The following is a 56,230-nucleotide window of genomic DNA, read 5'->3' on the forward strand; positions in this document are numbered from 1 at the left end:
ACTAATCCCAAATCAATCGCCCAAAAGAATAGTTTCTTTTTGATACCGGTCAATTCCGTTCCTTTGGCATAAATTTTATCATATACTTTTTCCAAAAGTCTTGGAACCGCAGTAATTACTGTTGGTCTAACTTCTTTTAGATTATCACTGATTTTATCAATTGATTCCCCAAAATATACAGAAACTCCGTAATATTGGTATAAATACAAAATCATTCTTTCGAAAATATGGCAAATAGGAAGAAAACTCAATGCACGGCTTTTACCTGCTTCAAAAGGAATTCTCGAAGCACTGTCCAACACATTTGAGACAATATTTTTATGGGAAAGCATAACTCCTTTTGGCTTTCCTGTGGTTCCCGAAGTATAAATTATAGTCGCTAAATCTTCTGTTTTTACGTTGTTTTTACGGTCTTCAACCTCACTTTGATTGCCAGTGTCTACACCCTGAATCAATAATTCATTCCAGTTTTTACAACCTTCAATTTCGTTGAACGAATAGACTTCTTTAAGCGTAGATACTTTATCTTTGATCAAATTTACTTTGCGAAGTACTTCGGCATCCGAAACAAAACAGTACATGGCACCGGAATGATTCAGAATATATTCATAATCATCTTCGGAAATGGTTGGGTAAATAGGAACGGTTTGCGCACCAGTTTGCAGCACGCCAATATCCATAATATTCCATTCGGTTCTATTATTAGTAGAAATAATGGCAATTTTATCGTCTTTTTGAACGTTCATTTTCAAGAGCGCCCTCGAAACAGCATTGGCTTTAGCGATGTATTCTTGAGTAGAGGTTTTTATCCAAACCCCATTCTGCTTCGTTGTTAAAGCATCTGGAATTGAAGTATATTTATCTTGTTGATAATAAGGAAAATCAAAAAGTCTGGTTATAGAAGTCATTATTCGAATGTTGAATTGACTCGCAAATTAAATAAAAATTAATAATAATTATTAATTTTCAAAAATTAAATAGAAAATTAAACCAGAATTATTCCATTTTACGAAAACGTTTTCTTGAAATGAAGTTTAAGACACTGATTTTAAGCTGAAATGTTCATTTCATATGAATTTTGGATTAATAGATTACTCTACATAATCTTTGCTTCTGTCTCCTAAGATGAACATTTTCTTTTTTTGAAAATGGATAGAAAAATGGGCATTTACCCAGTCTTCTGAAGTTTCCATTTCTGAGTTTGTCTCTTTGTTTTTATACCAAAGTGTGTATACCGCATAGTTAAAGCCTTTTTCGTATTTTGGAGTACCGTTTTCAAAACATTCCATTCCCCAAAGGATTGTAGTTTTTGATAAATCCAATACTTGAAAAACACCGGTTCCATCTGGATCTAATTGTACGATAGGTTCTGTAAGGCCTTCAAAAAGATAAGTTCCCGTTATAGGATAATCAATGTTTGTGGTAATATAATGGATTCCGTCTTTGGTGGTTATTTTTTTAACTTTATTTTGTGCGTTTACAGTAGCAAAAAACAGAATTAATGGTAGCATGAATACGGTAACTAGTTTTGTCATTTCGGGTAGTTTTGGTTTTTAAACAAACAGTGTTTTTTGATTTGGTACCATTGTCATTATTTCTTTGTTGGCTTTGGACTCATATAAAAAGTGATTTTTGAACCGTTGGTAATGTCAGCATGTTTGATAAATAAACTGTTAAATGGTTTCCCGTTCAACAGCACTTTTTTCACATAAACATTTTTATCACTTTGGTTCATCGCTTCCACAGTAAATGTTTTTCCATTTTCTAAAGTCAGGGTTGCGTTATTTACCAGTGGCGACCCCAAACTGTATTCATCAGATCCAGGCGCTACAGGATAGAATCCCAGTGAAGAGAAAATATACCAAGCACTCATTTGTCCGCAATCATCGTTTCCTCCTAAACCATCTGGAGTAGGTTTGTACTGCATGTTTAAAATTTTACGCACTTGGGATTGGGTTTTCCAAGGTTCGTCTGTCCAATTGTAAAAATAAGCCACATGATGCGCGGGCTCATTGCCATGAACGTAACCGCCTATAATTCCTTCTCGGGTAATATCTTCGGTTTCTGCAAAAAAGGAATCCGGTAAATACATTGAAAACAGGGTGTCCAATCGCGATGCAAAAGATTTTTTGCCTCCCATTTGAGTTACTAATTGAGTTGGATCCTGCGGTACAAAAAAGCTGTAGTTCCAGCTATTTCCTTCTATAAAACCTTGACCGTGGGTGCTTAAAGCGTCAAATTCTTTTTTGAAGGTACCGTCAGCTAATTTTGGACGCATAAAACCAGTTGTTTTATCAAAATTGTTTTTCCAATTTCCGGAGCGTTTTATAAATTCATTGTATACATCAGTTCGGTTCAGTTTCTTGGCGATTTGTGCAATACACCAATCATCATAAGCATATTCTAATGTGTTTGAAACAGAGATGCCACTTTTTTCGGCAGGAATATAACCCAAATCAATATAACTGCCAATACCTTCATAATTGCGGTGGTTTGCTGTTGTGATACAGGCTTCCAATGCTTGGTTTTCATCTCCATTGTAAATTCCTTTTATAATGGCATCCGCAATCACGGAAACACTATGATAGCCACTCATACACCAGTTATCATTGGAATAGTGAGACCAAATGGGTAACATGTGCAAGGCACTTTGATTGTAATGTGCCAGCATGGATTTTACCATGTCATTATTACGTGAAGGTTGAATTATATTAAAAAAAGGATGCAATGCCCGATAGGTATCCCAAAGCGAAAAAGTACTGTAATTGGTAAAACCGTCTGCTTGGTGAGTTCCTTGATCCAGTCCTTTGTATTGTCCGTTTACGTCCGTGTAAGTTGTTGGATTTATGAAAGTATGATACATGGCGGTGTAAAAATTCACTTTGGTATCTTCTGATGCATTGATATTGATTTTATTCAATTCTTTGTTCCAAATTGCTTGTGCTTGGTCTTTTACTTTTTCAAAATTCCAATCTTTGATTTCCGCCTGCATATTTTGCAATGCGTTTTCTTGGCTAACCGAGGATAAAGCGAATTTTATTTTTATTTTTTCGGATTCTTCTGTTTTGAAATCAAAATACATTCGTATTTTTTTACCGGCTATTTCAGGGAAATTTTTGGTTTGGTCGAACTTGCCCCAAAATCCTCTATACGGCTGTTTAGCATCATAATTCTTTTGACCATATTCTTTAAAAGGCTTCGAAAATGACATGGCAAAATAAACCGTTCGGGTTCTTGCCCAGCCATTCGTTTGTCTGTAACCGGTAATCAAAGTGTCATTAATAACTCTCACATAGGTCCAAACATCTTTTTGATCGTAATTATAAATTCCGGCCATTAAGTCTAAAATGATATGACTTTCGTCCGATTTTGGAAAAGTATATTGATGCATACCAACTCGAGTTGTAGCGGTCATTTCGGCTAAAATACCGCCATCATCCAGTTTGACTTTATAATAGCCGGCTTCGGCTTTTTCGTTAGCATGAGAAAACGCGGAGCGAAATCCACTTTTTGGGTTTGCAGCGGTTCCAGGATTCAACTGCAATTTTCCTTGTGTTGGCATAATTAGAAAATCTCCAAGATCAGAGTGTCCTGTTCCGCTTAAATGCGTGTGGCTGAAACCTACAATAGTCTTGTCTTCATATTTGTAACCGGCACAATATTTATAGACATCTCCGTTGTATTTGCCATTAAGTTCGTATGAAATAGTATCCGTTTCCGGGCTTAGTTGCACTGCTCCAAAAGGAACTGTTGCACCAGGATAAGTATGCCCCATTTTTTCGGTACCAATGATTGGCTTAACATATTTTACTAAATTTTGTTGTGCTTGGGTAAAAGAAAAACTGTAGAGTAAGGCAAAAAGGAATATTTTTTTCATGGGATAACTGCTAAATTAGTTTCGGGAGTTAATGCGAATTAAGTATTGCATTCAAATCTAACTAATCGTAAGTTTTTAAGCAAATATTAGGACTATTTTACAGTAAAAACTTCGTCACGCAATGATACTATTCGTTCAGAATTATTTTAGACCTGCATTTAAAATAAAATTAAAGCCATTCATTTAGGAATACCAACTAAGTCAATTTTTATCCCTTTTCTAATTTTTTCCTTTCAATCAGTTCTTTAAGATTCTTTTCTTTTATGGCAGTTCTATTTTGAATGCAATAGTCGGTATGATAAAAGTGCGATTGGAGAAAATTAATTTGCATGTCGTTCCATTCTTCCAAGCTGAGATTTGGACTATAATGTTTCAATTCCAAATAGAGTTTATTTCCGATGCGCTCAAAATGATTGGTGCCCAAGTATTCGACATCGGCATCTGCAAGGATGCATTCTAATTTGGTTTTTGGTTTTTGAGGTAATGTAGTGGCTCTTATCATACCGGCAATGGTTTCAATTTCTTTTTTGGTATATCCAAATTCCGGTAACTTTTTTTCAGCAAACCGAATGCTTTCTTCTTCATGCCCCTCATTAATTCCATTGATAAATCCGGCATCATGAAACAATGCCGCAGTTTTAACAAGCAGAATATCTTCCTCAGTTGTGTTTTCTTGTTGCGCAATATATTCTGCTGCTTCCAGCACATGTTGTGTGTGTTTCCAATGGTGATAAATGAGAAAAGGAGACAATTGTGTTTTTAAACAATCCATGACATTGGTATACAAAAGATTCCAGTTTTTCATATTTACAGCTACAATTAAATTTAAAAATAAGGTACACACCATGAAGGTATCTTTGTGAGAAGCCTATTTCATGGATTTCAGATATTAGTGTTTTTGTTTGTTTCTTAAAATTCCGCCGCTGGCTTCTTTGATATATTGGATAAACATAAAAGCATTGGGGTCTATTTTTTTTATCTCATCTTTGATTCTAAGTAATTCAAGTCGCGTTACTACAGTGATAATAATGTCACAGTCTGTTTTTAAATCGAAAGTATCAGGTAAATAACCCCGTTCCCCTTTAATTATTGTAATTCCTTTCCCGAATTTTTTCACAATTAATGATTTAATAATTTCACTTTTGGAAGAAATGATGTGCAAGGAAGTATATTGTTCCAGGCCGTGCGTTATATAATCGAGGGATTTTATGGCCGAAAAATAAGTGACAATTGAGTACAATGCTGTTCCAATACCAAAAGACCAAGCTGCAGCCAAAAATAATAAGGTATTCATCCCAAAGATAACTTCGGATACGTTGAGTCCAATTTTTCGGGTTGTCAATAAAGCCAAGATTTCTACACCATCAGCAGTGGAGCCACTCCGAATACACAATCCCATCCCAATCCCAATCAGGCAACCGCCGAACAAAGCAATTAAAAGTCTGTCTGTGGTAACTGCTTCAATATGAATAAAAGTCATACTGGCGGCTAGTAATAAAAAAGTCATCAAGCTTTGTAATGCAAATGTTTTTCCCAATAATCTTTTTCCTAAAAACAAAAACGGTATGTTTAAACCCAAGACAAGAATTCCAAATGGCAGATGGGTAATTTCATGGATAAGTATTGAAATCCCTATAATACCGCCATCCAAAAATTTATTGGGTATCATAAATCCCTTTAGTGCCAATGTAATGAATACTACGCCCACTAAATTTAGAATAATATTTTTTGGATGAAATATTTCTTTCCAGTCAATGGGTTGGTGGTCAATATTCATAAGAATGAATTTGGATTAAAATCCTTTAAATATACTACTTTATTTTAAAAAATAAATATTATATTTACCTTATAATTAGATTGTTACCTCAAAATATCGATTCTTTGGTTTCCCCAGCCATTTTTAAATTAATAGTTTTCTGAATCAGAATTTATTAACCTTTAAATATAGTAATCATGGCAAAGTCTGTAGTAATCACATTGACCGTTCAAACTGCTAATCTTTATGGAATGAATGCTCCATCACAATCTCAAATTGATGGTTGTTGCACATTATCGGATGATAATTCCGGAAGTTCTTCAAATGGAACTCCAGAAGATTTTAAATCCTATGTATTTATCAATAATAATGTAAAGTGGGTCGGTGTTTCAAGGGACTCGGGATACTCTGTGGCAATCAACAGTATTGATTATGAATCCAAATCCAATGATGTTAATTTTTTTGACAGTCCTACTATTTATGGATCGGGAGGAAGGTCTGGAAACGCATCTGCCAATGTCAAAAATGATCCTAGTTTGCTTGGTAAGTTGGATATTTACAACATCAATTTTAGCGTTTATGATTCCGGTAATTCTTCAAAAACATTTAGCATAGATCCCAAATTAGCTATAAATCCGTAATGGAATTGAATTTTAAATATTCTTTTAAAATTGCTCTTTTTGTTTTTTTTGTGCACTTAAGTATTTTAGCCCAGGAGCAAAAAGTCGCGGACAGCCTTGTGAAAATTTATCAGAGAGGGAATATTGAAAATGCTGAAAAATTAGAATTACTTAGGAATTTATCTTTTAATGAAGTGAATAATCTCAGGCTGTCGCTAAGATATGCAGAGGAACTTATTGCGCTGTCAAAGTTAGAAAACAACTATTTATACCTGCACAGAGGGTATTTTCAAAAAGGAAATAAACTCAGACTTATTGGAGATTTGAATAAATCCCTTGATGCTTTTTTTAAAAGTGAGGCCGCAGCTAGCAAAGCAAAATATAGTGCGGGTCAAGGAACTGCTTATTCCTCTATTGCCGATGTATATTCGGTTATGGGGAATTCTAAAAATGCTTATTTATATTACAACAAAGCCATTAAATTATTGAGAGAAACCGATAATTCTATAGGGCTGGCGTCCGCTTTATTAAATATGGGCGATGAATATTTTAAAAACAAGAAATACGATTTAGCATTAAGAAATTTTAAAGAATCCGGTGAAATTTTCAAGAGAGCCGATTATTTGATTGGTACTGCCTATAATTTAGGAAACATAGGAATGGTCTATGCCGAGCAGGGAAAGGATGCCTTGGCCATGAAATACATGAGTAAAGCCATAAAAATTCTGGAAGAACTAAAGGATTATTATGCGATTTCAGATTACCTGACGTACATGTCAGCTATTTATTTAAAACAAAATAATCAGGCTGTTGCGCTCAATTATGCGCAGAGAAGTCTGGAGCTAGCTCAAAAATATGGTTTGAAAGACCAAATCAGTAATTCAAATCTTAAACTTTCAGAGCTGTATCAAATATCCGGAAATCCCGTCGAATCCTTTAAGCATTACAAGAATCATATTATTTATCGGGATAGTGTCACCAATCTTAAATCGGTTCAGCAAATGGCTGATTTACGAACTAATTTTGAAGTTTCCCAGAAACAGATTGAAGTCGATTTGCTCAACCAAGGAAAAAAAAACCGACAGATTATTGCCATTTCATCTGCGATATCATCGGGACTGGTTTTCTTACTTGCTTTTGGAATGTTCAGAAGGTATAAATTCATAAAGAAAACCAATGTCATTATTGAAGAGGAAAAGAATCGGTCAGACAGCTTGTTGCTAAATATTCTTCCCGAAGAAACGGCTCATGAGTTGAAACAAAATGGTAAAGTGCTCGCCAAAAAATTCGAATCGGTATCGGTATTATTTACCGATTTTGAGGGATTTACCCAATATGCAGAAAAACTACCGCCAGAAAAATTAGTGGAAAGTGTGGACTACTATTTTTCTAAATTTGATGAAATCATGGAAAAATATGATTTAGAAAAAATCAAAACAGTTGGTGATTGTTATATGTGCGCGGGAGGTTTGCCTTTTCCAACAGAAGACCATGCTTTTAAAATGGTACAAGCGGCTTTTGAAATTGCCACATTTGTCAGAGATTCAAAAAATAATAATCCTTTAAATCATACTCGTTTTGAAATTCGCATCGGAATTAATTCCGGTCCCGTGGTAGCCGGAGTAGTCGGTACCAAGAAATTTGCGTATGATATTTGGGGAGATACGGTAAACATTGCTTCCCGTATGGAATCTAATTCAGAGCCAGGAAAAATTAATGTATCCGAAAACACGTATGAACTCATTAAAGACCGCTTTGATTGTGATTACAGAGGTGAAATTGAAGTTAAAAACAGAGGGACGATGAAAATGTATTTTGTAAACAATCCTACAACTTAAAGCGATGTGAATAGTCGTGTTTTTTTTCCAAATAGCTCGGCTTTTAAAGACAAATCTAATAGAATTTATAATAAGCCTTGCAATGTGCTTTTTCTAATTAATTGGGCGGTATTTCTGGAGTTGGATTTCTTTAAAATATTTTTGCGATGCTGTTTTACGGTATTGACACTGATAAAAAGTGTTTCGGCAATTTCATTGTTGTCAAAACCTTCTGCAATTAGCTTAATGATATCAATTTCTCTTTTTGAAAATTCTGAAAAGCATTGGGTATCTTCAAAAACATCAATATTCATGTAGGAGGGTTCGCCTTTTAGCCCTATCATGGAATATTGGTAGGTATTGTTTTTGGTCAAATGATCGATTCTGGTATGGATATTCAGTGATTTTCCAAATCCGCCTTTTGGATCTAAAGTAAGAATTATGGCTTGATGATTGAGCATGCAATACTCCCCATTTTTCATTCGACTTCTAAAACTGTAATTCATTTTATAGTTAGTCAATTTTTCAGCACCTATGTTGGTATAAAAAAAATTAAGTATTGAAGCTTCGGCTTTTACTATGAAGTCAACATCGTTAGGATGTATTGTTCCAAGAATATCATTAAAAGATACGGTTTCCGGGTCAAATCCATGAATATCAGTTATAGCTGGACTAACGTTAGATAAAGACATATCATAAAAATCAATGATATAATAATAAAACGGACCAGAGCTTATTATCGAGCTGGCAATTTCGTCAAACTTTATTTGTGGTAATAAAGTGTTCTCGTTGGCTCTTTTTTGAGTACTAATCCAAACCGAATGAAGTTTTTGTAGTTCTTGGGTCATGTCTTAGGTTTTTGACATAAAATTTCGCTAAAAATACAATTATTTTACGGTTTAAAGAAAAATAAATGTGGTTTTGAAAAAGAAGAACTGATACTGAAATTTTTATTTAGCAACAAAACTGCGCTAACGATTGTGGCATATCAGCTCGGTAGGATAGGAATTCCTATCCAATGCATAATAAGCATTATTGCAACTGTTATTCCGAAACTACATAAACAAAGAAGTCGCCAATAAGTAGATCTTCCATACCCATATTTCCAAACTTTCTCGCCAGTTTCTTTTCTGTTTTCTTTCAAAGTAAATTTCGATAGTATGTACGTTGAAGCAGCAAAAATAAATATTGCAATTATCCAAAATTTCATCATAAACGATTCTTTTATTAAAGTTATAAATTCACAATTTTTTTCTTAAAATTAGTGCTAACAACGGTTTAGGAGCAGTTTTTTTGATTTAACTGTTCAAGTTTTGCAATAAATTTCACAATTTTTTCCACTTTCTGATTTTCAGTAGCAGATGAATTTATGTTTTGAATTATTTCATTTTGTTCCTCAATTTTGAGTTTTTTGAATATATTTAAAACTTCAGCATCCTTAAAACATTCAAAAATCATTTCATTTTCATTCTTTTTTTCAGTGTTTTCATTTACAAGATAAAGCGTGACGTTTACGAATTCTCCACCGCTTTTCCCTATAAAGTTTCTAATTTCCGAGTTCAAAGACATTTTTTTGTCTGAATTTTTTAAAGGTGCTAAGTTTTTACTATTTATTTCGTAATCGTCAATTTTTCCTGACACTTTTAAATCGCCCCATTTTCCTTTTATATTTTTAGTATTTGGTATAATAAGGTGATAAGTCCAAGCACCGTTTCCTGGAATATATTGAATTTCCAATTTTTCATTTTCTACTATAAAATTCATAGTTCAAATTCAAAGATTTTTAAATTTCATTCTTTTGCTGTGAAGAGGAAACATTACAGCTACGTTCTGGCGCTTGGCGAGGTTGCGAACTTCGGAACAGATTATTTTCTGTTAAAGATAAAATTTCTTGCGAAATTTAAACGTGAATTTACTACAAAATTCGCAATCTTGCCAAACGCCTGTTAGCGGTTCGTGCTTTATTTTAACAAACACTAAACTAAATTTTCTAAACCGAATTCAGCAAGTTGATCTACTATTGGCAAAGTTTTCAAGCCTAATTTAGTTAATCTATATTCTACTTTCGGTGGGATTTGAGGATAAACTTCTTTACTAACTAATTTGTTTTCAACAAGCATGTTAAGTTCTTGTATCAGCATTTTTTCACTTATGCCTGTGACAGCTCTTTTCAGTTCGCCATATCGCATCACATTTTCATTGATTTGAAATAGTATCATTAGTGTCCATTTACCACTTAAGAGTGCTAAAGATGCCCTAACAGGACATCTTTCATCGAAAGCAGGATGTATTTTTAAGTTTTTTTCCATTGATAATCAATAATTCTAACCATTTAGTTAGTACATTACTATTTGGTATGTACTTGTGCAAAAGTAAGTAAGTTATTACCTTTGTACAAATAACTTCTAAAATAAATTAAAAATTATGAGCAAAGCATTAATAATAATAGATATTCAAAATGATTATTTTGAAAATGGAGCAATGGAATTAGTAGGTTCTTTGCGAGCAAGTGAAAATGCCAAACTTGTTTTGTCAAAATTCAGAGATGAAAACCTACCAATCGTTCACGTACAGCATCTTTCTGTTGCACCAGGTTCTGTGTTTTTTTTACCAGAAACCAAAGGGCAAGAAATCCAAGAAAATGTAAAACCATTAAATGGAGAAAAAGTAATTACAAAATATTACCCAAACAGTTTTAGAGATACTGATCTTTTAGATTATCTAAAATCACAAAGTATTACAGAACTTGTAGTTGTAGGTATGATGACACATATGTGTGTTGATGCTACAGTGAGAGCAGCTAAAGACTTTGATTTTGAATGTACTGTAATTGGAGATGCCTGTGCTTCAAGAGATTTAGAAATTAACGGTAAAACAGTAAAAGCAGAAGATGCCCACAACGCATTTTTAAGTGCTTTATCTTTCTTTTATGCTGATGTGAAAAGCACAAATGAATTTCTTACTAATTAATAATTTAAAAGCAAATAATATGACAGCAAAAGAAGTAGTAACTGCTTATTCAATCGCACTTTCACAAGGAGATATTCCTACAGCATTTTCACATTTTAGTCCTGATGCAAAATGGCATCAACCAGGAAATCATCAGTTTGCAGGAACAAAAAATGGGCTTGAAGCTATTGGTAAAATGCTTGGAGATATGATGGGAGCAACTCAAGGTTCATTAGTTATTAAACCAGCTGGAGCAATGATGGTTAATGGAAATTTAGTTTCATTTCCTGTGCATTTTAGTGGTAAAATTGGAGAAAAAACTGTAGATATGAACGGCAACGATTTGTTTGAAGTTGTGGATGAAAAAATTGTCCAGGTTTGGTTATTTTCAGAAGACCAAGATGCTGAAGATTTGTTTTGGGATTAATTTGGTTTCGTCAATAAAAGACAATTAGTTTAGATAATAAAAGCGATACATTGGGATTACAATAGTTTATAATTGTAATTTCAAGGTGTCGCTTATATGTTTTAGCACTATTTACGTAGCATGACCGTTAACGTCAGTCTGTGAAAAAACCTCTGTTGTATTATTCTCAAATATAACAAAAAACTGGTGTAAAAAGAAGATTTTTCGTATTTTTAAGCATGCAACATATCACAGGAATATCCCGTCAACAACTGCGTATTTCTAGTTTAGAAGACGCTATAGCTCCCGATAACCAGGTGCGATTTATAGATGCCTTTGTCGGATATATAGACCTCTATAAACTCGATTTTGCTGTAAAAACGATCAAGACTGAAGGTCGCCCGAGTTTTAACAGTAAAGTGTTTCTAAAGATCTATTTATACGGGTATCTCAACGGAGTTAGAAGTGCTCGAGATCTAGAAAAGGAATGTATTAGAAACATGGAAATGCAATGGCTTTTAGAAGCTATTGTTCCTAATTACCACAGCATATCCGATTTTAGAAAAAACAATCCTGTTGCCTTGAAAAAGCTATTCAAACTCTTTGTTTTGTTCCTTAAAGATGCGGATTTGATAGGATGCGAAACTATTGCTATCGACGGTACCAAAAGCCGATCGCACAATAGTAAAAAAGCCAATTTCAATCAAAAGAAAATCGACAAACACCTTGAATATATTGAAGACAAAACCCAAGAATACTTAACAGCTTTGGAAGAAAATGATGTTAAAGAAAGTCCAGCTAAAATCCAAAATATCCAACAAAAGATAGACCGACTAAAAGGGAATAAATTACGCTATGAATCGCTGGAAGAAAAGCTAAAACAAAGCGGCGAGCCTCAAATAAGTACTACCGATAGCGATGCCAGAGCCTTATTAGTGCAAGGACAAGTAGTTGAAATCTCATTCAATCTCCAAGCCGCAGTCGATGCCAAACACAATCTTGTGGTAGCCACGCACACTATCAACAAGAATGACCGCAGTGCCTTGTCAGCCATTGCCATAGAAGCCAAAGAGAATCTAGGTATAGAAACCTATACCGCACTGGTGGACAAAGGATATCATAATGGCAAACAAATAGAAATCTGCAAACAAGCCAACATCACTACCATTGTAGCACAACCAGAACAAGGAAAAAGTAACGAAAACGGTACGACCAAGGATTATTTAGTAGCCCAATTTCAGTACAATCAAGACACCGATACCTATACCTGCCCACAAAGCGAAACATTAAAAACTACGGGCAGTTGGCATAAGAAAACTACAGATAGAGACAGCTATAATTTTAAAAAATACCGAACCCTAAAATGCAAAGCATGTCCCGTAAAACATTTATGCACTAGTAGAGCAGGTGGGAGAGAAATCGACCGAAGCCAATATGCCGATGCCGTAGAAGAAAACAACAAGCGGTATCGTGAAAACCCACAGCTCTACCGCAAGAGGCAAGAAATCAACGAGCACATTTTTGGGACTATTAAACGCCAATGGGGCTACAATCACACCAATTTAACGGGACTAGAAAAAGTAAATGGGGAACACAGCCTGATTATGCTGGTGTATAACATCAAACGCAGTATCAATATTTTGGGCGTTCCCGATTTGATTGCCAAACTCAAAAAATGGAACTCACCTTACAAGGCAAAAGTCTTGTTTTTGCTAAAAACGAAGTATATAAAGCTGCAATTAGACTTCATTTTTTATCAAAGTAAATTTGCAGCCTAAAAAAAGCGACTTCTTAAAAGGCCTTATTTGAATTGTAGAGTCGTAAAATTTGAAGATTATATTAGAAAAAAGAGGTTTTTTCACAGCCTGACGTCCCCGCGCTTGTAGATGTTGTGGGCGATTCAACACCAAGCAATTGCTGATTATTATTAATTTTTATTTTCGCCCGATTATTTCTAAATGCACCCGAAGCCACAATAGCTACAAGCGTGTGTTGGTGGTTCGGCTTTATTTTTTCCACCGTAATTTAACTTTATTTTTATTACTTTTGATTAAAATTATACTCTATGTCAAAAGCTTCAAGATTCAAAAAAGATAGATTATTTCAATATATAAATAAGTTCACTTATAGTGGTAACGACTATTTAGAGTCTCTGTATTATCTAATTAAAAATGTAGAACGTGATGAGAAAAGTAAAATAACTAAAATTGAAGTTACATTTATTATTGATATTCAACGTTATCTAAATCTTGGAGAATACAATACAATTGAAAAAACTTTTGAAAATGATATACCACAAGACTTTATTAATAATGCCAATGCTTACGAAGAATTAAAGTAATCTATTCTGCTATTAAACCTCCAAACATTGACTTTGGAAAATGTTTAGTTGTGACTATTAAATAGTCAATTTTTCTTTCGGGGCTGTATATTATTCTTGTTACATCATAGCCTCTTTCTTTTAACTCTTTTTCTAATTCTTTATTTGTCATATTTCATTTATAGATTTTTCTTTTCTTTCCTTTTGTCTGTCTTCTTCAGTTTGTCTTTTCAAGCTGTCTTTTTTAATATTATTATCAATTATATTTTTCCTTTTATTATATTCATTTTTAGAAAAATATGTAATTGATTGCTCTAAAACATAATATTTATAAACTGTTTTTATCCTTGAGTTACTCGCAATAATGTGTCCTGTTATTCCTGATTCTGGGTAATTTATAGTCCCAAAGCCTTCCCCATTGATATTTTGTTGTGCTGACATTGCCTCTTTATTTTTTTCTAGAGACCAAGTTACAGACGGATTAGCTATATCTTTAAGTGTCTGCTGAAAAACTATAAATACACTATCTTTATCAACAGTAAATTCATCTTTATAAAATTTTTTAGTGTAATAAGTTGAATTATATTCTTCATCATTAATATCAAAATATATTCTGCTTTTTAAAGGAGGTGTTTTATCTAATAAAACAGCAGGTACTTGAGATAACTTACCTCCATCGCCAATTTTTTTATAGGTTAATACTGGTTGGTAGTCTGCATTATTATCTAAGTAGCATTGATATAATAAATTAGTATCGACTAAATCAGGTAAGTTATACTTTTTCTGATAAAGAGAATAAATTTTATCAATGTCTGATTTTAAAGTTATACTTTCCAATTTATTATTTGTATTAAAATTAAATTTCATAGTTATACTATAATTATCTAATTCATATGTGTATGTTCCCCTATCAAAGGCAATACTTCCATCCGCAATCAATATATCGTCAACTTTAGATGATTCGTCTACTGACATTCCTGACCAGTATTTTAAAAATATCTTTGGTTCGTGTTTTAACTTATACTCAAAGGTTTTGGTTAGGTCTGACTTTTCAGATTCATCTAAGATTGTATTTTTTCTTTCCTTACAAGATTGTAATGTGATAAATATGGATAATATAATTAGACTTTTAAATAGTGTATTTTCTACGGTCTTATTCATAATGATTAATTTTAAGCTGCAATTTATGAAATGTTTTTCTTATATTTGGTGTCCAATTTAAAACTGCGATAATATGTTAATTCAACAATTTGAAAACAATTCATTATTAATTTTAGATAAATATTTACCTGATTACGTAATTCCTTTTTCATTTATTCTCGATAATGATATTAAATTTGAAAATGCACTTTTTATGTTCTATTCAATTGTTAGTAACACTAATTATTTTGACGCAAGATTTTATCATACAGCCTCTTTTGAAAAAACATTAAGCAGCAAGGATATTTTAAATAAAGACTTTTGTGGATTTTCACCAAATGAGATAATTATTTTTAATACAACAGAAAAAACGGCAAAAAGTATAATAGAAAAAATTAAATCTACGCCTTTATACAAAGAAAACTATTCAGATTGCCTTTAAATTTGGGGGGGAGTTTCGAAACCAAACCTACTTAAATCACAATTTTTTTTCATTTCTCTTTCACATATAAGTAAGAACATCTCTATTTCGCTATAACTTAACCCAGAAAGATTTCTTCTTGCTTCTGTTAAAGCGTGTTTTATTTTTTTACTACTTTGTTCTGTTAAGTCATTACATCTTCTTTCTAATTCTTCATAAGATACTACAATCATTTTTCTGTTTAGTTGTTTCTAAAAATCAGTGGGGTACTTTTACCCTTTCGGTTCTTTAAGCTGACCACCAACTTGTATATAGGCGCTACAAAATAGCGCATATACATCTCATTTTGGGTGGATAGGCGCTACTGCGTAGCGTATTACTTTCAAATATACACTTTAATTATTATCTTACAAATTATCAAAATGGCTTTTAAATTAATTCCATAAAAAAAGCGCTCCTTTTCAGGAACGCTTTCATATAGTAAATCAAAAAATTATTTTTTATCCATCCATTTTCTGGCATTGACAAAAGCTTCATGCCAAGGCGAAACTTCATCGTCTCTGTCTTTTGGATAATGTGCCCAGTTCCATTGGAACGTAGAACGCTCAATGTGTGGCATCATTACCAAGTGACGTCCTGTTTTGTCGCAAAGCATTGCAACGTCAAAATGAGAACCGTTTGGATTAGCAGGATAGCCTTCATAGGCATATTTAGAAACAATATTATAGTTTTCTTCACCCATTGGTAAGTTGAATTTTCCTTCACCATGCGAAACCCAAACTCCAAGTGTACTTCCTGCTAATGAAGAAAGCATCACTGAATTGTTTTCTTGCACGGTTACCGATGTAAAAATACTTTCGTGTTTGTTACTTTCGTTGTGCAACATTTTTCCGTGAACTTCATGCTCTGGATTAATCACTTCCAATTCCATAAACAATTGACAACCATTACAGATTCCAACAGATAACGTGTCGTCTCTTTTGAAGAAATTGTCTAAAGCGGTTTTTGCTTTTTCATTGTATAAAAATGCTCCAGCCCAACCTTTGGCAGAACCTAAAACATCTGAATTGGAGAATCCACCAACAGCTCCAATAAACTGAATGTCTTCCAGCGTTTCACGACCTGAAATCAAATCGGTCATGTGAACGTCTTTTACATCAAAACCGGCTAAGTACATTGCATTTGCCATTTCACGCTCGGAGTTACTTCCTTTTTCACGGATAATAGCTGCTTTTGGTTTTGGCTTAGAATTGTCGATAACTGGTTTTTTTCCTGTAAAATGTGTTGGAAAAGTATAATGTAACGCTTGGTTTTTATAATTGTCAAAACGTGCTTGAGCCGTTCCGTTCTTCGATTGTTTTTGGTCTAATAAAAATGAAGTTTTGTACCAAACGTCTCTGTATTTAGCAATGTCTAATGTACAAGGACCAAAATCTAAAGTTGCTTCATTTGTAGCGCTTCCTAATTTGTAGAAAGAAACGGTATTGGCGTTTAATTTAGATTCCACTTCAGCATCTGATTTTGCTTGGAAAACAATTCCGATATTTTCAGCAAAAAGGTATTTGATGATGTCTTTTTCTTCGAAAACGGAGAAATCTATTTTAGCTCCCAAATTCACATCGGCAAAACACATTTCCAATAGAGTAGTAATCAAACCACCACTTCCAATATCGTGTCCTGCAAGGATATTATTATCTAAAATCAATTCTTGAATGGTATTGAAGGCTCTTTTGAAAAAAGCAGCATCTTTAATCGTTGGTACTTCATTTCCAATAGTATTCAACGTTTGTGCAAACGAAGAACCTCCTAATTTGAAATCATCTTGTGACAAATTGATGTAATAAATAGAACCGCCGTCTCTTTGTAAAACGGGTTCTACTACTTTTCTAATGTCAGTACAATTTCCACCTGCTGAAATAATTACCGTTCCCGGTGCAATTACTTCTTCATTTGGATATTTTTGTTTCATGGAAAGTGAATCTTTTCCGGTTGGAATATTGATTCCCAATTCGATTGCAAAATCCGAACAACCTTGTACAGCGGCGTACAAACGGGCGTCTTCCCCTTCGTTTTTACACGCCCACATCCAGTTAGCAGACAATGAAAGTCCATCTAAACCATCTTTTATTGGAGCCCAAACAATGTTAGACAATGCCTCTGCAATAGCCGTTCTACTTCCCGCAACAGGATCAATTAATGCTGCAACAGGAGAGTGACCAATCGAAGTGGCAATTCCTTCTATTCCTTGGTAATCCAAGGCCATTACACCACAATTATTCAATGGTAATTGCAATGGACCCGCACATTGTTGTTTGGCAACTTTACCACCCACACAACGGTCTACTTTGTTGGTCAACCAGTCTTTACAAGCTACTGCTTCCAATTGAAGAACTTGCTCTAAGTAGGTTGAAATGTTTTTCTTGTCGTATGTTAAATCAGTATAATTTCTTTCGATTGTTTTGTCTGTCATGACCACTTTTGGAGAACTTCCAAAAAAGTCTTCCAAGGCAAAATCCATTGGTTTAGCACCAGTTGATTTTGATTCGAAAGTAAAACGGTGATCTCCGGTTACGTCTCCCACTTGGTACATTGGAGAACGCTCACGGTCGGCAATTTTCTGCAATAAATCGATGTTTTCCTTACCAATAACCAATCCCATTCTTTCCTGAGATTCGTTACCAATGATTTCTTTAGCCGAAAGGGTAGGATCTCCCACAGGCAATTTATCTAAATCAATTAATCCACCAGTATCTTCCACTAGTTCCGAAAGACAGTTTAAATGTCCACCAGCTCCGTGATCGTGAATCGAAACAATTGGATTAATATCGCTTTCTACCAAACCACGAATGGCATTGGCAGCACGTTTTTGCATTTCTGGGTTTGAACGTTGAATGGCGTTCAATTCAATTCCTGAATTGAAAGCGCCTGTATCTGCTGAAGAAACTGCAGCGCCACCCATTCCAATTCTATAATTTTCCCCACCAAGGATAACAATTTTATCGCCTGTTTGTGGTTTTTTCTTAATTGCTTGATCTAATTTTCCGTACCCAATTCCACCCGCTTGCATAATCACTTTGTCGAAACCTAGTTTGCGAGCGTCTTCTTCGTGTTCGAAAGTCAGGATAGAACCTGTAATTAACGGTTGTCCAAATTTATTTCCAAAATCAGAAGCTCCGTTGGACGCTTTGATCAAAATATCCATTGGCGTTTGATACAACCATTTTCTTTCGGTCATACCGTTTTCCCACGGTCTGTTTTCGGCTAAACGAGAATAAGAAGTCATGTAAACTGCCGTTCCAGCCATTGGCAACGAACCTTGTCCACCTGCTAAACGATCTCTAATTTCTCCTCCAGAACCAGTTGCAGCTCCGTTGAAAGGTTCTACTGTTGTTGGGAAATTATGTGTTTCTGCTTTTAATGAAATAACCGAATCAAATTCTTTTACTTCATAAAAATCAGGTTTATCAGCACTTTTTGGTGCAAATTGTTGTACACGAGGCCCTTTTACAAAAGCAACGTTGTCTTTATAAGCTGAAACAATATCGTTCGGGTTTTCCTGAGATGTTTTCTTGATTAATTTGAATAAAGAAGATTCTTTTTCTTCTCCATCAATGATAAATTTTCCGTTGAAAATCTTGTGACGACAGTGTTCTGAATTGGCTTGTGAGAAACCAAAAATCTCAGAATCCGTTAGTTTTCGTCCTAATTTAATCGCTAGATTATCTAAATATTCCACTTCATCCGGACTTAAAGACAATCCTTCTTGTTTGTTGTAAGCAGCAATATCATCGATGTCCAAAATAGCTTCCGGAAGTACATTGATAGTAAAAATATCTTGATTTAACTCGGCGTATTTTTGCGAAAGCATCGGGTCAAAATCAGAAAAATCAGCTGTTGCTTTCTGAAATTCTTCGATTCTAATGATTCCGGAAATCCCCATGTTTTGGGTGATTTCCACAGCATTAGTGCTCCAAGGCGTTATCATTGTGGCGCGAGGACCAACAAAAAAATCCGTCAGTACGGATTTTTCTATTTTATTTGAATCGGCAAAAAGCCAGTTAAGTTTTGAAATGTCTTGAGCCGAAATTTCGTTTTGCGTGTGTACGGCAAAAACAGTTTTGCTTTGGTTTTCAAAGAAATGGATCATTGTTATGTAGTTTGTTGTATTGCGGTGCAAATTTAGTCAATTAAGATTAAATTTTGGGTAAAAAAAAAGCGGCAATTTGCCGCTTTTTTAATTAGTTGATTATTAATTTCTTGATGACCGAATTTGAGTCGATAGTCACTCGAATCAAATACGTTCCTTTTACACTATTTGGCAACATAATTTCTGATTTGGTGCTGTTTTCTTCGCTGTAAATTTTCTGACCAATAATAGAATAAATTTCGATAGCATACATTTTATTCGAATTGTTGATAGAAAAATTTCCATTAGATGGATTTGGATAGATAGCAATATCATTTATATCAAGAGCAACACTTGTTTTAGGTGTTTTTTCAATCATACGACTTCCTAAATTGTTACACGTATCTGAAGTGTAAGAATCCCATTGAGTTGTTTTATTGAAAGTAGTTGTTGGAGAAGTAACAGTAGCTTTTCTTCTGATTGTTTCATCAGCTGCAAAGTTTGCTGTTCCGCCGTTAAAAGTTCCAATGATGTCAATTAAGACGCCATTTTTGAATAAACCGATAGGGTCATTTCCATTAAAAGCCATTTCAGTTGCTGATGTTGAAAGATTAGCCGAACTTGTAGGATAACAACTGGAGGCCATTGCACTATTTACAATAGTGAATTTGCTTCCGTTATTCAACGTTCCTGTTAAGGCTAGTCCTGTGCTCCAAGAGCCTGCACCGTTTGTTTGTTTTTTGATGCTATAAATCGATAAGTTGATTGCTGCGCCAGTTGCATTTGAAATTTCCAATGCTTTGTTGTTTGAGGAGCCTTCAATATATTCTGAAAACAATAAATCAGTTGCAGTAGAACCACCGCTAGTTGTTGTAACATTGACTACATTGCTTGAAGCAGAAACATTTCCGGCTGCATCCTTAGCTTTTACAGAAAAAGTATAGGCTGTTGCAGCAGTTAATCCAGTAACATTATACGTTGTAGTTGAAACGGTACCTAATGGTGTAGTTCCTCTATATACGTCGTATCCGGTTACTCCAACATTATCAGTTGGTGCAGTCCAAGATAAAGTGGTTGTAGTTTGAGTTGTTCCTGATGCTGTCAAAGCGGTAGGAGCTGATGGAGCAGTTGTGTCTGTAGTTCCTGCAACTATATTTACAGTATAATCTTCTACTTGACCATACGGAATCGCTTCGCAAGAAGTTGGAATGGCATTGTATTTCATGGAAACTCTCATTCGGGTAGTTCCTAATGCAGCCGAAGCTGGTATCGTGATTGTTCCTGATACTGGAGTTGTTGTAGAAGTGGCTTTCGACCAAGCCAATTCTCCTGCATCTGTAAATAATCCGTTTTTGTTATAATCAATCCAAACCGCATATCCTTCGCTATAAACAGAACCTGTCCATGACGGTGTAATGGTAATGGTATTTGCAGTTCCAGAAGTTGCATTAGTAGTTAATGCCGTGAAATTTTCATAACCTGCAGTTCCTGTAGAGGTGTTATTTATAGAACCAAAAACGACTTTTCCTATTTTTTCATCGGCAGTACTGTTTCCTTGAGAAGCACAATACGTAATTGATGTTCCGGCGGCGGTTGTAGCATTAACTAGGGTACTTGAAGCCGAAGAATTTCCAGCTGCATCTTTGGCGACAACATAAAACGAATAGGCTGTTGAAGCTGTTAATCCAGTGATAGTAGTTGTTGTTCCGGTTACTGTAGTTTTTAAAGCGCTGTTCATGTATACATTGTAACCAGTCACTCCAATATTATCAGTCGAAGCAGTCCAGCTTAATGAAACTGAATTTGATGTTGTTCCGCTAGCTACTAAATTCGTTGGAGTAGTAGGTGCTTGTGCATCAGCAGTTGGGTTCCAAATTGCTTGTACATATTCCGGATGATCAATGTATGGATTCCTATTGTTTTGAGAATTATAAATAGCATTGTTACGAGCAATTTCTCTGGCGCTAACTGGATCTTGATTGTGCCAAGCAATCAATATGTTTAGAAACGCAGTTGTAAAAACTTGATTGCTGGTACCATTAAACATAGCATAAGAATAACCAGCAACTGTATTCTCGTAACGGGTGGCAAAATAAAAATACATGCGTGCAATATCGCCTTTAAATTCGTTGATAGGTTCGAAAATAGGTCCGGAATAACCAGAAGTTGTACTTGTTCCAAGTTTACTTCCGTTTAAGGAGGTCCAAGTTGGAGAAGTCACTGGTCCGTGTGGATAATTAGAACGTTGTCCGTTTACCTTTCCGTCGGTTGGCGTGATGAAATGTGCATCTGATACCATTGGTGATTGTTCGCTGAATACAGATTGCGGAATAATGTGTTCTCTATTGTAACAATCGCCTTCTACACTATAGGTTCCGCATCTTTGTGTTGTTCCGGCGGAGTAATTATAAGGATCTGTTCCCGTAGGATTTTCAGAATACATGTCTAAAATTGTGGCGTCATTTTCAAAGTAATAATCCCTGTCCGATGTTTGATATATGGTATATAAACCTGCGTATCCGTTATCCGTATGTCCTTTGATGATGTTGTATAATTGTGTTTTCAATGTGTAACCAGTTCCCGTGGCGGTGTTGTAATAGCCACTTGGTATTTGGGCTATGGCAGCTGTGACAAACAGTAATAATAAGGCAGAGTAGATTTTTTTCATAATTTAAATTTGTTTTGGTTATTGGGGTTAGTTTCAGTTTTTAAAAACTTGATTTTCAAATCTTAAAATACTGAAGACGCGCAAATTTATAACTTTTATGATGGGTTATGTTAAGAAATTATGAAGTTAATTAAGATTTTCTTAACATAATTATTAACATTTTAAGGAAAGTAGTTTTACTCTTACTTTAGAAGAAAACAGAAATGAAAATTGGAATTGGAGTTAAAGCAATGGTGTTTATTTTGGAAAAACTTTGTTTTGATACGCACCCAAATCGGGAGGTAAAGTTCTGGTATTTCCTAAAATATCTAACGGAATTAGATAGACCGAATTCCCTTTTGCGAAAGCTGCTGAAGTTTCGTCAATATTGAATTTGTTCTGTGATGTATTGAAAAATTTAGGGTCCTTGTTCAAAAGTATAGCATTGTAATGTGCAGGATCTGTATTGAACTGATAATCAGGATTCGTTGTAAATTGGTTGGATACGTTATCAAATTTAATCAGGCAATAATTGAATTGGTATTCAAAAGTGGCTCCCGTTTTCTTGCTTAAGCTCATTTCGTTTGAATAGGAACCATAAATGATGCAATTGTTAAAAGTGGCTGCAGTTAAATCTTTCACTTCAGGAATTGCACCCAAAATATAATTATTTACCAAAACCGCCACTTGTTGTGAGCTGTTCCAGTTATTATTGAAAGTACAATGAGTGAATTTATAATTTCCGCCATAGGTACACGCTAAACTCGCTTGTCCGGCATTGTTGATGACTACATTTTCTCCGTTTATTTTTGCGGTCTGCGCCAAAATTCCGTAGTTACTGCTATTGTAGATTTGGGTATTTTTGATAGAAACTGTTGTGCCATCATTGTTTTGAATTAACAAACCAATGGTTGCATTTTTAATCGTTAGGTGATTCAATGTATTATTTGTACTGCCATCAGTAAGCCAAATCGTTCCCCATTGTCCCGGTACATCTGAAAAATCCGGTTCTAAACGATCCCCTTCAAAAATGACTTTGTTTTCTAGTTTATCTGTTGTTGACAGTGTTCCATTAATATTTATGGAAGCATTATTGGCTACAATAAGTCCAGAATTAGCATGAAAATGAACTCGGGTTCCAGCCTCAAAAGTGGCCGTTTTATTCGAAGGTACCGCTGCATAACCATAAATCACATACGGCTTATCATTGGTAAACTGCAATTCATTTCCATTTACAGGGTCATTTTCATCCAGATAAAAACCATCAATTTTTCCGTCTCCAATAGGAAGTGTTTCAGTGGTTCCGTCAGCAAAACGCTTTGGATAAAGAAAAACTGCGTCTTGGATCAGGGTTACCAGTTCTACATTTTGAAGATTGTCGCCACTGTCAAACTGAATTTGATCGGTGTACAAAAAATCGGTTGGATTAGCATCAGCTATATTAGCAGTGGTTTCTATGAAAATATACAAACTGTCTTTGGCTAAAAGATCTACATTATTAAAAATTTTCCCGTCTGTTCCCTGCATTCCATCAACAGTCATTCGGTATTTTGAGTTCAATCCTTTTCCTAATTTAATACTTGGAATAGTAATGTCATTTTTACTTTTGTTGTACACTTTGAGTCGGTATGTACTGGAACCTATGTTGGTAAAAACGGTATCTAAATAAATGGTGTCTTTCGAAAAGGTCAAATCGCCAGTACTTGCTACGGTCTCAAAATCGGAACGACAGGAAAAAACAGAAAGTACTATTCCAATAAAAAACAGTAATGTAATGGGACGCATTTAGTTAGATTTTTTGTAAAAATAGGAAAAATCTAATAGTATTGAGAGCGATTTTAAATTTGTATTTAGAATAACAATTGCATTTACTATTTTGTGACTTATCTTTTAATTATTTTTACATTTTTAAAGACACTTCTATGACATTAGACAAAGATAAAATGCTTGAATACTGTAATCAGTTTTCAAAAAACACGTTGATGGAAACCTTAAATATTGAGTATATAGATGCTGGCGAAGGTTTTCTAGTGGCCAAAATGCCGGTTAATTCATCTGTTCATCAGCCTATGGGATTGCTGCATGGCGGTGCTTCGGTGGCTTTGGCAGAAAGTGTGGGAAGTGCCGCTTCTCATTTTTTTATTAATGACAAAGAGCAGGAGGTACGCGGAATCGAAATTTCGGCGAATCATTTAAAAAGTATTCGCGAAGGATTTGTTTTTGGAACGGCACGAATCATTCACAAAGGAAGAAGCCTGCACCTTTGGGAAATTAAAATTACAGACGAACAAGGAAATTTAGTATCGCTTTGCAAATTGACGAATATGGTTTTGACCAAAGAAAAAAAATAAGAATTGACTGTAGTTCTTCATTGAAATCCATTTTAAAAATGTAGCGTATGATTGATTTTTTTATAAAAGTAAAACAACAAAAAGCTCAAAATTTACCGTTTGTATTGTTCAGAAAACCAAATGATATCAAATTAGTGGGTTTTTTCCAGAATAATGACCATTTATATTTTGCTGAAAATTTTGAAGAAACAGGTTTTGTTTTTGCTCCTTTTGAAGGTAATCAAATGATACTTATTCCTAAAAATCAGTCTGTAAAATGGGAATCTCCGATTACTTCATTTAAAGAAAATGATGATTCTGATTTCACAGATTCAGAGGATAGGCAAGCTAAAGAACATTTTGAAATACTTGTTCAAAAAGGGATTGACGCTATTGCAAAAGGGACTTTAAAAAAAGTGGTGCTGTCAAGGAAAGAAATTGTTGATTTGTCAAATTTTGATTTAGTTTCGATTTTCGAAAAATTAATTCAAAGTTACCCAACAGCTTTCTGCTATTGTTGGTTTCATCCAAAAATAGGATTATGGATGGGCGCAACACCAGAGCGATTGCTGAAGGCCAATAATAATACCTTTTATACGATGGCATTAGCGGGAACGCAAAAACTTCAAGGTACAACAGAAGTTGTCTGGGAGAAAAAAGAAATGGAAGAGCAACAGTTTGTTACCGATTTTATTTTGAATAATCTCAAGGATCTTACTTCAGAAGTGTCAGTTTCCAGTCCTTATACTTTACAAGCAGGAACTTTAGCACACATTAAAACAGATATTGAAGGGGTAATAAATGAGAGTTCAAGTTTGAAACAAGTAATTTCCGTTTTGCATCCAACACCCGCCGTGTGCGGATTGCCAAAAGAGACTGCTAAAGACTTTATTTTAGAAAATGAAGGATATGACAGGGAATATTATACCGGTTTTTTAGGTGAATTAAACAAGGAAGGATTTAATAAAGAAGAATTGAAGTCTGATTTGTATGTCAATTTGCGATGTATGCAAATCAAGATTGATTCGAATCTCGCAAAGACAAAAGCGCATTTGTATATGGGTTGTGGTATTACAAAAGACAGTATTCCTGAAAATGAGTGGAAAGAAAGTGTCAATAAATCTGTGACAATGAAGAAAATATTGAATTTGTAGTAGTATTTGCAACTTTAAATATTAAAAAAAGAAAAACATAAAAACGAATTTTAGATGAAATTAGACATACTTGCTTTTGGTGCGCATCCTGATGATGTGGAATTGGGTTGTGCAGGAACCATTTTAAAAGAAATCTCTTTAGGGAAAACAGTTGGAATTATTGATTTGACACGAGGGGAATTAGGAACACGTGGATCAGCTGAAATCAGAGATCAAGAAGCGAATGCTGCTGCAAAGATTCTGGGTGTTTCAGCACGTGAAAATTTAGAAATGCGTGATGGTTTTTTTGTCAATGATGAAAAGCACCAATTGGAAATCATAAAAATGATTCGCAAGTACCAACCGGAAATTGTTTTGTGTAATGCAATTGATGACCGTCATATTGATCATGCTAAAGGAAGTAAATTGGTATCTGATGCTTGTTTTTTATCTGGGCTGATGAAAATTGAAACTACATTAGAAGGAGAGAAACAAACGGCTTGGCGACCAAAATTAGTCTACCATTACATACAGTGGAAAAATATAGAACCGGATTTTGTGGTTGATATTACAGGTTTCACCGATAAAAAAATCGAGTCAATTTTGGCTTACGGTTCTCAGTTCTACGATGCAAATTCTAATGAACCAGAGTCACCAATAACCAGTAAAAACTTCTTAGAAAGCCTGAATTACCGTTCCAGGGATTTAGGAAGGCTCAGTGGGGTAGATCATGCGGAAGGTTTTACTGTAGAAAGATATTTGGCAGTCAATAGCTTAGCCGATTTGATATAAATTTCATGTAATTTTTTGAAAAAAATATTTGCAGAAGTAAACTTATGTCGTATATTTGCCACCGCTAAGCAAATGGTGGTTGTAGCTCAGTTGGTTAGAGCATCGGTTTGTGGTACCGAGGGTCGCGGGTTCGAGCCCCGTCTCCCACCCAGAAAGCAAAAGCTTCGAAGAAATTCGAGGCTTTTTTTGTGGGATAAAGCTTCGTGAGATTGTAGTGCTATTTTATTGGCTTGAATATTGTAAAAGAGAAATAGTATCAGAGTGGTATCAAAGAAGTTATTTAGGATTTAATAAATTAAGGGTATAACTTTTCGGACATAAGTTCCTGCCAGGGGTTATATTATTTGTTTTACATAAATCGTATTTTCTTTTGTGTATCTTTGATACGCATTACATAGTTAAAACAACCAGAAATAAGCTTTCAAAATTTTAAATATTATTTACATAATTTAATGGAAAACGAGAAAATCAATTCTAAAATTCTTAAAAGTAATTACATTCCAACAGCCGAATTTTATAGCCAAATAATAGATAGTTTACAAGATTATTCGATTTTTACTCTTGACAATGAATTTGTAATTAATAGCTGGAGTTCAGGTGCAACCAAAATATTTGGATACGAGTCAGACGAAATTATTGGACAGCATTTTGATGTAATTTTTACTGAAGAAGATATACAAAATGGTATTCCGCAAACAGAAATTCAGGCTGCATTAGTAGAGGGAAGAGCTACGGACAATAGATGGCATATTTGTAAAGACAAGAGTGAATTTTATGCGTATGGTTTGGTTTTTCCGCTTACGGGAATTGATGGTGAGATGTTAGGCTACGTAAAAATCCTGCGAGATTTGACCGAGAGGAAGAAATCGGAGGATGCCATAAAAAAATATGTAAAAGAACTGGAAGACCTTAATACACATAAAGAGAATGTTCTTGCAATTGTCTCCCATGATTTAAGAAGTCCGTTGTCTGGAATTATTGGAACGGCAGAATATTTGAAAACAAATCTGGACAGATTAGAGTCTAATAAGGCAAAAGAAATGCTTGATTTACTCCATAAAACGGCGGTAGATGAGCTAAACATGCTGGACAATTTAGTGGAATGGGCCAGAATAAAATATGCATCGGAAGTATTCTCTCCGGCAAAAATTGAGCTTTTTGATTATGTACAAAAAGTTTTTGAATCATTGAAGGAATCGGCTTTCTTGAGTTCCATAAATCTATGTAATGAAATCGAACCCAATATAAGTGTTTTTGCAGATGGAAAAATGTTACTATCTGTTTTTCAAAACATAATTTCTAATGCTATCAAGCATTCTTTACCTGGAGGAAAAATTACCGTTTTGGCGAAAATTGAAGCGGAAAAAGTAATAATTCAGATAAAGGATTCCGGAATTGGAATGTCAAAAGAGGTGCAAAGTAAACTTTTTACACCACAAATGAATACGCTTTCTAAAGCAAGGAAGGATAACAAAGGTGCTGGAATAGGGTTGTTATTGGTGAAAGGATTTGTAGAAAAAAATGATGGTGAAATATGGGTTGAAAGTGTTGAAGGAATTGGCTCTTCGTTTTATTTTACATTACCTCTCGAGGAATGTTTGTATAAAATTGATTGCGCAGATAAAATAGAATTTGACGAAAGGGTTTAATTAATAAAGGATAAAAAAAAAGAGCTTTGAAGTGATTCAAAGCTCTTTTTTTATGGGGTTTGCACAAGGGATAGTAGTGAAAATCCTTTCCTATCCTGTCAGGGTTTAACCCTGAAAGGAGAGGAAAGATTGTAACAAATAGCCCGACCACGCTGTAACGCTAGTGAAAGCGAGGATGTGCCCAAATGTTTAATCTATTTTTTATCTACAATAGGTCTTTCGTTGCGGTTTGCCAGTTCCCAAGCGGTTACAAATGCAAATTGGGCTCTTTTTGTTAACGCATCGTATTCAATTTTGTCTGGACTGTCCGTTGGTTTGTGATAATCAGCATGCACTCCATTGAAAAGGAATACAGAAGGAACGCCATTTTTAGCGAAGTTGTAATGGTCAGAACGCTCATAGAAATGGTTTGGGTCTTTAGGATCATTGTATTTATAATCTAAATCCAAATTTGTGTATTTAGCGTTTGCAAGGGTACAAATGTTATCTAAATCAGTCGATAATCGGTTTGCGCCAATAACGTATACGTAATTATTACTGCCAGCATGAGCTTCGTCACGGCGACCTATCATGTCAATATTGATGTCGGTAATGGTGTTTGCTAATGGAAACAAAGGGTTTTCTGAATAGTATCTGGAACCATGCAAACCGTGTTCCTCGCCGGTAACGTGAAGAAACAGGATAGAGCGTTTTGGGCCGTGCCCTTCTTTTTTAGCGATTTGGAATGCTTGTGCAATTTCAAGTAGCGCAACTGTTCCTGAACCATCGTCATCAGCACCGTTGTAAATCTCTCCATTTTTTGCACCTACGTGGTCGTAATGGGCTGAAATTACAAGAACTTCATTTGGTTTTTCAGAACCTTCGATATAGGCCCAAATGTTTTCGGAATCCGGTAAGTTTTCATTGCGTTTTGCATTTAGGAAAGCTGCCGGAATTTTTTGGTAATAGTCAGAAGCGCCAGTAGGAAAAGGAACGGCATTTTTCTTGTATTGATCGATGAGGTAAACCCCCGCTTTTTTCTGACCTGCAGAACCAGTTTCACGGCCTTCCATTTCGTCTGAAGCAACAATATAAAGGTGTGTTTTTAATTCGTCAGCGGTAATTGTATTCATGTATTTTGTAGGGTCGGTGTTAGCGATACTAATTTTTTGAGTAGTACAGCTTATGTTTAAAACTACCAGTAAACCTAATAAAGGGATTTTTTTCATGTTTTTAATGTAAATTGATAAATGTATAAATGGCAAAAAGTGATATTATAATAATGACTAGTATAAAGTTGATGAAAAATAGCAGGCTACTTTTTATAAAGGAGATAAAGCGACTTTCTCCATAAAAACGATGGTGCGCCGGATAGAAATAATAAAGCATCCATCCAATGCCAATAAAATTAATTACTATTTGTATGAAAGAAACGAGACTCGATTCTGAAAATGGTGTCAATCCTTTGTTAATTAGAAACAATAACAAAAATATCAATAACAAAAAGGAAAAGTAATGCAAGGTGAAAATACCATGATCAAAGTAATACCAGCGTTTCTTATTGTGAAAAAGCCACAGAAAAAAAGCAAAAATAGGCATGAATACAAATAAAACTTTGGGTAAATTATGGGTAAAGGAGCTTATGAATTTTTCAATAATTTCGCTTTGTGTGTTATTTCCTTTAACGATTTGTATTTTTCTATTTATCCAATAACTGAAATCAGACAGCTTTTCAGATTCAGGAGCATGCTTTTGAATAGAGTCCAATTGTTCTACAGATTCGTATCCAAAATTAAATAATTGAATATCGTCTTTTGAGTTAGTTTGGTTCTTTTTAACCGAATCATTTACGGATATGGTATTCTGAAATGATTTGTTTTTAGTAGTAATGATGGGTTCCTTTTCGATAGTTTTTTCTGAAGAATTGATTTCACCGGGGAAAATGGCAATCAATAGAAACGTGATAAAACTTATGAAGATGTATAATCTGACTGGAGCCAAATAAGACAACCTTTTTCCTGAAAGGTATTCTTTAGTCAGTGCAGAAGGTTTGAATAAAAGATTTTTTATGGTTCTCCAAAAAGCGTTTTCATAATGTGTTAAATCCTCAAAAAAATGGATAAAGAGGTGATGAAACGTTTTTCGGGTATCCGTATTTTCTTGTCCGCAATTAGGACAGAATCTATTTTCTACCACATATCTGCAATTGAGACATGTTTTGTCGTTTCTGATTTTACTTTTTGACATAAAAAAACAGTATAAATTCTAGACTTTTTGTTGAATTTTAATCTATAAAACTAACAAAAAAACCGAACTTATACTGTTTTTAAAAAATATATTTAAAAAATTATTTCAAAACTTCTTTTAAGAAAGAATTCATTCGTTCCCAAGAACGTTTTGCTGCTTTTTCGTTGTAAGCGGCTCCTTTAGAATTATCATTTCCAGCTTCAGGTTCTGTAAAAGCATGTACTGCATCAGCGTAATAAATCATTTCCCAATCTGCTTTTGTATCTCTCATTTCTTGTTGAAAAGCTGTTACTTCTGCAACTGGAACATAAGGATCATCAGCGCCATGTAGTACCAAAATTTTTGCAGCAATTGGATTATTTACTCTTGTAGCATCACGTCCTAAACCTCCGTGAAAAGAAACTGCTCCTTGAATTTTCATTCCTACTCTTGCAGCTTCGAGAGCACCAGTTCCTCCAAAACAGTAGCCTATCACAACAATATTATCTGGATTTGCGCCTGCTTTCACTAATTGATCTAAAGCAAGTTGAATTCGTCTTTGATAATCAGCTACATTGTTTTTGTAAAAACCAGCTTGTTTTCCAGCTTCTTGCGTGTTTGTTGGGTAGTTTCCTTCACCATAAATATCAGCTACAAATGCATAATATCCCATGGTTGACAGTTTTTCTGCAGATTGTTTTGAATGTGTATCGATTCCTTTCCAAGCGGGAAGGATTAAGATTCCAGGTTTAGTTTTGCTTCCTTTTTTAGGAGCAATTGACAATCCATTTAATTTTTGATTTCCATCCGTGTATTTTACCGCTTTCAATTGTGCGAATGCACCGTTGGAAAACAATACAAATCCTAAAAAGACAAAGAAGATATTTTTCATATTTGGTGTTTTTATTTTTACAAATGTCTCGATTAATTAGTCATAAAATTAGGACTTTGATTTTTTTAACTTATAACTGTATTTTTAATTCTTATGATGAACCAAGGAGTTATTATTCGCCGGGATGATAAGTCTTTTCTGCATTTTTTTGAACATCATCTTTATAAAACAATACGTCTTTGAATTGTCCTTTTCTATACATTTCAGCTTGGTCGTAAAAATGTTTTGATTTTGGATCGCCGCTGTTTCCTCCAGCCAATAAAGATTTTGCTTTTATTTTTGTTCCAAATTCTACCGCACACACAAAACTATTTCCGTTAGTTCCATAACGTTTTTTAGTATCTTTTTGATAATTGCTTTTAAAAGCAGGTAAACTTCCCCAAAGTGCTGGTCCGTAACCTATTGGTAAACTTTCCAAGGCATCATTGTAAGTCATAGTAATGTCGCCGGATGTTCTCTGGAAACGATTGATTTCTCCCCAAGGAATTTGCCAGGTTCCAAATTTGATTTTCAATTCGTTTATGACCATTTGTAGTTGAGGAAGCAATTGTTCTGGTGTCGCGTTTTTTGCAAAATTACGGGTGTTTTCCACTTGGTCCATTTCGCCTTCATCAATATATACTTTTTGAATAATTGGATCTAATTTATAAGCCCATTCCAGAGCAAGGGTTGTAGCAACAGAATTTTCTTTGGCATAATAATCCCAACTTTTTAATAGGCTTATCGTTTCTGAAAGTTCCTTATAAAGTGGATTATCCGTACGTATGTTTTTTTCGAAACTGGAAATTAACGATGGAATCAAAAATTCGAAAGCCGTCAGTTTCGTGTCATAACCGTCGGCAATTACTTTGTCTAATGTGTATTTATCACCTTTGCTCAATAATCGAACGGCATTTAATCCTCTGAAACTTTCACCATCCGGCGCCATGTACGGTAAGTAATTTTCTTCTTTTGGACTATTTTCACCAGCCGCACTATAAGGTGTAGAGTTGCAGTTTTGTAACCAACCGTTTGTAGGATTATAGGAATGTACCGTTTCTGAAACTTCGTGTAATCCTTTCCATTGCGTTGCCGGCGTTGTGCCGTCCATCACTTTTGACCAGTTCAGTTTTTTGTCTCGAATAGGAATAAAATTCCCATGCCAGTAGGCAATATTTCCTTCTTTATCGGCATAAACGGTATTGTTTGAGGTGTTGGCTTTCAAATCCATTGCTTTTTTGTACTCCTCAAAACTTTTCGATTTTGTTCGTATCCAACTTTGTTCCAAACTTTTTATCGAACGATTATTGGATTTTAAACTAATCCATTTCCCGTCTCTTTTAGCCATGATTGGACCGTGATTGGTATAATAGGTGTTGAATGTTTTAGGAATCCATTTTCCGTTTTCCAGGTACTTGATGGTTATTTTTTTTTCGATAATCGGAACTAATTTATTGTCGTATTCGTAAAATAGTTTGTTGTTTTTGGTCACGATTTTCTCAGCATACATATCCGCTACATCCACATTTGATGAGGTATGCATCCAACCGCAGTTTTCGTTAAATCCTTGGTAAATGAAAAATTGCCCCCAAGTAACTGCTCCGTAGGCACTCAATCCTTCTTCGCTGCTCATTTGTATTTCTGGTCTAAAATAAAAAGTAGTATGCGGATTAATGTATAAAATGGAATTTCCAGATGCCGTTTTTGAAGGAGCAATTGCAAATCCGTTAGAACCAGTTTGCACATCTTTTTCACGTTCGATGTAGGCCACTTTATCCGTGTTTCCGGAATAAAAAGCTTTCAATTCTCCGGTTGAAAGATCAGCTGTGCTTATCGCTCCGATACTTCCGTCAGTCCAAAGTAATGGAAACCAAGGCTCAAAATGAGTTAGTAAAGCGGGCTTTACTTCGGGGTGATTGTATAGGTAAAAGTTGATTCCGTCCGCATAACTGTTTAATAATTTTTTCAACCAAGGTGCCGCTTTTTTATAATCGGCTTTGGCTTCTTCGGTATCGATTAAAAGTTTAATTTCTAAATCATTGTATAAAACCGACTGTCCTTTGATTTCTGAAAGGCGTCCCAGTTTTTCAATATAATTCATTTCTACCCGTTTGAAATCGTCTTCACATTGCGCATACAACATTCCAAAAACGGCATCAGCATCGGTTTCGCCATATACATGCGCAATTCCCCAATTGTCTCTGATAATGGTTACTTGTTGCGAGAGTTTTTTTAGTCTTTCTATTTCTTGGTTTGATATCTTTTGTGAAAACATGGAGAAACTAAAACAAAAAACTACAATTGTAAGGGGCAAATAATTCTTGAAATATTTCATTTTTATTGAATTTTAAATTTTTGACCTTCATTATAAACAGCCATTTCTAAGCTTTTGATACTTACTAAATTTTCTTTTTTAGACTTAGCGATTCCTTTTGGTTTTTTAACCACAATAACTTCGCTTTCGCCAACAATTTCGATTTCTTTATCGCGAACAATTAAGGCAGTACTTTCATCGATACCAATTCCTATGTGAGTTGGAAATTCAACCAAAGCAGACAGTAATCTGTTGTAACGGCTTCTTTTTAGAAAATGCTGGTCGATAATCACGTTTTTTACAAGACCCAAGCCTGTTGTTGTTTCCAGATTATCGTATCGAATGTTATTGAAGGTTTCTGTGTATTTGGTTTCTAATTTTTGATTTCCCGTAATCATGTGCTCACACATTACCGCAGCTCCGGCACTGGTTCCGGCAATTGTGCTTCCGTTTTCGTATGCTTGATGTATTGCAGTATATATAGGAGTGTTTTTTACCACATTCATAAAGCGAGATTGGTCACCTCCGCTGATAAAAATTAGTTTGGCATTTTGCAAGGAGTCATTTAGTACTTTATTAGTAGCCGTAGTTTTGTCGAAATTCAGCATGATAATCGGATTCGAAGTCAATTTTTCGAATTGTTTTTTTAAATAAATATAAGCACTGTCCGGTTCTTCGCTCGACATAGGTAACACAACGATATAATCTTTTTTTTGTAAATCAGACAGCTTTACTAGTTGTGTCATAAGCGCATCAGATCGGTGTCCGCCTCCAATGATGAACAGTTTTCCTTTGTTTTTTTGAGCTTGCAGGGTACTGCAAAATAAAAAAGCAAATAGGCCAATAAGAACTTTGAAATAGAGTGGGGAATGAATCGATTTTTTCATGAGTTATTTTTTGGCGGTTAAATCAGTATTTGAATGATTATTACAGCGATACATTTCTTTTGAAAGCGCATCCCAGTTCAATTATAGAATCTGTTTTGGCAATACCGGGAATATTATCTATTTTTTCATACAGAACTTTACGCATGTGCTCATGATCTTTGGCAATAATTTTTATGTAAAGGGTAAAAGATCCTGTGATATAATAGCATTCAGTTATTTCCGGAATATTTTTCAATTCTTCAATAATCCTATCAGAATCTTGATCTTTATTCAAGGTAATTCCAGTAAAAGAACCCCAATCATAGCCTACTTTTTTTTCATTGATTACAGGTTTTATTCCAGTAAGTATTCCTTGTTCCATTAATCTATTGATGCGTTGATGCACCATTGTGTTTGATATTTTTAGATTGGCTGCAATGGCTGAATAAGCCATTCTTCCGTCTCTTTCTAATTCTTTGATAATATTGATATCGAATTCGTCTAATATATCCATGTTGGTTTAATTATAAATGATGCTTTTGTGTTTGTATAAAAGTACTTATTTTTATTTATTTCGAAATGCATCTGTAAATTGAATTGTAAATTTAAAAATGACTTATTTTTAATCTAAATTAAATAAATATTTTTAAATAACATCTTTTTAAAAGTCAAAACATTTATTTTTATTGGTAAATTAAAAAAAAATAGTAATTTTGTGCTTTAAAGTATTAAAATAGAAATATCATGACACATACAGAACAAAACCTTTCTTCAAAATCTGAAGCGTTGATAGCAAAAGAGAATCAATACGGAGCTCACAATTACCATCCTTTACCTGTAGTTTTAGAAAGAGGCGAAGGGGTTCATGTCTGGGATGTGGACGGAAAAAAATATTATGATTTTTTATCGGCATATTCTGCCGTAAATCAAGGACATTGTCATCCAAAAATTGTTAGTGCCATGATAAAACAAGCGCAAACATTGACTTTGACTTCACGTGCTTTTCATAATGATCAATTAGGACCATATGAAGAATATGTAACTAAGTATTTTGGTTTTGATAAAGTGTTGCCTATGAATACTGGTGCTGAAGCAGTTGAGACTGCTTTGAAATTATGTAGAAAATGGGCATATGAGGTAAAAGGAATTCCGGAAAATCAAGCACAAATTATCGTTTGTGAAAACAATTTCCATGGAAGAACAACAACAATTATTTCTTTTTCGAATGATGAAACTGCTCGTAAAAGCTTCGGACCATTCACGGCCGGATTTATTAAAATTCCGTACGATGATGTTGAAGCCTTAGAAAACGTATTAAAATCAACACCAAATATTGCCGGATTTTTAGTGGAACCAATCCAAGGAGAAGCTGGAGTTTATGTTCCTGCCGAAGGGTATTTGGCAAAAACGAAAGCACTTTGTGAAGCGCATAATGTTTTATTTATTGCTGATGAAGTGCAAACAGGAATTGCCCGTACTGGAAGATTATTGGCAACTTGTGGAAATTGTGACTGTAAAAAAGGATGTGAAAACAATCCTGAAGTGAAACCCGATATCCTTATTTTAGGGAAAGCCATTTCTGGAGGTGTGTATCCAGTTTCGGCAGTTTTAGCGAATGATCACATTATGAATGTCATTAAACCAGGACAACACGGTTCTACTTTTGGAGGAAATCCAATTGCTGCTGCTGTTGCTATTGCTGCGCTTGAAGTAGTAAAAGAAGAAAATTTGGCACAAAATGCAGCCTACTTAGGCGAAGTTTTAAGAACGGGACTTAACGAGATTGCTTCGAGAAATCCGTTGATTACATTGGTTAGAGGAAAAGGATTATTGAATGCCATTGTTATCAATTGTGATGAAGAATCGGATTTAGCTTGGAATATTTGTATGAAATTCAGCGAATACGGATTATTGGCAAAACCAACACATGGCAATAAAATTCGTTTGGCACCGCCATTAGTAATTACTGAATCTCAAATTCAGGAGTGTTTAAGTATTATCGAAAGAGCTTTAAACGATTTCAGATAATCTAAAGTAAAATGGGAAAAGCGATAAAACTAATAAAGAACAGATCTGATATAGGTGCTGGTACGCGAGGATCTGACTTAGGTATTGATGCTATCGAAATTGCTGCAATTAACCAAAACAGTGATTACTTTAATCAATTTGAATTTGAAGATGTAAAAACACACAACGAATCCATATATGATAAAAACCGAAGTTCTTCTGCGAAAAGGATTGAGCATGTTGTAGAGCAATGCACTAGAGTTTGCAATGCAGTAAAGAAAAATTTAGAAGGAAATTATTTTCCAATTGTTTTATCAGGAGATCATTCTTCTGCTTTAGGTACTTTAAGTGGTATAAAAGCGGCATATCCTGAACAAAATATTGGTGTATTTTGGATTGATGCCCACGCTGATTTGCATTCGCCTTATACTTCGCCATCGGGAAATATTCATGGAATGCCATTATCAGCGGCTCTTGCTAATGATAATTTGAGTTGCCAGAATAATGAAGTGGCTTCTGAAACCCAACAGCATTGGGAAGACATGAAAAATATAGGCTACAAAGGACCGAAAGTTCTGGCTGAAAACCTGATTTATTTTGGAGTTCGTGATACCGAAGAAGAAGAAGATAAGCAAATTGAAAAATTGAACATCAAAAATTATAAAGTTGACGAAGTACGTTACAGAGGATTGGAAACATGTGTCGGTGAAGCTTTGTCAAAATTAACGCATTGTGAAGTTTTGTATATTTCTTTTGATGTCGATTCCATGGATTGCGATATGATTTCTTATGGGACAGGTACTCCGGTTCCCAAAGGTTTTGATCAGTATGAAATCATAGCGATTATCAATCAAATTATCCAAACGAAAAAGGTAGTTTGTATAGAGTTTGTAGAGGTAAATCCATTATTGGATACTAAAGGAAATAAAATGGCAGAAACTGCTTTTGAAGTTTTAGAAGCTATAACAACAACACTTATTCTTCCTATTGAATAGTTTATTTTTAGAATTTATAGAAAAGCCCGAAATCAAATTTTAGATTTCGGGCTTTTTATTTAATGGTTTACATTGAAAATTTGACCATAAAAAAAACCATCGCACATAAGCGGATGGTTTTTTAAAAGATTATTTAATTGGATTAACTTCCGTATCCAGGATTTTGTGTGATTTTATTATTTGTATCCATTTCTCTTAATGGAATAGGAAATACTAATGTGTTATCATTATATGGAATCAATTCACTTCCATCAGCAAAAACATCAATTGATCTTTTTGTTCTTTTTAAATCATGAATTGCAAAGCCTTCCATTGCTAATTCCAATTCACGCTCTCGTAAAATAGTAGCTAAGGTTACGGTTATTAAATTTGTTGCGTTTGCACGTGTTCTAAGTAAATTGATGTCAGCCAACGGAGTGTTACCAACAAAAGTTACAGCTCTGAAATTCGCTTCAGCTCTAATAAGATACATTTCAGCCAAACGAATTAAAGGAACATCTCCAAATTGATCTGTATATTTAGAAGTCAATCTTCTTCCGTTGTCTGGGTTGATATAATTAAAATTACGTCTTTCGTCAGCTGGGTCTGTAAATTTAGCTAAATAAGTGGATCTAATTTCGATATCGCCACCACGTCCACCATTGTCTTCAGAAGCATATAAGTTTGTCACTTCATTTTCTCCTGTTTGTTTTGTGATTTGGATAGCAAAAATATCCTCACTTTGATTGACATCATGGTTGAAAGCATTTGCATATTTAGGAGATAAAGTGCGTCCACTATTTTCAATTACATCATGGGCAGCATCTCTGGCAGCTGGATAATTTCCTTGTTGCAAATAGACTCTTGCCAATAAAGCTTTGGCAGCATATTTATCAGCATAAAAGCTATTGTCTTCCGGAAGATCATTGTAGGCTAAGTTTAAACCTGAAATTATTAGCGCATAAACTTCATCTACAGTACTTCTTTCTTTTGCTAAATCAATAGTAAAATCATAAATGGCATTTGGTCTGATAACAACACCTAATTGGGTATTAGCTTGACCTGCTTCATATGGTTTTGCAAAAAAGCGAACCAAATCAAAGTATGCCATTGACTTTAAAAAAGTAGCTTCGGCAATCATTGTAGTTTGTCTTTCGGGATCTTGAACTTTATCTATGTTTTCAATAACGGTATTGGCAGCATTGATTATTTGATAGTTTCGAGTATAAATTTGCTGAACAAAAGTATTGTTAACTAAAATAGTTTTAGAATACATTTGTCGGCATTCGCCAAAAGTACCTCTCCATCTAAAATCAGTTGTCGCTGTTATACCAGTTTGTGCCAATAAATCGGCAGAGGTCAATATTCTACCACCATATACATCACCATCTGCAGCTGTAGCATAGGCACCTGTTAATATGTTTATGATGCCGGTTTCAGTAGTTAATGTTACTGTAGCATCTTCATTTTGTTTGGGATCTATTTCTAATTCATTGTCACAACTTGCAAAAAAAGTTGCGAAGAGAATAAATAGGATTAATTTATTTGATTTCATTTTTTTAATTTTTAAAAATTAATATTTACTCCTAAAGCAATAGTTCGGGATGGTGGAGCTGAGTAAAATTCTTCTCCAATACCTGTATCATCTCTTCTTGCTTCTGGGTCATAACCAGAATAATTTGTAAAAGTAAGTAAGTTAACTCCTGTAGCGTAAAAGCGTACACTGCTCATTCCTAAATCTTTTACCGTGTTGCCTGGTAAAGAATATCCTATTGTTAAGTTTCTTAAACGAACAAAATCAGATTTGTCTAAAAATCGAGTTGATTCTTGCGTTCCGTTACTTCCGTATAATCTGGCTTGAGGAACATTAGTAATATCACCCGGATTTTGCCAACGGTTTAATTGGTCTATGGTTTGATTGTCAAAATAGTCAGCTGCAACCGATTGGTATTTACCAGCAGAGTTGTAAATACTAGCTCCCCATTCTCCTTGGAATGTAAAAGAAAAATCAATTCCTTTATAATTAATTGTATTTGTTAAACCAGCCATCAATGTAGGGAAAGGATTTCCTGAAACCACCCTTTTTGCTTCAGAGTAATCGTTTGTTGTTGATTTATCCAATGATCCATCAGCATTAACAGTATTCTTTACAAAAAGCGCATCTCCATTGGCAGGATCTACTCCGGCATATTCAACCAAGTAAAAAGAAGAAATATTTTCTCCCACTCTATTAATGGTAAATGAGCTCACGATGTCTTGATTGTTATTTGGCATTGACAATACTTCAGATTGGTTGGTAGTGATATTAAAACTAGTATTCCATTTGAAATTATCTGAATCAATATTTTTTGTGTTCAATGTAAATTCGACACCACTACTTTGTACTTCTCCAATATTTTGGTTGATTGTAGTTGCTCCTGAACTTATTGATAATGGAACACTAAAAAGTAATCCATCAGTATTTTTTTTGTAATAATCGGCTTCAATGCTAATACGGTTTAATAAACCAAATTCAACTCCAAAATCGACTTGAGTAGATTTTTCCCAAGTAAGATCATCATTTCCGGCTTGAGAGAAAGAAAGTCCTGATTTTAAGTTGTAAGGATTGGAACCGTACAATTGGCGGGAAGCAAAATTACCCAATTCGGCATTACCTAATTTACCCCAGCTTCCTTTTAATTTTAAGAAAGTAAGAGTGGCATTGTCTTTTAAGAAGCTTTCTTCAGACATAATCCATCCTGCAGAAAATGCTGGAAAAGTACCAAATCTATTATTTTTACCAAAACGGGAAGAACCATCTCGACGGATACTCGCTTTGAAGATGTATTTGTCATCATATGAATAGGTAACTCTACCAAATTGTGATACAAATGTATAATCAGTTTCATTTCCTGAACCACCGGATACTTCAGCACCTCCATCAACCGTTTGGAAAGAATCATTTGGAAAATAGATACTAGTTACACTTTGAAACCTACGATTGAATTTATTAAACTCCATACCGGCAACAGCATTTACATCATGTTTTTCACCAAAGGTTTTGTCAAAAGTCAGGTAATTACTGTAGATGTAAGTCTCATTGTTTACAGAAGTGGCGTACGCTTCGCCATCAGTAGCCATAAAAGGGGAGTTTTTACCATACCAAGCATCCTCAGTTTGTGATAACAAGTCATAGGAGAAATCAGAATTTACTTTTAAAGAAGGAAGAATTTTAAATTCTCCGTATACTTTACCGGTAACTCTTCTCATGATAGTCTTCCAGAATGAATTGTCTATAGCCAATAAAAAGTTAGCATACAATGTATTTGGATTTGCCGTTCCGTCATCTAAACGAGCTGGGGATAATGGAGATTGTGCAACAGCCTGTAAAGGAGTAGTAAAGGAGTTATCATCCTGCACACGATCAATTTCTGATCTGGAGAAACTTAAATTCATACCAGCTGTAAAACGATCCGATACTTTGTGGGATACATTTGTTCTTGCAGTAACTCTTTCTAATGCATTACTGTTTATGATACCTGTTGTATTGTTATAAGCACCAGAAAAGAAATATTTTGTATTAGCATCGCCACCAGATACTGAAAAATCAGCATCAGTATTGAATCCATCTTGGAAAGCAGTTTCTTGCCAGTCAGTATCTATTTCTCTGTTTCTCCAATCAGTACCTATTGCAAAGGAATCGAATGCGTCTTCAGCTTCAGCTGCGTCACCAAGTCCATTAATAGATGCTTCGGTGAATAACTCTATATATTGATCTGCATTCAACCATTTTCTTTTGTTAGTAGCTTGACTAACTCCTTGAGATAGGTTGATAGAAAAAATCCCTTTTCCTTCTTTTCCTCTTTTGGTAGTAATCAAAACAACTCCATTTGCTCCTCTGGCACCATAAATTGCTGCAGAAGAGGCATCTTTAAGGACATCAATTGATTCAATTTCGTTAGTACTTAAAGTCAATAATGGGTTAGTTGGCGCTCCATTACTTGATTCGTTTGATGTAACTAAAGGAATTCCATCTAATACATATAAAGGTTGTGTTCCTGCACTGATACTTGCAGCACCACGAACACGAATATTTATTCCTCCATCAACTTTACCATTTGTCTGTGTGATTTGTACTCCGGCTAATTTACCAACTAAGGCATTTTGAACATTGGATACCGGTATTTGTTGGATATCTTTTGCTGTAACACGAGCAATGTTATCGGTTAATTTCTTTTTGCTTTGAGTACCGTAACCTACTACAACAACTGTTTCTAATTGATTAGATACATCACTCAATTTAATCAACATTGAAGAAGATGCAGGAATTTCGATGGTTTTCATTCCTACAAAACTAACAATCAATAGTTGACCTTTTTTTGCATTAATGGTAAAATCACCATCAAATCCAGTTTGGGTACTAATGTTGGTTCCTTTTACAGTAATATTTGCACCGGGAACGGGTAGTCCACCCATGTCAGTAACTTTACCTGACAATGTACTTTCTTGAGCAAATGTCAATTGCACAGTCAGTACAATGAGTAAACTCAAAAAATGCTTCAAATTAATTTTCATTTTTGGATTATTTAAGATTAGTTAGCTCAAATATCCAAATAAAATGTTAATTAACCGAGATTTTGTGTTAAAAATCTCTTATTAAAGAGTTTTTTATTAATAATTTAAAATTTTAAATAGAAAAAAATGGGATTCGTAAAAATATAGGTTTTGTAAATTTAATCTTTCACTAGGTTAAAGTCTTGTGTAGTCTGCCAAATTTATGAATTCATTTCGAAGCCCGTTAGTAATAGTTAAAAAAGCACTTTGTATAGGCTTATTTATATTACAGTATTGGTTAGTGGAAGTCTAGGATTTATATTAAAGATTTGAATTGTATTACCCAATAATTTCTAAAATAGACTAGAATTGGCTATCTTGCTATCTAGATAAGCAACAGCAATAATTAAAATCAGTTGTTATTAGGTACTATTTAAATAAGAGATAAACGAGAAGAAATGAATAAAGTAGTAAATTTTATTGACTTACATAGCGGAGAAGAAAACAAAAAGAAAGTCTTAGATAATGTAACGTCAAACATCTCTTTCCGAGGTTCTAACTTATGGATTTTAGCCTGTGCAATTGTAGTGGCTTCTGTAGGTTTGAATGTAAATTCAACCGCAGTTATTATTGGAGCCATGCTTATTTCCCCTTTGATGGGACCAATTGTTGGAGCTGGTTTTGGTTTGGGAATTTATGATTTTAATCTGCTTAAAAGATCACTTAAAAATTTAGTTATTGCCACTGTGGTGAGTTTGGTGGTTTCTACGATTTACTTTTTTTTAAGTCCTTTCAAAGACACGCAGTCAGAACTTTTAGCAAGAACATCTCCTAATATTTACGATATTTTCATTGCTTTTTTTGGAGGATTGGTTGGAGTAATTGCGATCACAAGAGTAGAGAAAGGAAATCCTATTCCCGGAGTTGCCATCGCAACGGCTTTAATGCCACCTTTATGTACGGCGGGTTACGGATTAGCCTTGGGGAATTTTAAATTCTTTTTTGGGGCTATGTATTTGTACACTATCAATTGTGTTTTTATTTGTATTGCAACGTTCATAATTGTCAAATATTTAAAATATCCAATTGTTAAACAAACCAATTTAAAGACAGAAAAGAGAGTAAAGTATATGATTTCTTTTTTGACTTTAGCTTTGATAGTACCTAGTGTCTTTTTTGCATATCAGCTTTTCCAAGAAAAAAAATACAAGCAAAAAGTAGAACAATTTTTAAAAGTAGAGTTTATTGATAAGGGATTTACTGTTCTGTATAAAAAAACGGAGTTTACTTCAAACCCCAAAAAAATAGATATTGCTTTTTTAAGAAAAAGATTGGATAAGGATGAAATAAAAGAACTTAACGGAAAATTGAAAACCTATGAATTGAACAATACGGTTTTAAATATTATTCAAGATACAACTGATTTAAAGCAGGATATTTTGAATGAAATTACCTTTAACAATAAAACCATGAGCGAAAAAGATTTGATTATTGCCAAGCTGCAAAGTCAAATTACTTCTTTGAAATTCGATAATAACGCTATTCTCAATGAAACACGAATACTGTTTCCTGAGATTGAAAATATTGCTATTGCGAATCATGTGTTTAATGAAAATAAGACCACTAAAAAAGTGATTACAGTAGTGCTTTATGAAAGTAAAAAAGATATAAATACTGCCGAAAAACAAAAATTGATTGCATGGCTCAAAAACAAATTCAAAACGGATGTTGTTGAAATTTATAAAAGGCAATAAATTCGTTTAAACTACTTTAATGAACGGATTTTTATAATAAATGGATTTAGATTTGCTGTAAATATTCAATAATTTCGTTACAGGTTTGTTTGGCATTTCTGTTTATTCCAATGAGTGTTGCTGATGCGTAACCAGTCCAACTGCCGTAACCCGCGAGCCACAATCCGGGAATTTCAGTTGCTTTGCTTTCTTCGGTTTTTACGATGCCGCGTTCATCTGCTGAAACAATATTTTTCAAAAAAGACGTCGCATAACCAAAACCGGTACACCAGATTATCGCATCAAAATCTTCTTTGGTTCCGTCAGGCCAAATTACACCGTTTTCATACATGCTTTCAAAACTGCCACTTGAAATCAAAACTCCCCTGGATCGAGCTTCTTTTACTGGTGGCACTATTACAATATTTCCCAAATCATAATTGGCAGCATCAAATGGTTTCCCTTCTTTTTCAGCATTGTATTTGGCGGTTGCCACATTAAAAAGATAAAATCCGTCTACTTCATCCGGTAAATATTGTGGTGGTTTTCTGGTAGACCATTTCACGGTGGTGACTTTAGAAATTTCGGATACAATTTGCGCGCCTGAATTTCCTTCGCCTACAACCAGAACTTTTAAATTATTAAACTGTTCTGCATTTTTGTAATAGGCGGAATGGATTTGAATCCCTTTGAAAGTATCTATTCCTTTAATCTTTGGAATAAAAGGATTGTTCCAAGTTCCCGTTGCCGCAAGAATTGCTTTTGAAAAATAGATACCTTTATTGGTGTAAACTTTGAATACTTTATTTTCAGAAGTTATGTTTTCTACAGTAACGGAGCGCTCTATTGGCAGTTCGTAACGTTTTTCATATTGGCACAAATAATCGATGACTTCTTGTTTTAAGGGGAACAGATTTTTAGATTTTGGCATCAACCAACCCGGTAAAGAACTGTGTTCGGCGGGAGAAAAAAGCGTCAGACTGTCCCAAGCATGAAGCCAGGCACCTCCGCACTTTTCTTCTTTGTCCAGGAGGAGAAAGTTGAGTTTATGGCGTCGTAAATAATATCCGCAAGCCAATCCGCTTTGTCCGCCACCAATAACAATAACATCCAGAATTTTGTGCATTGGGATTTTACTTTAAGTTGTTCTAGTATAATATTTTTTCTTTAGCCAAAAAGCCACATTTACCAAAATTATCAAAGCAGGAACTTCTACTAATGGCCCAATAACTCCTGCAAATGCCTGCCCGCTATTAATACCGAAAACACCAATGGAAACAGCGATTGCTAATTCGAAATTATTCCCGGACGCAGTGAATGAAAGCGCAACAGCATCTCTATAATTAGCACCAATTTTTTTGGAAACAAAGAACATCAGGAAAAACATAATGGTGAAGAAAATGACAAGTGGAATGGCAATTCTAAGCACATCTAGTGGTAAATCAACAATCATTTCACCTTTTAAACTGAACATGACTACGATTGTAAAAAGCAACGCAATCAAAGTAATGGGAGAAACAAACGGAATAAACTTTTGATTAAACCATTTGTCTCCAATGAATTTCTTGATGGCATAACGGCTAATTACTGCTAATGCAAATGGAATTCCTAAATAAATACCGACTGTTGCAGCAATTTGTGCAATAGTAATATTTAATTCCAAGCCTTTTATTCCAAATAATGGCAGCATGATCTCCAAATAGAAATATGCATATAAACTAAAGAAGAACACTTGAAGCAAACTATTAATTCCGATTAAGCCCGCTGTTAATTCCCTGTTTCCTTCGGCTAATTCATTCCATACAATTACCATCGCAATGCAAGGCGCAATCCCAATTATGATTAGACCCATCATGTATTCTGGATAGTCTTTCAAAAAGAATGTTGCCAATGAAAACATTAAGAATGGACCAACAATCCAGGTGATAAAGAAAGAAGCAGTCAGTAATTTTGGTTTTTCAAACATTAAATAAATTTTCGAAAAATCAATTTTAGTCAATGGCGGATACATCATTAATATTAATCCAATAGCTATGGGAACATTAGTCGTTCCACTTGAAAAGGAATTAATAAAACCGCTGCTGGACGGGATAAAATAGCCAATGGAAACGCCAATTATCATTGCTAGAAATATCCAAAGTGTCAAGTAACTATCGAGAAAATTTAATCTTTTTTTAGCGGCCATTATTATAATTTTATTTGAGAGAATATATAAAACATTTCGGTTGCAATTTGTAAACTGCGTTCCTGATATTTTTCTGTTTGTTGAGGTGTGTTGTCAAATGCTTTTGGATCTTCAAAAGTGATTGGAATACGCTTTTCAGCTCCAGCAATAAATGGACAACCGCCATCCGCTTGGGAACACGTCATAATTGCTGCAAATTCACTTTTTGGATTAAAATCGTCATCATACGTTTTGGAAAAACCAATAATTGGATGCTCGTTCTCCCCATATTTTATGGCGTAAATAGGATTAGTTCCTGCCGCAATAGTTTTGATTTTAAAGCCAGATTGTTCTAATGTTTTTGCTGCCATAGGAAATAAAGCCGTTGCTTCGGTACCACCAGAATAGCAAAATACATTTTTTATATTAAAATGTGCCGCTGCAGTTTGTGCCCAAACTTGTGACAAATGGCTTCTTCTGGAATTGTGAGTACAGATTAAATTCAACCGAATTTCTTGTTGATTCGATGCTTTTGTTTGAATAAAATCAATAAGCGGTTGCAAAACAATTTTGCGTTCCGTCGAAATGCTTTCGAAATTAAAAGTACGGATTGTTTTTTGGATTTCTGGAAATAGAATGGTTTTGGTTAAAGTCATTTTATAGTTTTAAAATTAGCAACAGCCTCCACCAGGAGTGCAGCTATTGGTTTGACTTGGAATTTCAGATAATTTCACTTTTTGTTTTTCTGCAGGAATGCCACATTGATCTTGTGCCAAACATGCTGTTTGTTTGTTTAATAAAGTAAATGCTGTTCCGTTGAAACCAATATCGTATTTTCCAATCGTTTCTGCTTGGAATTCTACTTCTACTTCATAATCTTCAATTCCCAGTATTTTTTCTGAAAGAGCAATGATATCCAAAAGTTTTTTTGGTTTTAGACGGTGTTCAAAGTCATTGGCATCCCATAATTGGAAGTTAACAACGGTTTCTTTTCGAACTTTTCCACCGCAATCAATAAAGTTTTTGGTGATTAAGCCCACTTCAGTTACGTGAAAATGTTCTGGAACATAGGTTCCGTTTGGTAATACAAAAACAACGTTTTCTAACGTGCTCAACTCTTTTTTAATTTCTGATAATTTCATGATTCTTGTAATTTAAAAATTAACAACATTGATTTTTCTTGTTCTCTAAATAGGTATTGATGTGCTGAAAAAAGCCCTTTATTTTATTAAAACCTTCTTCGTTAAGGCAATAGCAAATGGCATTTCCTTCAAAATTGCCTTTTATAAGTCCGGCATTTTTTAGTTCTTTCAAATGCTGCGAAACAGTAGGTTGGGCTAGTGGCAGTTCGTTTACAATATCGCCACACACACAACTGTTTACTTTGATGAGGTGTTGTATAATAGCAATACGTGCAGGATGGCCTATGGCTTTCGCTAAAGTTGCCAATTCGTTTTGCTCGTCTGTAAAATGTTCTGATTTAGTAATTCCCATCGTTATATATTTATATTGCAATATTACGATATAGATATGTAAAAACAAAATTTAGAATAGTAAATTTTTAAAAGTCATTCAAAATTTACATCCATTTCGATAGAAAATCAATCAGTTCTTCTCTCAATTCTCTAAAAAGTTTTTCAAAAATGGCAATACTTTCTCGGTGCTTTTTATGGTCTGAAAATTTTTCTTGATCAATTGCATTTGGATTCTTTAGTACAGCTGCCTTAAGATACGATTCGTGACTTTTAATATCGTGATTTAAGATATCTATCTGTTCCTTTTGAATAATCAGCTGATTATGAAAATAATCTGCCAGGGAGCGTACCTCATTTGAAGTATTCTTTTCTGCAACCTCCGTAATTCGATCAGCCATAATTTTAAGCTCATCTTTATAGAACAAAAGTTTGTTTAGCCACGTTTTATGTTCTTCGTGTAATTCATAAATTGTTTTTTTAGTTTCCATTTTTTTGTCTTTTTAATAATTTGAGTTTTTCTTTATTTTAATAAAAATTGTAAAAGGGAAAGCTTTGGGGGAATTTATTCCAAAATATCAAAGCTCAAATAGATCTTTTGGAATAGCATGAAATCCGACTAGTTTAACTCGATTTTCAATATCACTTATAGGTATCATTTTGGAAGTGTGTACTGTAAATTCTCTTGGGAAAATTCCAGTATTCAATACAACTTCTTTTATTCCGTCTAATTCTAATAGGCTAGATTTTATTTCTATTAAATCAATATCTTCTATAGCATTTGTCCCAAAAATTTTGCCATGATTACCCGGGATTACATTATCAGTTAGTACACTCATGTCTTTATTTTTTATAATTAGTAATTGAGTTATATTTTGAATTAAGTAGCTTAAAGTTAGTAATTTATGTTTTATAAAAATGAAAAAAAATAAAATTTTTAACTTTCAAAAATAAATTGATTCAATAAAAAAATCCCTGAACAAAAAGCATGTTTAGGGATGTTTAAAAATATATATAATTACTAATGCAAGGGTAATTCAACTGAACAGTTTTGTTTCATGCTGCCGGTTTCAATATATCTGGAGTGTAGTTTGAACGCTTCTTCTAAAATGTGAGGTGTATGTCCGCCGCGCAAACAAGCCCGATTAAAATAATTTGATAATTCGTCTTTGTATTCCGGATGCGTACAATTTTCAATGATAACTTTGGCGCGTTCTCTGGGTGCAAGTCCTCTTAAATCGGCAATTCCTTGTTCGGTGATTAAAATATCAACATCATGTTCCGTATGGTCCACGTGTGAAACCATTGGTAAAACATGAGAAATGGCATTATATTCTTTTGAAGATGATTGGGTAACAAAAATACTCAAATAGGCATTTCGGGCAAAATCACCCGAACCACCAATACCGTTCATCATCTTGGTTCCAGAAATATGGGTTGAATTTACATTTCCATAAATATCAAATTCAATGGCTGTATTTATGGCTATAACTCCTAATCTTCGTATCACTTCGGCTGAATTGCTGATGGTTTGCGGTCGAAGTAGAATTTTGTCCTTGTACTTTTCGAAATTATCAAGAATGTGTTTATAGCAATTTTCAGAAACGGTTACGGAAGAAGCCGATGCAAAATCTAATTTTCCGCTGTCAATTAGTTCAAAAGTGCTGTCCTGCAAGACTTCGGAATACATTACTAAATTTTCAAAATTTCCTTTGGCAAAGCCAGACATGACCGCATTAGCTACTTTTCCTATTCCCGCTTGTAACGGCATTAATGATTTGGTTAAGCGTCCTTCTTTGATTTCATTTTCAAAAAAAGCCAGTAAATGATTGGCAATGGCAGCCGTTTTGGGATCTATTGCAGTTACTTGTGCCGGACTATCAGGAATTTCTGTGAAAACAATTCCAATGACTTTGTCAGGATCAATCGTGATATAATCGGTTCCAATTCTTTCATCTGCAGCTGTGATGTTTAAAACGTCTCGATTTGGATAATTTTTTGAAATATAAATATCATGAATCCCTTTGAATTCAAATGGTATGGAAGTATTTATTTCGATGATGATTTTATCGGCCGCATGCGCAAAAGTAGCTGAATTTCCAACTGAGGTTGTTGGAATTACATTTCCATTCTCATCAATGTACGTGGCCTCAATTACAGCAATGTCAATTTTTGGAAGGTGTTTGTTTTCTAATAATTCGGCTGTTTCACTTAAATGTTGGTCTATAAAAAGTACTTTTCCTTCGTTTATTTTTTTTCGTAAAGTAGCATCAACCTGAAATGGCATTCTTTTGTACAAAGCGTTATTGTTAGCTAAGTCCGCATCTGTGGTATGCCCTAAAGAAGCACCGGTAATTAATGTGATTCCAATAGTTTCTGATTTTGCTCTTTCGGCAAAAGCAGGTAAAACAGCTTTACTGTCACCAGCTTTTGTAAATCCACTGGTTCCGATAGTCATTTTGTCTTTGAAAAATAAAGCGGCATCTTGTGCAGAAATAACTTTGTCTTTGTAACTTTGAAATCTAATTCTATCCGACTGCATAATTATGTGTTTTTAATAAAAAAATAACCAAAAATTGATGTTTTGATAATGAATTAAATCAATTTTTAGATTTTAATTTATATCATGTACAATTTTAGTGAAATTAAGAACTGGATAAATATCGTAATAAGTCATAAAAATATTCATTTCAGCCACAATGAGTCCATTAGAAACTTTAGAAGAGAAATATTATATAAAAGAGGTTGATACCGATAAAAAAAGTATTTATTGCCACCATGATTTGATGGGTGAATTGTTAATTCCAACTCACAAGCATGAAAAAGCTCAAATGCTCTATTCTGAAGGTGGTATTGTTCACGTCACCACTGAAACCAAATCTTATTTTCTTCCTGCGCGTCATTTTATCTGGATTCCAGGCGGAATAAAACATAGTATTCATCCCAATTCTGAGCATGTCATGATGCGGAATTTGTATTTTCCAATAGATTCAAATGAAGATCCTTTTTATGAAAAAGAAGGCATTTATCCCATTAACGATTTATTGCTGCAAATGATGCTTTTCACAAACCGATGGAACGGAAATCTAAAAAAGGGGACTAGAAATTTTAGTATTGCCAATGCAATAAAAGCCATTTTACCAGAAATCTGTCTGACTAATTTACCGTTATCGTTGCCTTTGCCAAAGGATATTCGCCTGAATAAAATCATTAGTTATTTAGATAAAAACTTGGGAGAAACTATTTTGTTCTCTGATTTGGCCAATCGATTTGGTTTTAGCGAGCGCTCTTTGTATCGTTTGTTCCAAAAAGATTTGGGCATGTCATTCATTCAATATTTCACGATTCGGAGAATTTTAAAAGCAATTGAATTGTTACTCGAAAAAAATCTATCTGTTAATGAAGTGGCGCAAGCTGTGGGATATAGTAGCGTTCCAACTTTTAGCAACACATTTTTCAAGATTTTAGGACAACGCCCTTCTGATTATTTAAAAGGGATTGAAATATTAAAAAAGTAGTTTTTCACAGCACTCATTTTCTGCAATCGTTATAGTGTTTGTCCTTGTTTTATAATTGTCTGAAATGAATAAATAGTTGGCTTTTGTTGATTTTACGGCATGGATTAAATTTGGGAACTTTGTATTCTATTCCTTTATCTATATTATGTTTCTTAAAAATCAGGTTTTTTTGAACCAAGCGAAAATTAATTTTTCAAAAAATTACTTGTTGCTATTCCTCTTCTTTCATGGATTCACTTCATTACAGGCACAACAAGTTTCCACAATTTCTTTGAATGATGCTTTAAAAATTGCTAAAGAAAATAATAAGGCGATTCAGAAATCTCATATCGAACAGCGAATCTCAGAAAAAGAAATTGCAGTGACAAAAAATCTTCGTTTGCCGGAAGTTAATTTTAATGCGATGTATTCCCGATTATCTGACTTGACGGAATACGAAGGTGGTTTTTTCTCAGACAAACATACCTATACTCCTGAACCTGGAACCGTACTATATGATGTCGTTACAAAATTTGATGTACCGCTTTATGCTGGTAATAAAATCAATAATGCGATTAAAAAGTCGAAAGAGGAAAACGAAATTGCCAAAATCAAGGTAGAGAAGACGCAGAATAACATTCAATTACAGGTGATAGCTACTTTTTTGGGCATTTATAAAATGATGGAACTCCAGAAAATCATTGGCGAAAGCATTAAAGAAGAACAGGAACGATTGAAAGAAGTGAAAGCTTTTAAAACCTTTGGAACGGTTACTAAAAACGAAGTGTTGCGTTCTGAGTTGCAACTTTCAGATCGTGAGCTTAATTCGTTAACGAATAAAAAAAACATCAAAATTGCACTTCAAGAGTTAAAAACAGTATTGCAGTTGCCCGAGGAAGTTGAAATTGCTATTGATACAACAGGATTACTCGATATCGCTCCTTTGAAAGACTATGATTTCTATTTTAAAGAGACGCTTCAAAACGAAGAAATGCGTATCGCAAATAGGGAAGTGGACGTTAAAAAAACAGAGTTAAAAATGGTGAAAGGGAATTATTATCCTAAGGTCAGCTTCTTTGGAAATTATAATCTAAAATATCCTGACTACATGTTGTTTACGCTGAATCGTTCTTATCTCTATACCATAGGGCAAATAGGAGTAGAGGCTACTTATAATTTGTCGGGTTTATATAAAAATAAAGCCAAAGTTCAGGTTGCCAATTTAAAAGTGGATTTGCAAGAAAATGAATCGGAGCTTGTGAAAAATGAAATGGTGGATAAAGTGTTTAGAAAGCATACCCAATATCAGGAAATACTGGACAAGTTACCGGTTACAGATAAAGCATTGGATTTAGCCAATGAAAATTATCGCATTGTAAAAGTAAAATACCTTAACCAACTGGTTTTGATTACGGAAATGGTCGATGCGGATAATGCGTTGCTTCAGGCAAAATTCAACAAAGTTTCCACTAGAATAGATATGGTTATGAAACAGTATGAATTGCTCCATACGGCAGGATTACTCAACAAATAATAATTCAATTTAATATAATTTAGTTTCAAATTTATATGGTAAAAGTTCATAATTCGTCAAGAGCTCATCGATCATTTCATAGATTAATTACCGTGATATCCGGTATGCTGGTTCTCGGCGGAATTGTTTTAGGGATTTGGTTTTATATTTTTAATAAAAATCACGAAGAAACTAATGACGCCCAGGTGGATCAATATGTAACGCCAATTATGGCTCGAATTACAGGGTATGTAACTGAAGTGCGCTATAATGAAAATCAATTTGTTCACAAAGGCGATACATTACTAGTAATTGACGATAGGGAATACAAAGCGCATTTAGACATGGCATTGGCCGATGTTGAAAATGCAAAAAGCAATAGCATTGTGATTGAAAAAAATGTCGCAACAACTTCTAATGTAACTTCCGTTAGACTAGCTCAGTTACAAGCTGCAAAAACAGAAGTTTGGAAAACAAAATTGGAATACAATCGCTATAAAGGATTAGTAAGCCAAGAAGCGGCTACTGAACAACAGCTTGAAAAAGTAAAAGCGGATTATGAATTGGCTCAAGCGCATTATCAGGAAATAGTAAACACGATTCAATCGGCGGTATTGAACACCTCAGAAGCTTCGGCTAAAATACCTACGGCTCAGACTATAATTCAGTCCAAGCAAGCGGTTGCTGACAATGCTACTTTGTTTCTTTCCTATACTGTAATTACAGCTCCTTATGATGGTTGGGTTGGTAAAAAAATCATGCAACCGGGACAAATGATAAAAGAAGGGCAGACCTTAGTTTCTATCGTTAGCAAGGAAAAGTGGATTACGGCTAATTTCAAGGAAACACAACTGCAATATTTATCCATTGGCCAAGAAGTGGAGCTGAAAGCAGATGCAATAAGTGGAAGAGAATTTATAGGAACTATTGAATCTTTATCGCCAGCCAGTGGCGCACGTTTTTCATTATTGCCTCCTGATAATGCAACGGGTAACTTTATAAAAATAGAGCAAAGAATTCCAGTTCGAATAAAATTAAAAGAAAGTGATGCACAAACGGACTTTCTTAGAGCCGGTATGAATGTTACCGTTATTGCCGAACACAAATAATCCAATGTCAAAAACAAGTATTTTTAAATCTTGGGTTCCTAACTGGGCCATTATTGCTATAATATTTTTCTGCATGTTGCATTCCATGGTTTTATTAGGAGTATATACTTCTAATGTGACGTATGCAGCAAGTTTTTTGGATGTAGAAGTTGAAGATTTACAGTTTTCGATGTGTGTTACCTATGGGACTTTTTTAGCTACCATTCTTATCGAAAGTCGGTTTTTTAAGTTTTTTCCAACCAAGAAATATTTTCTGGTTATTTATAGTTTGGCAGCTTTAACATTTATACTAACGGCTTACATAGAAAATTTTTATTTGTTTATTATGCTAAGAATGGCCGAAGGAATTCTGATGGCATTACCAGTTTTACCCTTAAGACAATTTTTGATTGCACGGTTTAAGTCTAAAAATGCCGTGATTATTGCTTTTACAATTAATTATGGAGCCTTGATGCTGGCTTCTCCTTTTATAATGAATATTGCGGTGTGGTTGCTGGAGAATTACGATTGGAAATATATGGCGTATGGTTCCGCTTTTTTCCAAATTGTGTGCGTGGCTTTGGTTATGATTACCTTTAATAACAATCGGTTTCATAAAAAAATTCCGTTGTATCAGATTGATTGGGCCAGTTTTATTCTTGTGCTTACCGCTATTTTGTGCGGTAGTTATTTTGTGGTTTATGGTCAAAAAAAATATTGGTTTGAATCCCCCCAAATTGTTGCAGCACTCATTGTTGCCTTGCTAACAGGAGGTTTTTTTATTGCCCGACAAATGCTGGTGAAGAGACCTACTTTTGATATGCGAGTCTTTCGCTATGCGAATCTAAGGACCGGATTGTTGTTATCCGTAGTTTTCTACATTGCCAGAGCAACATTGAATATTTGTCATAGTACGATGGCAGTTGTCTGGAATTGGGAGCCTTCAAGAGTGGCGCATGTGCAGTATTTGAATTTGACAGGAAATGTAATTGGGATGATTTTGACTGTGGTGTTTTTGTCCAAATCCGTAGCTTCTCGCTATATTTTTATAATCGGATTTTCACTTTTAGCGCTATTTCATTTTTGGTTTACGTTTCTTTTTGTGCCGGATGCATCCCTGTTTGATATTGCGATTCCGTATATGTTACAGGGTGTGGCTGTAGGAATAATATTTGTTCCGTTAGTCTTGTTCACGGTATCTGCCGTTCCTACGCACTATGCTCCTTTTGCGGGAGTAGTGGGAGTTGCAGGGCGTTTTTGGGGAAGTATAATGGGTTTTGCCATGATTCAAAACGCAGGATTGTTTTTACAGAGTACCCATTTTACAAAATTCAGACAATTTGTTCTTCCCGAAAGTCCAGAAACGCAAATGCGTGTCGAACAACTCACCCGAAGTTTTATGACTAAAGGCTATACTGTGGATGACTCCAATACATTAGCGATGAAACAAATTATCAGTTCGGTTTCAAAACAATCGGTTTTATTGTCCAATATGGAAATCTTTACTGCTATTGGTTATCTAATGGTTATTGTGGTTGTTTTTCTATTGCTTAATCAGCATTTAAGACAAACATTTGACCTTTTAAAAAATAGAATTTGGGGTACTTAAAAAGGTGTACTGTAAAGTTTTAAATAGAAAATACCCTATTCTGATGAAGTGTAAGAATAGAGTATTCTTTTATACTTATATAATCTATTTTTATTTAAAAATGTTTAACTTAGTGTTCTGAAAATCAATTAAATAAGTGTAAAATGAATAATAGAAACGATAAATTGAATTTTGATAAAAGAAAACCGGGTAAAAAGGATAAAAATGCAATCCCGGATTCTCTTTTATATCCACCAAGTGAAGATATATACAGTCAATTCCATAAAGAAATGGAAATAGATCCGGAAGATATTTCTAAAAATAAAGTCCCTGTTGAAATCAATAATGTCACGGAATTGAATGAAAAAAATTTTGAGGAGGATGTTTCTGGTGGAGATTTAGATGTTCCTGGCTCAGAATTAGATGATGAATTGGAAAACTCGGGAAATGAAGATGAAGAAAATAATCATTATAGTATAGGTGGCGACAATCATAGTAATTTAGATGAGAATTCTGGAGATAAAATTTAGTAGAAGGTTTTGTCGTAAATTTTAAATCCCAATCTAATTAATCATGTCTTTAACGGAATACAATCAAAAGCGTAATTTTAAATCCACTTTAGAACCTGAAGGGAAAATGAAGCAATCGTCAACTGAATTAATTTTCGTGGTGCAAAAACATGCGGCTTCTCATTTGCATTATGATTTTCGCTTGGAGGTGGATGGTGTGTTAAAAAGTTGGGCAATACCAAAAGGGCCGTCTATGAATCCGACTGATAAAAGATTGGCCATTATGGTAGAAGATCATCCTTATAGTTATAAAGATTTCGAAGGTACTATTCCAGAGGGAAATTATGGCGCAGGGAATGTTATCGTTTGGGATAATGGAACCTATACTTTAGCTGATGAAGATAGGGTAGATGATGCAGAAAATAAATTACTATCCGATTTACAAAAAGGGCATCTTAGCTTTAATCTTAATGGAAAAAAACTGAAAGGTGAATTCGCATTGGTGAAACTAAAAACAAAACAGGAAAATACATGGCTTCTGATAAAGTCAAAAGATCAATATGCAAATGATGAAGATGTTTTGCAACAAGACAAATCTGTACTTTCTGATATGACATTAGAAAGTATGCAAAAGAAGAACGGATAATAATTATGATTTGAGCGTTCCGCCTTATAAAAAGAGAGTCAATTAATTTAGGGATTAGTTGGCTTTCTTTATATAATGATTTGGGCTATGTGCTACAAGTCTTCGTCCGGTTGAGTTTGAGACTCAACGGTACTGTGGGCTTTTGACTTCAAATGAAATTCACAGAACTCGGATTAAAATAAAAGTGAAGTAATCCCTAATGCGAACTTCGGTAAAGCGGAGCTTTTTGTTGTTTTGAGGAATTCAAAAAGACATCCAGACGATACC

General features: G+C 34.4%; 50 protein-coding genes and 1 tRNA gene (1 of these 51 cut by a window edge). 21 read left to right on the plus strand and 30 right to left on the minus strand.

The window, feature by feature from the left end; genetic code table 11:
- From QLS97_RS07315 to QLS97_RS07335, 5 genes are all read right to left on the minus strand, one after another.
- Nucleotides 1-908 carry the 5' portion of an AMP-dependent synthetase/ligase gene (locus QLS97_RS07315; protein ID WP_282715431.1) on the minus strand. It extends 868 nt beyond the left edge of the window, so the window shows 908 of its 1,776 coding nt (coding positions 1-908); its start codon is at nucleotides 906-908; its stop codon lies off the left edge, out of view.
- Between the two features lie 183 nt (nucleotides 909-1,091).
- Nucleotides 1,092-1,535, minus strand: coding sequence for a hypothetical protein (locus QLS97_RS07320; RefSeq protein ID WP_282715433.1), 444 nt, complete (start codon nucleotides 1,533-1,535; stop codon nucleotides 1,092-1,094).
- Between the two features lie 56 nt (nucleotides 1,536-1,591).
- A complete protein-coding gene (locus QLS97_RS07325; protein WP_282715435.1) occupies nucleotides 1,592-3,877 on the minus strand; it encodes a GH92 family glycosyl hydrolase in 2,286 nt (761 codons plus the stop codon).
- 208 nt (nucleotides 3,878-4,085) lie between these two features.
- Entirely contained in the window at nucleotides 4,086-4,724 is a 639-nt protein-coding gene (locus QLS97_RS07330) for an HD domain-containing protein (RefSeq protein ID WP_282715436.1), read from the minus strand.
- 42 nt (nucleotides 4,725-4,766) lie between these two features.
- Nucleotides 4,767-5,654: a YitT family protein gene (locus QLS97_RS07335; RefSeq protein WP_282715437.1), complete on the minus strand. Its 888-nt coding sequence runs from the start codon at nucleotides 5,652-5,654 to the stop codon at nucleotides 4,767-4,769.
- A gap of 176 nt (nucleotides 5,655-5,830) precedes the next feature.
- On the opposite strand from QLS97_RS07335, the gene QLS97_RS07340 reads away from it, so the two are divergent.
- Together QLS97_RS07340 and QLS97_RS07345 are read left to right on the plus strand one after the other, a co-directional pair.
- Entirely contained in the window at nucleotides 5,831-6,274 is a 444-nt protein-coding gene (locus QLS97_RS07340) for a hypothetical protein (protein ID WP_282715439.1), read from the plus strand.
- Between the two features lie 98 nt (nucleotides 6,275-6,372).
- On the plus strand, nucleotides 6,373-8,091 hold the full coding sequence (locus QLS97_RS07345) for an adenylate/guanylate cyclase domain-containing protein (protein ID WP_282715441.1): 1,719 nt from the start codon (nucleotides 6,373-6,375) through the stop codon (nucleotides 8,089-8,091).
- Between the two features lie 65 nt (nucleotides 8,092-8,156).
- Here the strand turns inward: QLS97_RS07345 and QLS97_RS07350 are convergent, their stop codons facing one another.
- The 3 genes from QLS97_RS07350 to QLS97_RS07360 form a co-directional block, all read right to left on the minus strand.
- Nucleotides 8,157-8,918, minus strand: coding sequence for a LuxR C-terminal-related transcriptional regulator (locus QLS97_RS07350; RefSeq protein ID WP_282715442.1), 762 nt, complete (start codon nucleotides 8,916-8,918; stop codon nucleotides 8,157-8,159).
- Nucleotides 8,919-9,348: 430 nt separating this feature from the next.
- The gene (locus QLS97_RS07355) at nucleotides 9,349-9,834 is read right to left on the minus strand and encodes a DUF1905 domain-containing protein (RefSeq protein WP_282715445.1); all 486 of its coding nucleotides are present in this window, start codon (nucleotides 9,832-9,834) and stop codon (nucleotides 9,349-9,351) included.
- A 212-nt stretch (nucleotides 9,835-10,046) separates the two neighbouring features.
- Nucleotides 10,047-10,379 (minus strand): winged helix-turn-helix transcriptional regulator, encoded by a 333-nt coding sequence (locus QLS97_RS07360; RefSeq protein ID WP_282715447.1) that lies wholly within the window; start codon nucleotides 10,377-10,379, stop codon nucleotides 10,047-10,049.
- 115 nt (nucleotides 10,380-10,494) lie between these two features.
- Here QLS97_RS07360 and QLS97_RS07365 point away from each other — a divergent pair, with 115 nt between their 5' ends.
- From QLS97_RS07365 to QLS97_RS07380, 4 genes are all read left to right on the plus strand, one after another.
- Nucleotides 10,495-11,040 (plus strand): cysteine hydrolase family protein, encoded by a 546-nt coding sequence (locus tag QLS97_RS07365; RefSeq protein WP_282715449.1) that lies wholly within the window; start codon nucleotides 10,495-10,497, stop codon nucleotides 11,038-11,040.
- Nucleotides 11,041-11,059: 19 nt separating this feature from the next.
- Complete coding sequence (locus tag QLS97_RS07370) at nucleotides 11,060-11,446, plus strand: nuclear transport factor 2 family protein (RefSeq protein ID WP_282715451.1); 387 nt, start codon at nucleotides 11,060-11,062, stop codon at nucleotides 11,444-11,446.
- 218 nt (nucleotides 11,447-11,664) lie between these two features.
- Nucleotides 11,665-13,203, plus strand: a complete 1,539-nt coding sequence (locus QLS97_RS07375) for an IS1182 family transposase (protein ID WP_282715119.1) — start codon at nucleotides 11,665-11,667, stop codon at nucleotides 13,201-13,203.
- 287 nt (nucleotides 13,204-13,490) lie between these two features.
- Complete coding sequence (locus tag QLS97_RS07380) at nucleotides 13,491-13,766, plus strand: hypothetical protein (RefSeq protein WP_282715453.1); 276 nt, start codon at nucleotides 13,491-13,493, stop codon at nucleotides 13,764-13,766.
- Nucleotide 13,767: 1 nt separating this feature from the next.
- On the opposite strand, the gene QLS97_RS07385 is transcribed toward QLS97_RS07380, so the two are convergent.
- Nucleotides 13,768-13,917, minus strand: coding sequence for a hypothetical protein (locus tag QLS97_RS07385; RefSeq protein WP_282715455.1), 150 nt, complete (start codon nucleotides 13,915-13,917; stop codon nucleotides 13,768-13,770).
- Nucleotides 13,914-14,906: a hypothetical protein gene (locus QLS97_RS07390; RefSeq protein WP_282715456.1), complete on the minus strand. Its 993-nt coding sequence runs from the start codon at nucleotides 14,904-14,906 to the stop codon at nucleotides 13,914-13,916. The genes QLS97_RS07385 and QLS97_RS07390 overlap by 4 nt, the downstream gene beginning before the upstream one ends.
- 73 nt (nucleotides 14,907-14,979) lie before the next feature.
- Between QLS97_RS07390 and QLS97_RS07395 the strand changes: the two genes are divergently transcribed.
- A complete protein-coding gene (locus tag QLS97_RS07395) occupies nucleotides 14,980-15,327 on the plus strand; it encodes a hypothetical protein (RefSeq protein ID WP_282715457.1) in 348 nt (115 codons plus the stop codon).
- On the opposite strand, the gene QLS97_RS07400 is transcribed toward QLS97_RS07395, so the two are convergent.
- The 4 genes from QLS97_RS07400 to QLS97_RS07415 form a co-directional block, all read right to left on the minus strand.
- A complete protein-coding gene (locus QLS97_RS07400) occupies nucleotides 15,324-15,539 on the minus strand; it encodes a hypothetical protein (protein ID WP_282715458.1) in 216 nt (71 codons plus the stop codon). The two genes, QLS97_RS07395 and QLS97_RS07400, sit on opposite strands and share 4 nt — an antisense overlap.
- Nucleotides 15,540-15,799: 260 nt before the next feature.
- Complete coding sequence (purL, locus tag QLS97_RS07405; protein ID WP_282715461.1) at nucleotides 15,800-19,453, minus strand: phosphoribosylformylglycinamidine synthase; 3,654 nt, start codon at nucleotides 19,451-19,453, stop codon at nucleotides 15,800-15,802.
- 91 nt (nucleotides 19,454-19,544) lie between these two features.
- The gene (locus QLS97_RS07410) at nucleotides 19,545-22,100 is read right to left on the minus strand and encodes an endonuclease (protein ID WP_282715462.1); all 2,556 of its coding nucleotides are present in this window, start codon (nucleotides 22,098-22,100) and stop codon (nucleotides 19,545-19,547) included.
- A 237-nt stretch (nucleotides 22,101-22,337) separates the two neighbouring features.
- Nucleotides 22,338-23,864 carry a hypothetical protein gene (locus tag QLS97_RS07415; RefSeq protein ID WP_282715464.1) on the minus strand — a complete coding sequence of 509 codons (1,527 nt, stop codon included), beginning with the start codon at nucleotides 23,862-23,864 and terminating at the stop codon, nucleotides 22,338-22,340.
- Nucleotides 23,865-24,001: 137 nt separating this feature from the next.
- On the opposite strand from QLS97_RS07415, the gene QLS97_RS07420 reads away from it, so the two are divergent.
- From QLS97_RS07420 to QLS97_RS07440, 5 genes are all read left to right on the plus strand, one after another.
- Nucleotides 24,002-24,430 (plus strand): PaaI family thioesterase, encoded by a 429-nt coding sequence (locus tag QLS97_RS07420; protein ID WP_282715466.1) that lies wholly within the window; start codon nucleotides 24,002-24,004, stop codon nucleotides 24,428-24,430.
- Between the two features lie 47 nt (nucleotides 24,431-24,477).
- Nucleotides 24,478-25,563, plus strand: coding sequence for a chorismate-binding protein (locus QLS97_RS07425; protein WP_282715468.1), 1,086 nt, complete (start codon nucleotides 24,478-24,480; stop codon nucleotides 25,561-25,563).
- A gap of 54 nt (nucleotides 25,564-25,617) precedes the next feature.
- Nucleotides 25,618-26,334 carry a bacillithiol biosynthesis deacetylase BshB1 gene (bshB1, locus tag QLS97_RS07430; RefSeq protein ID WP_282715470.1) on the plus strand — a complete coding sequence of 239 codons (717 nt, stop codon included), beginning with the start codon at nucleotides 25,618-25,620 and terminating at the stop codon, nucleotides 26,332-26,334.
- 74 nt (nucleotides 26,335-26,408) lie between these two features.
- Nucleotides 26,409-26,484, plus strand: a tRNA-His gene (locus tag QLS97_RS07435).
- Nucleotides 26,485-26,786: 302 nt separating this feature from the next.
- Nucleotides 26,787-27,983: a PAS domain-containing sensor histidine kinase gene (locus QLS97_RS07440; protein WP_282715472.1), complete on the plus strand. Its 1,197-nt coding sequence runs from the start codon at nucleotides 26,787-26,789 to the stop codon at nucleotides 27,981-27,983.
- 194 nt (nucleotides 27,984-28,177) lie between these two features.
- Here the strand turns inward: QLS97_RS07440 and QLS97_RS07445 are convergent, their stop codons facing one another.
- From QLS97_RS07445 to QLS97_RS07470, 6 genes are all read right to left on the minus strand, one after another.
- The gene (locus QLS97_RS07445; protein WP_282715474.1) at nucleotides 28,178-29,191 is read right to left on the minus strand and encodes a M28 family metallopeptidase; all 1,014 of its coding nucleotides are present in this window, start codon (nucleotides 29,189-29,191) and stop codon (nucleotides 28,178-28,180) included.
- A 4-nt stretch (nucleotides 29,192-29,195) separates the two neighbouring features.
- A complete protein-coding gene (locus tag QLS97_RS07450; protein WP_282715475.1) occupies nucleotides 29,196-30,209 on the minus strand; it encodes a DUF3667 domain-containing protein in 1,014 nt (337 codons plus the stop codon).
- Nucleotides 30,210-30,309: 100 nt separating this feature from the next.
- Nucleotides 30,310-31,080, minus strand: a complete 771-nt coding sequence (locus QLS97_RS07455; protein WP_282715477.1) for a dienelactone hydrolase family protein — start codon at nucleotides 31,078-31,080, stop codon at nucleotides 30,310-30,312.
- 112 nt (nucleotides 31,081-31,192) lie between these two features.
- On the minus strand, nucleotides 31,193-33,394 hold the full coding sequence (locus QLS97_RS07460) for a penicillin acylase family protein (RefSeq protein WP_282715479.1): 2,202 nt from the start codon (nucleotides 33,392-33,394) through the stop codon (nucleotides 31,193-31,195).
- Nucleotides 33,395-33,396: 2 nt separating this feature from the next.
- Nucleotides 33,397-34,260 (minus strand): cyanophycinase, encoded by an 864-nt coding sequence (locus tag QLS97_RS07465; protein WP_282715481.1) that lies wholly within the window; start codon nucleotides 34,258-34,260, stop codon nucleotides 33,397-33,399.
- A 40-nt stretch (nucleotides 34,261-34,300) separates the two neighbouring features.
- Nucleotides 34,301-34,753 carry an Lrp/AsnC family transcriptional regulator gene (locus tag QLS97_RS07470; RefSeq protein ID WP_282715483.1) on the minus strand — a complete coding sequence of 151 codons (453 nt, stop codon included), beginning with the start codon at nucleotides 34,751-34,753 and terminating at the stop codon, nucleotides 34,301-34,303.
- A gap of 230 nt (nucleotides 34,754-34,983) precedes the next feature.
- On the opposite strand from QLS97_RS07470, the gene rocD reads away from it, so the two are divergent.
- Together rocD and QLS97_RS07480 are read left to right on the plus strand one after the other, a co-directional pair.
- On the plus strand, nucleotides 34,984-36,267 hold the full coding sequence (gene rocD / locus QLS97_RS07475; protein ID WP_282715486.1) for an ornithine--oxo-acid transaminase: 1,284 nt from the start codon (nucleotides 34,984-34,986) through the stop codon (nucleotides 36,265-36,267).
- An 11-nt stretch (nucleotides 36,268-36,278) separates the two neighbouring features.
- A complete protein-coding gene (locus tag QLS97_RS07480) occupies nucleotides 36,279-37,241 on the plus strand; it encodes an arginase (RefSeq protein WP_282715488.1) in 963 nt (320 codons plus the stop codon).
- Nucleotides 37,242-37,383: 142 nt separating this feature from the next.
- On the opposite strand, the gene QLS97_RS07485 is transcribed toward QLS97_RS07480, so the two are convergent.
- Together QLS97_RS07485 and QLS97_RS07490 are read right to left on the minus strand one after the other, a co-directional pair.
- Nucleotides 37,384-38,775 (minus strand): RagB/SusD family nutrient uptake outer membrane protein, encoded by a 1,392-nt coding sequence (locus QLS97_RS07485; RefSeq protein ID WP_282715490.1) that lies wholly within the window; start codon nucleotides 38,773-38,775, stop codon nucleotides 37,384-37,386.
- Nucleotides 38,776-38,786: 11 nt separating this feature from the next.
- Nucleotides 38,787-41,774 carry a SusC/RagA family TonB-linked outer membrane protein gene (locus QLS97_RS07490; protein WP_282715491.1) on the minus strand — a complete coding sequence of 996 codons (2,988 nt, stop codon included), beginning with the start codon at nucleotides 41,772-41,774 and terminating at the stop codon, nucleotides 38,787-38,789.
- Between the two features lie 437 nt (nucleotides 41,775-42,211).
- On the opposite strand from QLS97_RS07490, the gene QLS97_RS07495 reads away from it, so the two are divergent.
- Nucleotides 42,212-43,507: a TIGR00341 family protein gene (locus QLS97_RS07495; protein ID WP_282715493.1), complete on the plus strand. Its 1,296-nt coding sequence runs from the start codon at nucleotides 42,212-42,214 to the stop codon at nucleotides 43,505-43,507.
- 46 nt (nucleotides 43,508-43,553) lie between these two features.
- On the opposite strand, the gene QLS97_RS07500 is transcribed toward QLS97_RS07495, so the two are convergent.
- From QLS97_RS07500 to scpC, 8 genes are all read right to left on the minus strand, one after another.
- The gene (locus tag QLS97_RS07500) at nucleotides 43,554-44,612 is read right to left on the minus strand and encodes an ArsO family NAD(P)H-dependent flavin-containing monooxygenase (protein ID WP_282715495.1); all 1,059 of its coding nucleotides are present in this window, start codon (nucleotides 44,610-44,612) and stop codon (nucleotides 43,554-43,556) included.
- 12 nt (nucleotides 44,613-44,624) lie between these two features.
- Entirely contained in the window at nucleotides 44,625-45,671 is a 1,047-nt protein-coding gene (arsB, locus tag QLS97_RS07505; protein ID WP_282715496.1) for an ACR3 family arsenite efflux transporter, read from the minus strand.
- Nucleotides 45,672-45,673: 2 nt separating this feature from the next.
- Nucleotides 45,674-46,306, minus strand: a complete 633-nt coding sequence (locus QLS97_RS07510; protein WP_282715498.1) for an arsenate-mycothiol transferase ArsC — start codon at nucleotides 46,304-46,306, stop codon at nucleotides 45,674-45,676.
- Nucleotides 46,307-46,321: 15 nt separating this feature from the next.
- Nucleotides 46,322-46,792: a DUF6428 family protein gene (locus tag QLS97_RS07515; RefSeq protein ID WP_282715500.1), complete on the minus strand. Its 471-nt coding sequence runs from the start codon at nucleotides 46,790-46,792 to the stop codon at nucleotides 46,322-46,324.
- Nucleotides 46,793-46,811: 19 nt separating this feature from the next.
- Nucleotides 46,812-47,144: an ArsR/SmtB family transcription factor gene (locus tag QLS97_RS07520; RefSeq protein ID WP_282715502.1), complete on the minus strand. Its 333-nt coding sequence runs from the start codon at nucleotides 47,142-47,144 to the stop codon at nucleotides 46,812-46,814.
- An 85-nt stretch (nucleotides 47,145-47,229) separates the two neighbouring features.
- Complete coding sequence (locus QLS97_RS07525; RefSeq protein ID WP_282715504.1) at nucleotides 47,230-47,613, minus strand: hypothetical protein; 384 nt, start codon at nucleotides 47,611-47,613, stop codon at nucleotides 47,230-47,232.
- 87 nt (nucleotides 47,614-47,700) lie between these two features.
- Nucleotides 47,701-47,961, minus strand: a complete 261-nt coding sequence (locus QLS97_RS07530) for a heavy-metal-associated domain-containing protein (protein ID WP_282715506.1) — start codon at nucleotides 47,959-47,961, stop codon at nucleotides 47,701-47,703.
- Nucleotides 47,962-48,143: 182 nt separating this feature from the next.
- Complete coding sequence (gene scpC, locus QLS97_RS07535; RefSeq protein ID WP_282715508.1) at nucleotides 48,144-49,664, minus strand: succinyl-CoA:acetate CoA-transferase ScpC; 1,521 nt, start codon at nucleotides 49,662-49,664, stop codon at nucleotides 48,144-48,146.
- Nucleotides 49,665-49,821: 157 nt separating this feature from the next.
- On the opposite strand from scpC, the gene QLS97_RS07540 reads away from it, so the two are divergent.
- The 6 genes from QLS97_RS07540 (at nucleotide 49,822) to QLS97_RS07565 (ending at nucleotide 55,963) form a co-directional block, all read left to right on the plus strand.
- Nucleotides 49,822-50,640, plus strand: a complete 819-nt coding sequence (locus QLS97_RS07540) for a helix-turn-helix domain-containing protein (RefSeq protein ID WP_282715510.1) — start codon at nucleotides 49,822-49,824, stop codon at nucleotides 50,638-50,640.
- A 169-nt stretch (nucleotides 50,641-50,809) separates the two neighbouring features.
- Nucleotides 50,810-52,153, plus strand: a complete 1,344-nt coding sequence (locus tag QLS97_RS07545) for a TolC family protein (RefSeq protein ID WP_282715512.1) — start codon at nucleotides 50,810-50,812, stop codon at nucleotides 52,151-52,153.
- A gap of 35 nt (nucleotides 52,154-52,188) precedes the next feature.
- Nucleotides 52,189-53,241: an HlyD family secretion protein gene (locus tag QLS97_RS07550; protein ID WP_099714957.1), complete on the plus strand. Its 1,053-nt coding sequence runs from the start codon at nucleotides 52,189-52,191 to the stop codon at nucleotides 53,239-53,241.
- A 4-nt stretch (nucleotides 53,242-53,245) separates the two neighbouring features.
- Nucleotides 53,246-54,829, plus strand: a complete 1,584-nt coding sequence (locus QLS97_RS07555; RefSeq protein ID WP_282715514.1) for an efflux MFS transporter permease — start codon at nucleotides 53,246-53,248, stop codon at nucleotides 54,827-54,829.
- Between the two features lie 143 nt (nucleotides 54,830-54,972).
- On the plus strand, nucleotides 54,973-55,338 hold the full coding sequence (locus tag QLS97_RS07560; protein WP_099714960.1) for a hypothetical protein: 366 nt from the start codon (nucleotides 54,973-54,975) through the stop codon (nucleotides 55,336-55,338).
- Between the two features lie 43 nt (nucleotides 55,339-55,381).
- Entirely contained in the window at nucleotides 55,382-55,963 is a 582-nt protein-coding gene (locus QLS97_RS07565) for a DNA polymerase ligase N-terminal domain-containing protein (RefSeq protein ID WP_282715515.1), read from the plus strand.
- Nucleotides 55,964-56,230 lie beyond the last annotated feature (267 nt).

The organism is Flavobacterium yafengii (assembly GCF_030010375.1).
GTDB classification, from domain to species: Bacteria; Bacteroidota; Bacteroidia; order Flavobacteriales; family Flavobacteriaceae; genus Flavobacterium; species Flavobacterium yafengii.

Excerpts from the sequence above, each read along its gene's own strand:
- QLS97_RS07530 (WP_282715506.1), bottom strand. The coding sequence starts at position 47,961 with ATGAGTGTACTAACTGATAATGTAATCCCGGGTAATCATGGCAAAATT.
- QLS97_RS07510 (WP_282715498.1), bottom strand. The coding sequence starts at position 46,306 with ATGACTTTAACCAAAACCATTCTATTTCCAGAAATCCAAAAAACAATC.
- QLS97_RS07440 (WP_282715472.1), top strand. The coding sequence starts at position 26,787 with ATGGAAAACGAGAAAATCAATTCTAAAATTCTTAAAAGTAATTACATT.
- QLS97_RS07350 (WP_282715442.1), bottom strand. The coding sequence starts at position 8,918 with ATGACCCAAGAACTACAAAAACTTCATTCGGTTTGGATTAGTACTCAA.
- QLS97_RS07355 (WP_282715445.1), bottom strand. The coding sequence starts at position 9,834 with ATGAATTTTATAGTAGAAAATGAAAAATTGGAAATTCAATATATTCCA.
- QLS97_RS07370 (WP_282715451.1), top strand. The coding sequence starts at position 11,060 with ATGACAGCAAAAGAAGTAGTAACTGCTTATTCAATCGCACTTTCACAA.
- QLS97_RS07420 (WP_282715466.1), top strand. The coding sequence starts at position 24,002 with ATGACATTAGACAAAGATAAAATGCTTGAATACTGTAATCAGTTTTCA.
- QLS97_RS07455 (WP_282715477.1), bottom strand. The coding sequence starts at position 31,080 with ATGAAAAATATCTTCTTTGTCTTTTTAGGATTTGTATTGTTTTCCAAC.
- QLS97_RS07540 (WP_282715510.1), top strand. The coding sequence starts at position 49,822 with ATGAGTCCATTAGAAACTTTAGAAGAGAAATATTATATAAAAGAGGTT.
- QLS97_RS07515 (WP_282715500.1), bottom strand. The coding sequence starts at position 46,792 with ATGAAATTATCAGAAATTAAAAAAGAGTTGAGCACGTTAGAAAACGTT.
- QLS97_RS07330 (WP_282715436.1), bottom strand. The coding sequence starts at position 4,724 with ATGGTGTGTACCTTATTTTTAAATTTAATTGTAGCTGTAAATATGAAA.
- QLS97_RS07395 (WP_282715457.1), top strand. The coding sequence starts at position 14,980 with ATGTTAATTCAACAATTTGAAAACAATTCATTATTAATTTTAGATAAA.
- QLS97_RS07485 (WP_282715490.1), bottom strand. The coding sequence starts at position 38,775 with ATGAAATCAAATAAATTAATCCTATTTATTCTCTTCGCAACTTTTTTT.
- rocD (WP_282715486.1), top strand. The coding sequence starts at position 34,984 with ATGACACATACAGAACAAAACCTTTCTTCAAAATCTGAAGCGTTGATA.
- QLS97_RS07445 (WP_282715474.1), bottom strand. The coding sequence starts at position 29,191 with ATGAAAAAAATCCCTTTATTAGGTTTACTGGTAGTTTTAAACATAAGC.
- scpC (WP_282715508.1), bottom strand. The coding sequence starts at position 49,664 with ATGCAGTCGGATAGAATTAGATTTCAAAGTTACAAAGACAAAGTTATT.
- QLS97_RS07460 (WP_282715479.1), bottom strand. The coding sequence starts at position 33,394 with ATGAAATATTTCAAGAATTATTTGCCCCTTACAATTGTAGTTTTTTGT.
- QLS97_RS07480 (WP_282715488.1), top strand. The coding sequence starts at position 36,279 with ATGGGAAAAGCGATAAAACTAATAAAGAACAGATCTGATATAGGTGCT.
- QLS97_RS07465 (WP_282715481.1), bottom strand. The coding sequence starts at position 34,260 with ATGAAAAAATCGATTCATTCCCCACTCTATTTCAAAGTTCTTATTGGC.
- QLS97_RS07525 (WP_282715504.1), bottom strand. The coding sequence starts at position 47,613 with ATGGAAACTAAAAAAACAATTTATGAATTACACGAAGAACATAAAACG.
- QLS97_RS07385 (WP_282715455.1), bottom strand. The coding sequence starts at position 13,917 with ATGACAAATAAAGAATTAGAAAAAGAGTTAAAAGAAAGAGGCTATGAT.
- QLS97_RS07380 (WP_282715453.1), top strand. The coding sequence starts at position 13,491 with ATGTCAAAAGCTTCAAGATTCAAAAAAGATAGATTATTTCAATATATA.
- QLS97_RS07555 (WP_282715514.1), top strand. The coding sequence starts at position 53,246 with ATGTCAAAAACAAGTATTTTTAAATCTTGGGTTCCTAACTGGGCCATT.
- QLS97_RS07550 (WP_099714957.1), top strand. The coding sequence starts at position 52,189 with ATGGTAAAAGTTCATAATTCGTCAAGAGCTCATCGATCATTTCATAGA.
- QLS97_RS07365 (WP_282715449.1), top strand. The coding sequence starts at position 10,495 with ATGAGCAAAGCATTAATAATAATAGATATTCAAAATGATTATTTTGAA.
- QLS97_RS07450 (WP_282715475.1), bottom strand. The coding sequence starts at position 30,209 with ATGTCAAAAAGTAAAATCAGAAACGACAAAACATGTCTCAATTGCAGA.
- QLS97_RS07470 (WP_282715483.1), bottom strand. The coding sequence starts at position 34,753 with ATGGATATATTAGACGAATTCGATATCAATATTATCAAAGAATTAGAA.
- QLS97_RS07340 (WP_282715439.1), top strand. The coding sequence starts at position 5,831 with ATGGCAAAGTCTGTAGTAATCACATTGACCGTTCAAACTGCTAATCTT.
- QLS97_RS07410 (WP_282715462.1), bottom strand. The coding sequence starts at position 22,100 with ATGAAAAAAATCTACTCTGCCTTATTATTACTGTTTGTCACAGCTGCC.
- QLS97_RS07490 (WP_282715491.1), bottom strand. The coding sequence starts at position 41,774 with ATGAAAATTAATTTGAAGCATTTTTTGAGTTTACTCATTGTACTGACT.
- QLS97_RS07320 (WP_282715433.1), bottom strand. The coding sequence starts at position 1,535 with ATGACAAAACTAGTTACCGTATTCATGCTACCATTAATTCTGTTTTTT.
- QLS97_RS07400 (WP_282715458.1), bottom strand. The coding sequence starts at position 15,539 with ATGATTGTAGTATCTTATGAAGAATTAGAAAGAAGATGTAATGACTTA.
- QLS97_RS07520 (WP_282715502.1), bottom strand. The coding sequence starts at position 47,144 with ATGGGAATTACTAAATCAGAACATTTTACAGACGAGCAAAACGAATTG.
- QLS97_RS07325 (WP_282715435.1), bottom strand. The coding sequence starts at position 3,877 with ATGAAAAAAATATTCCTTTTTGCCTTACTCTACAGTTTTTCTTTTACC.
- QLS97_RS07560 (WP_099714960.1), top strand. The coding sequence starts at position 54,973 with ATGAATAATAGAAACGATAAATTGAATTTTGATAAAAGAAAACCGGGT.
- purL (WP_282715461.1), bottom strand. The coding sequence starts at position 19,453 with ATGATCCATTTCTTTGAAAACCAAAGCAAAACTGTTTTTGCCGTACAC.
- bshB1 (WP_282715470.1), top strand. The coding sequence starts at position 25,618 with ATGAAATTAGACATACTTGCTTTTGGTGCGCATCCTGATGATGTGGAA.
- arsB (WP_282715496.1), bottom strand. The coding sequence starts at position 45,671 with ATGGCCGCTAAAAAAAGATTAAATTTTCTCGATAGTTACTTGACACTT.
- QLS97_RS07425 (WP_282715468.1), top strand. The coding sequence starts at position 24,478 with ATGATTGATTTTTTTATAAAAGTAAAACAACAAAAAGCTCAAAATTTA.
- QLS97_RS07375 (WP_282715119.1), top strand. The coding sequence starts at position 11,665 with ATGCAACATATCACAGGAATATCCCGTCAACAACTGCGTATTTCTAGT.
- QLS97_RS07500 (WP_282715495.1), bottom strand. The coding sequence starts at position 44,612 with ATGCACAAAATTCTGGATGTTATTGTTATTGGTGGCGGACAAAGCGGA.
- QLS97_RS07495 (WP_282715493.1), top strand. The coding sequence starts at position 42,212 with ATGAATAAAGTAGTAAATTTTATTGACTTACATAGCGGAGAAGAAAAC.
- QLS97_RS07390 (WP_282715456.1), bottom strand. The coding sequence starts at position 14,906 with ATGAATAAGACCGTAGAAAATACACTATTTAAAAGTCTAATTATATTA.
- QLS97_RS07360 (WP_282715447.1), bottom strand. The coding sequence starts at position 10,379 with ATGGAAAAAAACTTAAAAATACATCCTGCTTTCGATGAAAGATGTCCT.
- QLS97_RS07415 (WP_282715464.1), bottom strand. The coding sequence starts at position 23,864 with ATGCGTCCCATTACATTACTGTTTTTTATTGGAATAGTACTTTCTGTT.
- QLS97_RS07335 (WP_282715437.1), bottom strand. The coding sequence starts at position 5,654 with ATGAATATTGACCACCAACCCATTGACTGGAAAGAAATATTTCATCCA.
- QLS97_RS07565 (WP_282715515.1), top strand. The coding sequence starts at position 55,382 with ATGTCTTTAACGGAATACAATCAAAAGCGTAATTTTAAATCCACTTTA.